The 56248-nt window shown below is 70.2% G+C and carries 53 protein-coding genes (2 of these 53 running past the window's edge); 27 read left to right on the top strand and 26 right to left on the bottom strand.

Annotated elements, in window-relative coordinates:
• From EDD27_RS54175 to EDD27_RS14695, 4 genes are all read right to left on the bottom strand, one after another.
• Positions 1-334 carry the start of a hypothetical protein gene (locus tag EDD27_RS54175; protein WP_164903614.1) on the bottom strand. 584 nt of this gene lie to the left of the window's left edge, so the window shows 334 of its 918 coding nt (coding positions 1-334); its start codon is at positions 332-334; its stop codon lies beyond the left edge, outside the window.
• 33 nt (positions 335-367) lie between these two features.
• Positions 368-1255 carry a hypothetical protein gene (locus EDD27_RS14705; protein WP_241564046.1) on the bottom strand — a complete coding sequence of 296 codons (888 nt, stop codon included), beginning with the start codon at positions 1253-1255 and terminating at the stop codon, positions 368-370.
• A 126-nt stretch (positions 1256-1381) separates the two neighbouring features.
• Positions 1382-2035: a response regulator gene (locus EDD27_RS14700; RefSeq protein WP_127932938.1), complete on the bottom strand. Its 654-nt coding sequence runs from the start codon at positions 2033-2035 to the stop codon at positions 1382-1384.
• Positions 2032-3165 carry a sensor histidine kinase gene (locus EDD27_RS14695; protein WP_127932937.1) on the bottom strand — a complete coding sequence of 378 codons (1134 nt, stop codon included), beginning with the start codon at positions 3163-3165 and terminating at the stop codon, positions 2032-2034. The genes EDD27_RS14700 and EDD27_RS14695 overlap by 4 nt, the downstream gene beginning before the upstream one ends.
• A 168-nt stretch (positions 3166-3333) precedes the next feature.
• Between EDD27_RS14695 and EDD27_RS14690 the strand changes: the two genes are divergently transcribed.
• Positions 3334-3990: a response regulator transcription factor gene (locus tag EDD27_RS14690; protein WP_127932936.1), complete on the top strand. Its 657-nt coding sequence runs from the start codon at positions 3334-3336 to the stop codon at positions 3988-3990.
• A complete protein-coding gene (locus tag EDD27_RS14685) occupies positions 3987-5156 on the top strand; it encodes a sensor histidine kinase (RefSeq protein ID WP_127932935.1) in 1170 nt (389 codons plus the stop codon). Before EDD27_RS14690 ends, EDD27_RS14685 begins: the two co-directional genes overlap by 4 nt.
• Here the strand turns inward: EDD27_RS14685 and EDD27_RS14680 are convergent.
• A complete protein-coding gene (locus EDD27_RS14680; RefSeq protein ID WP_127932934.1) occupies positions 5119-7980 on the bottom strand; it encodes an NACHT domain-containing protein in 2862 nt (953 codons plus the stop codon). The genes EDD27_RS14685 and EDD27_RS14680 overlap by 38 nt on opposite strands.
• Positions 7981-8044: 64 nt before the next feature.
• Positions 8045-9910 carry a propionyl-CoA synthetase gene (locus EDD27_RS14675; RefSeq protein WP_127932933.1) on the bottom strand — a complete coding sequence of 622 codons (1866 nt, stop codon included), beginning with the start codon at positions 9908-9910 and terminating at the stop codon, positions 8045-8047.
• A 45-nt stretch (positions 9911-9955) separates the two neighbouring features.
• Between EDD27_RS14675 and EDD27_RS14670 the strand changes: the two genes are divergently transcribed.
• The 4 genes from EDD27_RS14670 (at position 9956) to EDD27_RS14655 (ending at position 13417) form a co-directional block, all read left to right on the top strand.
• Positions 9956-10594 (top strand): nucleotidyltransferase domain-containing protein, encoded by a 639-nt coding sequence (locus EDD27_RS14670; protein WP_241564045.1) that lies wholly within the window; start codon positions 9956-9958, stop codon positions 10592-10594.
• Complete coding sequence (locus tag EDD27_RS14665) at positions 10591-11331, top strand: nucleotidyltransferase domain-containing protein (protein WP_127932931.1); 741 nt, start codon at positions 10591-10593, stop codon at positions 11329-11331. Before EDD27_RS14670 ends, EDD27_RS14665 begins: the two co-directional genes overlap by 4 nt.
• Before the next feature lie 405 nt (positions 11332-11736).
• Positions 11737-12009, top strand: coding sequence for a hypothetical protein (locus EDD27_RS14660; protein WP_127932930.1), 273 nt, complete (start codon positions 11737-11739; stop codon positions 12007-12009).
• A gap of 100 nt (positions 12010-12109) precedes the next feature.
• A complete protein-coding gene (locus tag EDD27_RS14655; RefSeq protein WP_127932929.1) occupies positions 12110-13417 on the top strand; it encodes an alpha/beta fold hydrolase in 1308 nt (435 codons plus the stop codon).
• Positions 13418-13548: 131 nt separating this feature from the next.
• Here the strand turns inward: EDD27_RS14655 and EDD27_RS14650 are convergent, their stop codons facing one another.
• Together EDD27_RS14650 and EDD27_RS14645 are read right to left on the bottom strand one after the other, a co-directional pair.
• A complete protein-coding gene (locus EDD27_RS14650) occupies positions 13549-14322 on the bottom strand; it encodes an arylamine N-acetyltransferase family protein (protein WP_127932928.1) in 774 nt (257 codons plus the stop codon).
• Between the two features lie 52 nt (positions 14323-14374).
• A complete protein-coding gene (locus tag EDD27_RS14645; protein WP_127932927.1) occupies positions 14375-15346 on the bottom strand; it encodes a GNAT family N-acetyltransferase in 972 nt (323 codons plus the stop codon).
• Between the two features lie 129 nt (positions 15347-15475).
• Here EDD27_RS14645 and EDD27_RS14640 point away from each other — a divergent pair, with 129 nt between their 5' ends.
• Both EDD27_RS14640 and EDD27_RS14635 read left to right on the top strand, forming a co-directional pair.
• Positions 15476-16408 carry a hypothetical protein gene (locus EDD27_RS14640; protein ID WP_127932926.1) on the top strand — a complete coding sequence of 311 codons (933 nt, stop codon included), beginning with the start codon at positions 15476-15478 and terminating at the stop codon, positions 16406-16408.
• A 39-nt stretch (positions 16409-16447) separates the two neighbouring features.
• A complete protein-coding gene (locus EDD27_RS14635) occupies positions 16448-16963 on the top strand; it encodes a hypothetical protein (protein ID WP_127932925.1) in 516 nt (171 codons plus the stop codon).
• A gap of 18 nt (positions 16964-16981) precedes the next feature.
• On the opposite strand, the gene EDD27_RS14630 is transcribed toward EDD27_RS14635, so the two are convergent.
• Positions 16982-17776 carry a class I SAM-dependent methyltransferase gene (locus EDD27_RS14630; RefSeq protein ID WP_127932924.1) on the bottom strand — a complete coding sequence of 265 codons (795 nt, stop codon included), beginning with the start codon at positions 17774-17776 and terminating at the stop codon, positions 16982-16984.
• 131 nt (positions 17777-17907) lie between these two features.
• Between EDD27_RS14630 and def the strand changes: the two genes are divergently transcribed.
• The 5 genes from def to EDD27_RS14605 are packed head-to-tail and all read left to right on the top strand — an operon-like array spanning position 17908 to position 21409.
• Entirely contained in the window at positions 17908-18450 is a 543-nt protein-coding gene (gene def, locus EDD27_RS14625; protein ID WP_127932923.1) for a peptide deformylase, read from the top strand.
• A gap of 7 nt (positions 18451-18457) precedes the next feature.
• Complete coding sequence (locus tag EDD27_RS14620; RefSeq protein ID WP_127932922.1) at positions 18458-19078, top strand: helix-turn-helix domain-containing protein; 621 nt, start codon at positions 18458-18460, stop codon at positions 19076-19078.
• Positions 19071-20576 (top strand): pyridoxal phosphate-dependent decarboxylase family protein, encoded by a 1506-nt coding sequence (locus EDD27_RS14615; protein WP_127932921.1) that lies wholly within the window; start codon positions 19071-19073, stop codon positions 20574-20576. Before EDD27_RS14620 ends, EDD27_RS14615 begins: the two co-directional genes overlap by 8 nt.
• A 56-nt stretch (positions 20577-20632) precedes the next feature.
• Positions 20633-21049: a CBS domain-containing protein gene (locus EDD27_RS14610; protein WP_127932920.1), complete on the top strand. Its 417-nt coding sequence runs from the start codon at positions 20633-20635 to the stop codon at positions 21047-21049.
• Between the two features lie 9 nt (positions 21050-21058).
• A complete protein-coding gene (locus EDD27_RS14605; protein WP_127932919.1) occupies positions 21059-21409 on the top strand; it encodes an MmcQ/YjbR family DNA-binding protein in 351 nt (116 codons plus the stop codon).
• Positions 21410-21559: 150 nt separating this feature from the next.
• On the opposite strand, the gene EDD27_RS14600 is transcribed toward EDD27_RS14605, so the two are convergent.
• The 6 genes from EDD27_RS14600 to EDD27_RS14575 form a co-directional block, all read right to left on the bottom strand.
• A complete protein-coding gene (locus tag EDD27_RS14600) occupies positions 21560-22429 on the bottom strand; it encodes a hypothetical protein (RefSeq protein ID WP_206641411.1) in 870 nt (289 codons plus the stop codon).
• Positions 22430-22506: 77 nt separating this feature from the next.
• Positions 22507-23655 (bottom strand): RICIN domain-containing protein, encoded by a 1149-nt coding sequence (locus EDD27_RS55490; protein WP_206641410.1) that lies wholly within the window; start codon positions 23653-23655, stop codon positions 22507-22509.
• A gap of 78 nt (positions 23656-23733) precedes the next feature.
• Positions 23734-24054, bottom strand: a complete 321-nt coding sequence (locus EDD27_RS14590; protein ID WP_127932918.1) for a CPBP family intramembrane glutamic endopeptidase — start codon at positions 24052-24054, stop codon at positions 23734-23736.
• A gap of 418 nt (positions 24055-24472) precedes the next feature.
• Entirely contained in the window at positions 24473-24739 is a 267-nt protein-coding gene (locus EDD27_RS58620; RefSeq protein WP_164903613.1) for a transposase family protein, read from the bottom strand.
• A gap of 610 nt (positions 24740-25349) precedes the next feature.
• Positions 25350-25910, bottom strand: a complete 561-nt coding sequence (locus tag EDD27_RS14580; RefSeq protein ID WP_206641409.1) for an Imm1 family immunity protein — start codon at positions 25908-25910, stop codon at positions 25350-25352.
• A 484-nt stretch (positions 25911-26394) separates the two neighbouring features.
• Complete coding sequence (locus EDD27_RS14575; RefSeq protein WP_164903612.1) at positions 26395-35199, bottom strand: DNRLRE domain-containing protein; 8805 nt, start codon at positions 35197-35199, stop codon at positions 26395-26397.
• A 668-nt stretch (positions 35200-35867) separates the two neighbouring features.
• Here EDD27_RS14575 and EDD27_RS55485 point away from each other — a divergent pair.
• Positions 35868-36053 (top strand): hypothetical protein, encoded by a 186-nt coding sequence (locus EDD27_RS55485; RefSeq protein WP_206641408.1) that lies wholly within the window; start codon positions 35868-35870, stop codon positions 36051-36053.
• Positions 36054-36361: 308 nt separating this feature from the next.
• Here EDD27_RS55485 and EDD27_RS14560 read toward each other — a convergent pair whose 3' ends face one another.
• Positions 36362-37210, bottom strand: coding sequence for a D-alanyl-D-alanine carboxypeptidase family protein (locus tag EDD27_RS14560; RefSeq protein WP_127932915.1), 849 nt, complete (start codon positions 37208-37210; stop codon positions 36362-36364).
• A 95-nt stretch (positions 37211-37305) separates the two neighbouring features.
• On the opposite strand from EDD27_RS14560, the gene EDD27_RS14555 reads away from it, so the two are divergent.
• The 9 genes from EDD27_RS14555 to EDD27_RS14520 all read left to right on the top strand — a co-directional run bounded on the left by EDD27_RS14555 (position 37306) and on the right by EDD27_RS14520 (position 44744).
• Positions 37306-38067 carry a DeoR/GlpR family DNA-binding transcription regulator gene (locus tag EDD27_RS14555; RefSeq protein ID WP_127932914.1) on the top strand — a complete coding sequence of 254 codons (762 nt, stop codon included), beginning with the start codon at positions 37306-37308 and terminating at the stop codon, positions 38065-38067.
• Entirely contained in the window at positions 38064-39026 is a 963-nt protein-coding gene (gene pfkB / locus EDD27_RS14550; protein WP_127932913.1) for a 1-phosphofructokinase, read from the top strand. Before EDD27_RS14555 ends, pfkB begins: the two co-directional genes overlap by 4 nt.
• A gap of 53 nt (positions 39027-39079) precedes the next feature.
• Positions 39080-40180 carry a mannitol-specific PTS transporter subunit IIC gene (gene mtlA, locus EDD27_RS14545; protein WP_127932207.1) on the top strand — a complete coding sequence of 367 codons (1101 nt, stop codon included), beginning with the start codon at positions 39080-39082 and terminating at the stop codon, positions 40178-40180.
• Positions 40181-40183: 3 nt separating this feature from the next.
• On the top strand, positions 40184-40483 hold the full coding sequence (locus EDD27_RS55480; RefSeq protein ID WP_127932208.1) for a PTS lactose transporter subunit IIB: 300 nt from the start codon (positions 40184-40186) through the stop codon (positions 40481-40483).
• The gene (locus EDD27_RS14540; RefSeq protein WP_127932912.1) at positions 40476-40901 is read left to right on the top strand and encodes a PTS mannitol transporter subunit IIA; all 426 of its coding nucleotides are present in this window, start codon (positions 40476-40478) and stop codon (positions 40899-40901) included. Before EDD27_RS55480 ends, EDD27_RS14540 begins: the two co-directional genes overlap by 8 nt.
• A complete protein-coding gene (locus tag EDD27_RS14535) occupies positions 40898-41902 on the top strand; it encodes a zinc-dependent dehydrogenase (RefSeq protein ID WP_127932911.1) in 1005 nt (334 codons plus the stop codon). The genes EDD27_RS14540 and EDD27_RS14535 overlap by 4 nt, the downstream gene beginning before the upstream one ends.
• A gap of 12 nt (positions 41903-41914) precedes the next feature.
• On the top strand, positions 41915-42196 hold the full coding sequence (locus tag EDD27_RS14530) for an HPr family phosphocarrier protein (RefSeq protein WP_127932910.1): 282 nt from the start codon (positions 41915-41917) through the stop codon (positions 42194-42196).
• Positions 42189-43859, top strand: a complete 1671-nt coding sequence (gene ptsP / locus EDD27_RS14525; RefSeq protein ID WP_127932909.1) for a phosphoenolpyruvate--protein phosphotransferase — start codon at positions 42189-42191, stop codon at positions 43857-43859. Before EDD27_RS14530 ends, ptsP begins: the two co-directional genes overlap by 8 nt.
• 564 nt (positions 43860-44423) lie before the next feature.
• Complete coding sequence (locus tag EDD27_RS14520) at positions 44424-44744, top strand: STAS domain-containing protein (protein WP_127932908.1); 321 nt, start codon at positions 44424-44426, stop codon at positions 44742-44744.
• A gap of 38 nt (positions 44745-44782) precedes the next feature.
• Here the strand turns inward: EDD27_RS14520 and EDD27_RS14515 are convergent, their stop codons facing one another.
• From EDD27_RS14515 to EDD27_RS14495, 5 genes are all read right to left on the bottom strand, one after another.
• The gene (locus EDD27_RS14515) at positions 44783-45010 is read right to left on the bottom strand and encodes a hypothetical protein (protein WP_127932907.1); all 228 of its coding nucleotides are present in this window, start codon (positions 45008-45010) and stop codon (positions 44783-44785) included.
• Between the two features lie 148 nt (positions 45011-45158).
• The gene (locus tag EDD27_RS14510; RefSeq protein ID WP_127932906.1) at positions 45159-45365 is read right to left on the bottom strand and encodes a cold-shock protein; all 207 of its coding nucleotides are present in this window, start codon (positions 45363-45365) and stop codon (positions 45159-45161) included.
• 226 nt (positions 45366-45591) lie between these two features.
• The gene (locus tag EDD27_RS14505; protein WP_127932905.1) at positions 45592-48093 is read right to left on the bottom strand and encodes an ATP-dependent Clp protease ATP-binding subunit; all 2502 of its coding nucleotides are present in this window, start codon (positions 48091-48093) and stop codon (positions 45592-45594) included.
• A gap of 128 nt (positions 48094-48221) precedes the next feature.
• The gene (locus EDD27_RS14500; protein ID WP_206641407.1) at positions 48222-48422 is read right to left on the bottom strand and encodes a hypothetical protein; all 201 of its coding nucleotides are present in this window, start codon (positions 48420-48422) and stop codon (positions 48222-48224) included.
• Entirely contained in the window at positions 48409-49053 is a 645-nt protein-coding gene (locus EDD27_RS14495; protein ID WP_127932904.1) for an SDR family oxidoreductase, read from the bottom strand. The genes EDD27_RS14500 and EDD27_RS14495 overlap by 14 nt, the downstream gene beginning before the upstream one ends.
• Before the next feature lie 704 nt (positions 49054-49757).
• On the opposite strand from EDD27_RS14495, the gene gndA reads away from it, so the two are divergent.
• Positions 49758-51182, top strand: coding sequence for an NADP-dependent phosphogluconate dehydrogenase (gene gndA / locus EDD27_RS14485; RefSeq protein ID WP_127932903.1), 1425 nt, complete (start codon positions 49758-49760; stop codon positions 51180-51182).
• 39 nt (positions 51183-51221) lie between these two features.
• Here gndA and EDD27_RS14480 read toward each other — a convergent pair whose 3' ends face one another.
• Both EDD27_RS14480 and EDD27_RS14475 read right to left on the bottom strand, forming a co-directional pair.
• Positions 51222-51779, bottom strand: a complete 558-nt coding sequence (locus EDD27_RS14480; RefSeq protein WP_127932902.1) for a DUF6529 family protein — start codon at positions 51777-51779, stop codon at positions 51222-51224.
• Complete coding sequence (locus EDD27_RS14475; protein WP_127932901.1) at positions 51779-52510, bottom strand: hypothetical protein; 732 nt, start codon at positions 52508-52510, stop codon at positions 51779-51781. Before EDD27_RS14475 ends, EDD27_RS14480 begins: the two co-directional genes overlap by 1 nt.
• Positions 52511-52649: 139 nt before the next feature.
• On the opposite strand from EDD27_RS14475, the gene EDD27_RS14470 reads away from it, so the two are divergent.
• Positions 52650-52955, top strand: a complete 306-nt coding sequence (locus EDD27_RS14470) for an antibiotic biosynthesis monooxygenase (protein ID WP_127932900.1) — start codon at positions 52650-52652, stop codon at positions 52953-52955.
• Between the two features lie 44 nt (positions 52956-52999).
• On the opposite strand, the gene EDD27_RS14465 is transcribed toward EDD27_RS14470, so the two are convergent.
• Both EDD27_RS14465 and EDD27_RS14460 read right to left on the bottom strand, forming a co-directional pair.
• Positions 53000-53779 carry an acyl-CoA thioesterase domain-containing protein gene (locus tag EDD27_RS14465; protein ID WP_127932899.1) on the bottom strand — a complete coding sequence of 260 codons (780 nt, stop codon included), beginning with the start codon at positions 53777-53779 and terminating at the stop codon, positions 53000-53002.
• Positions 53780-53884: 105 nt separating this feature from the next.
• Positions 53885-54238, bottom strand: a complete 354-nt coding sequence (locus EDD27_RS14460) for a VOC family protein (protein ID WP_127932898.1) — start codon at positions 54236-54238, stop codon at positions 53885-53887.
• Positions 54239-54326: 88 nt separating this feature from the next.
• On the opposite strand from EDD27_RS14460, the gene EDD27_RS14455 reads away from it, so the two are divergent.
• Positions 54327-55196, top strand: coding sequence for a helix-turn-helix domain-containing protein (locus tag EDD27_RS14455; RefSeq protein WP_206641406.1), 870 nt, complete (start codon positions 54327-54329; stop codon positions 55194-55196).
• A 47-nt stretch (positions 55197-55243) separates the two neighbouring features.
• Entirely contained in the window at positions 55244-55675 is a 432-nt protein-coding gene (locus EDD27_RS14450) for a type II toxin-antitoxin system PemK/MazF family toxin (RefSeq protein WP_127932896.1), read from the top strand.
• Between the two features lie 101 nt (positions 55676-55776).
• Here the strand turns inward: EDD27_RS14450 and EDD27_RS14445 are convergent, their stop codons facing one another.
• Positions 55777-56248, bottom strand: the 3' portion of a protein-coding gene (locus tag EDD27_RS14445) for a hypothetical protein (protein ID WP_127932895.1). It continues 458 nt past the right edge of the window; 472 of the gene's 930 nt are visible here — the last part of the coding sequence; its start codon lies off the right edge, out of view; the stop codon is at positions 55777-55779.

Below are 56248 nucleotides of genomic sequence, written 5' to 3'. Positions count from 1 at the left end.
CGAGGCGTTCGAGCGCGTGGCGGCGCTCCACCTCGGCGTCGGGCCGGGGCCTGAGCAGGACCGAGACGATCAGCAGCGCCGCCCCGGTCATGATCACGACGAAGGGGGTGTAGAGCCCGGCGACGAAGAGGACGAGGCCGTACAACGCGGCCAGGGCGGCCGTGCCGGTGACGGCCAGCCGGACGGTGAAGCCGGCTCCGAGGTGCAGACGCTTGTGCGCGGGCGCCCAGCCGACGTGGATGCGGGCGAGGGTCTCAGGGTTGTCACGTAAGAGGTCCGCGACGTCGCGGGGCACCGCCGGATCGACTATCACCTTCGCCTGACGTCCGGGCACGTAACTGATCCTATGTGCCGGTCTGTCCGACTGTCAGCCTTCCAGATACTTGAACGCCTCGTGCGCGGACGCGACGCTGCGTCGTAAGGTCCGCTCCAGCACGTCCGCGTCCTCGGCCAGCCGCTCGATCTCGGTCACCGCCAGCGCGTCGGCCCCGGACTCGGCCAGCAGCTCCTCGTAGCGCGGCAGCCTCGACCGCAGCTCCTCGATCTGGCCACGGGCGTGGTAGGCGCGCTCGGCCTCGGCGACGTGGGCGGCGTAACGTTCCAGCGCCTCCACGCGGGCGACCACGGCGGCCTCGCTGCCGACCAGCGCGCGTTCGAGCGGCTCGATCACCGAGGCGACCTCCGGGGCGATGCCCCTGGCCAGCAGCTCCCTGTGCTCGCGGCGCAGGGCCGACAGCTTGGCGAGCAGGCGGGCGATCTCCCATTCCTGGGCGGGCAGCATCACCGCGTTGCGGGCGTCGTCCAGCAGCCCCTCGGCGTTGACGTGGGAGCGCAGCACCGAGCCGATGGCCCGCTGAGCTCTGGCCAGCACGACCCTGGCCTCCTGGTCGAAGTCGTCGGACAGGAGGTAGCGGCCGTCGTACCAGCGGGCCTGCTCGTAGACGTGGCGCTCGTGCGGGCGGTCATCCTCGGGCACCTCGCTCATGGAGGCGATCTTGACGAGGACGATGAAGACGTACGTGCCGAGCAGCACGAAACCGACCGGTGCCAGGTGCGAGGCCAGGAGAACGGCCATGAGCGCGATCACGGCGGGCGTGATGGCCAGGAGCAGGGCGCTGGAGGGGCCCTTGCGGCGTGTCTGGTGTGCCGCGGCGGCAGGCACCCACCCTGCCCGCACCCTCGACAGCAGCGGGGCATTCGCACGCAACAGTCCGGCTACCTCCGGGGGAACTCCCGGATCGACGACCACACCCACGCTCTGTCCTGGCACCCTGGCGCCCCCAACGCTCGTGATGTTCGGATAGTACGTAACATTCCGGCCAAGTGTCAGCCTCGGAACGGTCAGTGTGGGAAAACCGGCGAGATCACCGGGCCGCCGTGCTCAGCCCGGCTGGTCGCCGGGGCGCACGAGCCCGGTCTCGTAGCCGATGACGACCAGCTGGGCTCTGTCGTGCACGCCGAGCTTGGCCATCATCCGGTTGACGTGGGTCTTGACGGTGAGCGGGCTCATGAAGAGCCGCTCGGCGATCTGGGGGTTGGTCAGGCCGCGGGCGACCCCGGCGAGGACCTCGCGTTCGCGGCCGGTCAGCGGGGCCAGCCGGTCGGCGTCCAGGCCGGCCGGCCGCGCGGTGAACTCCTCGATCAGCCGCCGGGTGACGCCGGGCGAGAGCAGGGCGTCACCCCGGGCGGCCACCCGCACGGCGTGCCGGATCTCCGCCGGCTCGGCGTCCTTCACCAGGAAGCCGCTGGCTCCCGAGCGGAGCGCCTCGTACACGTACTCGTCCAGGTCGAAGGTCGTCACCACGACGACCCGCACGCCGCAGGCGGCCAGCGTCCTGGTGGCCTGGAGGCCGTCGAGCTCGGGCATGCGGATGTCCATCAGCACCACGTCGGGCTGGAGCCGGCCCGCCATCCGCACCGCCTCGGCGCCGTCGGCGGCCTCGCCGACCACGGTCATGTCCTCTTCGGTGTCGAGCAGGGCACGCAGGCCGGCCCGCACCAGCGGCTGGTCGTCGGCCAGCAGGACCGTGATCATGCGGGCAGCCGGGCGGTGACGCGGAAGCCGCCAGTGGGGGCGTTTCCAGTGGTGAGCCGGCCGCCCACGGCGGCGACCCGCTCGGCCATGCCGGTCAGGCCGTGGCCGCGCGGGGCCCGGCTGCCCCGGCCGTCGTCGTCCACCCGCACGGTCACGGCAGCCGGCTCGTAGGTCAGCGTCACGGCCGCGGTGGTGGCGCCCGCGTGCCTGATGGTGTTGGTCAGGGCCTCCTGGACGACGCGGTAGACGGTCAGGTCGGCGGCGGGCGGGAGCGGTCGCTGCTCGCCCTCGACGTCCAGCCGTACGGGGAGGCCGACGGTCCGCAGGAGCGCGGGAAGCTGCGCGGAGCCGGGCATGGGCTGCCGCCCGTCGCGGGGATCGGCCGGCGGCGGACCTCCCGAACCCGGCGTGCCGGGGCGCAGGACGCCGAGCACGGCCTTCATCTCCGCCAGGGCCTGCCGGCTGGAGGTGCGGATGACCTGGAGGGCGGCGGCGGCCTCGGGCGGCCCTCCGGCGCGTTCCAGCGCCTCGGCGGCCACGGCGGCGTGCAACGCGATCACCGACACGGTGTGCGAGGTGACGTCGTGCAGTTCCCTGGCGACGAGCAGCCGCTCCTCCTGGGCGCGCCGCAGCGCCTCCTCCTCGCGGGTGCGCTCGGCCTCCGCGGCCCGGCGCTCCACCTCCGCGGTGTAGGCGCGCCGGGCCCGCGACACCTCCGCGGGCTGGGCCGCCGTGAGCACGAGCAGCGCCCAGACGAGGACCGCGATCGCGACCTCGGCGTCCCACCGCACGATCGCCGCCGCGCCGGGCACCGCCACCAGGAATGCGGCCCCCGCCCATCCGGCCCGCCGGTTCCCCGCCGCGATGGCGCAGAACAGCGCGACCAGGGGCGGCAACGCCCACAACGCCTTCGCGTAGCCGAGCGCGAAGACGGCCGCCGCCGCGCCGGCGCACACCGCCAGCGCGGCCTCGGGCCGGGCCCGCAGCCAGACCAGCCCGAGCGCCGTCGCGCCGAGCAGCGCGTAGCCGAGCAGGTCGAGCGGCCTGGCGTCCGGCTGGTTGCCGTAGGCCATGATCGTCGAGAAGTAGACGGCCGCCGCCATCCCGCACACCAGGCCCAACGTCTTCACACCCGCACGGTAGTGCGCCTCCGCCCCGCCGCGCGATACTCCTGCCGCGGCAACGCGTGTACGGCGGGCGCGGTAGTCACGCGGGCTGCGGGCCCTACGCTGATCTGGTTATGCCTGCGTTATACGGGCCAGGACAAACTGACGGGCATTTACGTCTTTGGGGGTGCGGTGCGGGTTTTGGTCGCCGAGGACGAGCGGATGCTCGCCGACTCGATCGCCGAGGGCCTGCGCGGCGAGGCGCTGGCCGTGGACGTCGCCTACGACGGGGACGCGGCTCTCGAGCGGCTCGGCGTGCACGACTACGACGTGCTGGTCCTCGACAGGGACCTGCCGCTGGTGCACGGGGACGAGGTGTGCAAGACGGTGGTCGAGCGCGGCTGGCTGGTACGGGTGCTCATGCTGACCGCGGCGGGCGACGTGCGCTCCCGGGTGGCCGGGCTGTCGCTGGGGGCCGACGACTACCTGCCCAAGCCGTTCGCGTTCGAGGAACTGGTGGCCAGGGTGCACGCGCTCGGCCGGCGGGCCAGGAAGGCGGATCCGCCGATGCTGGAGCGGGCGGGGGTGCGGCTGGACTGGGCGCACCGGCAGGTGTTCCGCGACGGACGGTACGTGCCGCTGGCGCGCAAGGAGTTCGGCGTGCTGGCCGAGCTGCTGCGCGCCCAGGGCGCGGTGGTCTCGGCGGAGACCCTGCTGGAGAAGGTCTGGGACGAGCACATCGACCCGTTCACGAACACGGTGCGCACGACGATGATGAAATTACGCAAGAAGCTCGGCGAGCCGCAGGTCATCGAGACCGTGCCGGGATCGGGGTATCGCATCCCATGAGCGTCCGCCTCCGTTTCGCCCTGGCCTGCGCCGCGGTGTTCGTCGTTCTCGGCGCTCTGGTGCTGACGGTCGTCTACTTCGTCGTGCGGTCGAGTCTCGAATACCGGGCCTCGATCTTCAACCCCGCGACCATCACGGTCCAGCGGGGCGGCTACGGCTATCTCTGGTCCGACCGGTACTCCGACGGGTACGAGCTGGCCCGCGGGTTCGGGCTCCAGGTGCGTGCCGCCTATCAGGACAGCACTCTCACCGGCGTGCGCAATGTGGGCGCCGTCGCGGTGCTCGCCGGGACGGGCGGGGCGTTCGCGCTCGGCTGGCGGACTGCGGGAGCCGTGCTCCGGCCGCTCAGGAACGTCACCGAGACCGCGCGGCGCGTCGCCCAGAGCCACGACCTCACCGGCCGCATCGGATACGAGGGCCCGCGCGACGAGGTGAAGGAGCTGGCCGACATCTATGACACGATGCTCGGCCGGCTGGCCCGCTCGTTCGACGGCCAGCGGCGTTTCGTCGCCAACGCCTCGCACGAGCTGCGCACCCCGCTCACGATCAACAGGACGCTCGTGGACGTGGCCGTGCGCAGGCCGGACGCGACCGAGGACGTCAAGCGCCTGGGAGAGTCGCTGCTGCTGGTCAACGCCCGGCACGAGCGCCTCATCGACGGCCTGCTCGCGCTGACCGAGGGCGAGCAGGCGGTGCTGGACCGGCGGCCGTTCGACCTGACGGACGTGGCCGAGCACGTGCTGGATCAGGCGGCTGCGGAGGCGTCCGAACGGGAGGTGACCATGCACCGGCTGCTCGACTCCGCTCCCACGACCGGCGAGGCGGTGCTGGTCGAGCGGCTCGTGCAGAACCTCGTGGAGAACGCGATCCGGCACAACCACCCCAAGGGCGAGGTGTGGGTGACCACGCGGCGGCGCGCCGATCAGGTGGAGCTGGTCGTGGCCAACACGGGGCTGCAGGTCCCGCCGTACGAGATCGAGACGATCTTCGAGCCGTTCCGGCGGCTGCACGGGGATCGGCTGCGCTCCGACCGGGGCAGCGGGCTCGGCCTGTCGATCGTCCGGGTGATCGCCGAGGCCCACGGCGGCACGGTCACGGCCAGGCCGAGGGACGAGGGCGGGCTGACGATCACCGTGGAGCTGCCGGTGGATCCGTCGGCTCCCTGACGTCCTCGTGGAGGTCCCACAGCTCCGTCTCCGGGACGCCGGCCTTGACGAGCTGCTCCCAGGTCGCCATCCGGCCGGCCGGATCGGCGAGCACGGCCCGCAGCAGCGGCCGCAGCTCGTTGTGGTCGGCGCCGGGCTCGGTCCACAACGCGCCCAGCGCCTGCTGCATGGCGGGCGAGCGGACCGCCGCCGTGCGCAGCAGCTCCTCCAGGATGGCGACGCGGTCGCGGTAGGGCAGGGCGCGCCCCTCCCCCAGCGCGCGCAGCAGCAGGTCGAGCAGCCGGCGGTGGCGCGGGCTCTGGCCGGTGGCGACGGCCACGACCACGTCGCCCATGCCGGAGGTCGCCGCCCGATCGGCGGCGCCGCCGAGCACGACGTCCTCCTTGCCGCCCTCGACCACGCGCTGCGCCGCCAGGGCGGTGATCAGGCCCTGCCAGCCCTCCTCCCCCAGCTGGCCCTTCCACAGGTGGGTGAACGACGCCCAGCGCTCCAGGTGGCCGGGTCCGGGCAGAAGCGACGAGACGGCGACCGGCTCCTCCGATGCGGCGACGATGAGCAGGGTGAGGTTCGCCGAGTACGCGGCAAGGCGCCGGGTCAGCGTGTGACGTACCGGGCGGAAACCGGTGAAATGGCGGCGGCTGCGCTCGTACAGGGAGCGCCGCAGCAGCCCGGTCAGCAGCTCGGCGCAGCGGGCCCGCACCGCGCTCGGCACCTCGTCGAGCAGCTCCAGGATGAACCCGACCGTCGCCGCCCGCTCGGCCAGGCACGAGTGGGAGGTGACGGCGTACAGCAGGTCGTCGTCCACGCTCTGCACCAGGGCGAGCGGCTCGTCGCCGGCGTGGCGGCGTCTCCTGTCCAGGTCGCGCAGCGCGTACACGGCCAGCCAGGCCACCAGGAACTCGCCGAAGGTGGAGTGCAGGAACGCGTGGCCGTTCCTGCGGACGAAGAAGAACCGCTCGGTGGCCCTGCGTACCCAGTCGACGGGGTCGTGCTCCTCCGCCCAGTCGTACTCGCCGCCGTGGCACAGGGCCGGCAGGTCGCGGTTGAGCGCCTCGTCGGTGATGACCTGGCGGCCGCGGGCCAGCATGGACAACGCCACCGCGCCCAGCATGACGAGCTCCTGGTCGATCAGCACGCGCCGCGCCCCGCCGGTCTCCCGTTCGGTGAAGTCCCTGAGCAGGACCTCATACAGGCGGGAACGCTTGAGCGGCGCTGATGTGCCGCGCTGCAGCGCGTTGCCGCCGGCGTCGTAGAGCGCGAGCAGGAGCAGCAGGAGCGGCTGCCTGGCCATCTCGCCGTGGGCAAGCGCGGCCTCGGCGGGCAGGGGCTTCAGGTCGCGCCTGGCCAGCAGGGCGCGGTTGGCCTGGTCCCAGATGTCGAGCCATTGGCGTACCTGGCCGTCCTCGAACGGCAGCAGCTGCAGCGCCAGCAGCCCGTCGGGGAACCTGATCCGGTCGGCCACCACGGTGCGGCTGGTCACGATCGCCGCGACCGGCCGGCCGTGCCCGGCCTCCCCGCGCTGGAACTCCTGGACCTGCGCCAGGTAGTCGTAGCGGTCGACGCCGCCCTGCACCAGCTCGTCGAACCCGTCGAGCAGGATGACCGGCAGCGCCCCGTCGGCGGCCGACACCAGCTCGGCGTACTCGACCTCCTCCCCCAGGAGCGCGCCGATGGCCTGCTCGATCTGCTCGGTGACGCTCGCCCGCGCCCCCACGCTCTGCAGGTCCACCCTGATCGGCAGGAACTCCGAGCGGGCCAGCCGGGCGGCCAGCACCTCGGTCAGCTTGGTCTTGCCCGAGCCCGGCTCGCCCAGCACGAGCAGCGGCGCCTGGGTGGCGCGCAGCGACGTGAGGTGCCCGACCAGGAACGCCTCGGTGTCGGGCAGCAGCCGCCGGCCCTCCCACCAGCTGCGCAGCGCGGGCGTGGCCTCGCGGGTGAGCTCGGCGGCGCGGCAGCGCGGGGTGAGGTAGCCCTCGCCGAGCAGCGGCAGGTAGACGTCCTCGGGCAGCTTGCCGGCCAGCAGGAGCGGCTGGTCGAGGGCGTTCGCGGCCATCCTGGCCAGGTGGATCACGGGGCTGTCGCCGACCCGGGGCGGCGCGAGCTCGGCCAGCAGCCACGCCACGCGCGACAACGCCGTGGCCGGTTGGGGGCGCTCGGTGACCAGGCTGCGCACCCCGAACTCGTGGCTGTCCAGCGCCAGCGACCGGTAGTCCTCGTCGTAGATCCGCAGCGCGTGCGCGGGCGGTCCCTCGGCGAGCATCCTCGGCAGCAGGAGCTGCTCGTCGACGGTCAGCTCGTCCCAGACGGACAGGCCGCCGGCGTATCCGGCCAGGGCCTCGGACATGCGCAGGTAGGCACGTTCCACGGCCTGACGGGTCTCGCCGTACGGCACGTGCGGCTCCGGGGTGGGCAGGCGCTCCAGCAGCAGCTCGGCCATCAGCCTGGCGAACCGCTCGCGGGTGGGCACCCCCCGCGCGATCTGGTCGCTGCGGTCGAGCTTGTCCAGCGTGAACGGCAGCTTCGCCTCGCCGAGGGCCTCGAAGTACGCCGAGACGACGATCACGGCGTGCGCGGCGGCCAGACGCTGGGTACGGGTGTGGCGGTCCACGCCGCCGCGCAGTTCGGGCATACGGCCCACGACGTTCTCGCCGAAGCGCACGATGGACGCGCGCATGTCGGCTAACCCCATCACCAGCTGCCCGGCGCCGGCCAGGGCCCAGCCGGTGCGCTCGGCGGCCGCGGCGAACCCGATCACCTTGGCCAGCCTGCCGTCCTTGCATCCGAGGATCCTCAGGGCGTCGGCGTAGCTCGGTGTCTCGATCATGCCTTCTCCCGGGGACTGGGATGTCCCATCATGCGCTGTATGCCGCGCTCGCGCAGGTTTCCCGTCACTTTCCGCCGAGTGCGTCGGCGATCTCGGGCAGCGCGGCCGGGTCCTCGATCGTGGACGGGGTGGCGTACGGCCTGCCGTCGGCGATGTCGCGCATCGTGGCGCGCAGGATCTTGCCCGAGCGGGTCTTGGGCAGCCGGGCGACCACCACGGCGCGGCGGAAGGCGGCGACGGGGCCGATGCGCTCGCGCACCAGCGCCGTCAGCTCGCGTTCGAGCTCCGCGGGGTCGCGTTCCGCTCCCGCCTTCAGCACCACGAAGCCGACCGGGAGCTGGCCCTTCAGCTGGTCGGCCACGCCGATCACGGCGCACTCGGCGACGTCGGGATGCGCGGCGATGACCTCCTCCATCGCGCCGGTCGAGAGCCGGTGCCCGGCCACGTTGATCACGTCGTCGATGCGGCCCATGACGTAGAGGTAGCCGTCGGCGTCCAGGTGGCCGCCGTCACCCGTCAGGTAGTGGCCGGGATAGCGCTCCAGGTAGGAACGCCGGAAGCGGTCGTCGTCGCGGTAGAGGGTGGGCAGCGCGCCCGGCGGCAGCGGCAGCTTGACGGTGACCGCGCCGTCGACGCCTGGCGGGCAGTCGTTGCCGTCGGCGTCGAGGATGTGCACGTCCCAGCCGGGCACGGGCCTGGTCGGGGAGCCCGGCTTGATCGGCAGGGGCTCGAGGCCGACGCAGTTGGCGGCGATCGGCCAGCCGGTCTCGGTCTGCCACCAGTGGTCGATGACCGGGATGCCGAGCAGGTCGGAGGCCCAGTGGTAGGTGTCGGGGTCGAGGCGTTCGCCGGCCAGGAAGAGGTAGCGCAGCCCGGACAGGTCCCACTTTTTGGCGAATTTTCCGGACGGGTCCTCTTTTTTGATGGCTCTGATCGCCGTCGGCGCGGTGAACAACGTCCGCACGCCGTGCGTGGCCACCACCCGCCAGAACGCGCCGGGGTCGGGGGTGCCGACCGGCTTGCCCTCGTAGAGCACGGTCGTGCAGCCGGCCAGCAGCGGCGCGTACACGATGTAGGAGTGGCCGACCACCCAGCCCACGTCGGAGGCCGCCCAGTAGACCTCGCCGGGCGCCGCGCCGTACACGTGGGACATGCTCCAGTGCAGCGCGACGGCGTGCCCGCCGTTGTCGCGGACGACGCCCTTGGGCAAGCCCGTGGTGCCGGAGGTGTAGAGGATGTAGAGCGGGTCGGTGGCGGCCACGCTGACGCAGGCGGCCGGCTCGGCGCCGCGTACGGCCTCGGCCCAGTCGAGGTCGCGCCCCTCGCCGAGCCCCGCAGTGCACTGCGGCCGCTGGAGGATGACGCACCGGTCAGGCCGGTGCGTGGCCTGCTCCAGCGCGGCGTCCAGCAGCGGCTTGTACTCCACGAGCCGGGCCGGCTCGATTCCGCACGACGCCGACAACACGACCTTGGGCCGGGCGTGGTCGATCCGCACGGCCAGCTCCCTGGCCGCGAACCCGCCGAACACCACCGAGTGCACCGCGCCCAGCCGCGCGCACGCCAGCATCGCGACCACCGCCTCCGGCACCATCGGCATGTAGATCACGACGGTGTCCCCGGCGCGCACGCCGAGGTCCCGCAGCATGCCCGCGGTCCGCGCCACCTCGTCGAGCAGCTCCGCGTACGTGAAGGTGCGCACGACCCCGGTGACCGGGCTGTCGTGGATCAGCGCCGCCTGCCCGCCGCGCCCGGCCGCCACGTGCCGGTCCAGCGCGTTGTGGCAGGTGTTGAGCCGTCCGTCGGGGAACCACCGGCCGTCGCCGAGAACGGTGGCGGGGGCCACGTCCCAGTCGATGCCGCGGGCCGCCTCGGCCCAGAACTCGTCGGGGTGTCCGATGCTGTGCCGGTAAGCCTCGTCATAACCGCCCACTTGTCGATCAGAACAGTCACTCGCCCCATGACGCAAGATGTTCCGGTGAGCAATGACCTGATCCTTTCCGTCGTGGTGGGCTCCCGGGCGTACGGGCTCCAGACGGACACCTCGGACACCGACCGGCGGGGCGTGTTCGCGGCGCCGACGGCCGCGTTCTGGCGGCTGGACAAACCGGCCACACACCGGGACGGGCCGTTGCCCGAGCAGTTCTCGTGGGAGGTCGAACGTTTCTGCATGCTGGCGCTCGACGCGAACCCCACCGTCCTGGAGTGCCTGTGGTCCCCCGTCGTGGAGCTGATCACGCCGGCCGGCCGGCGGCTGCGGGACCTGCGCGGGGCGTTCGTCTCGGCGAAGGCGCACAGCTCCTTCGCCGGGTACGCCGACGCGCAGTTCCGCCGGCTCGACCCGGCCGCGCCCAAGTGGAAGCAGGCCATGCACATGATCCGGCTCCTGATGAGCGGCCTGCACCTGGTGCGCCACGGCGAGCCGCTGGTCGACGTCGGGTCCTATCGAGAGCGGCTGCTGGCGATCAAGCGGGGCGAGATGCCGTGGGCGGAGGTGGACGCCTGGCGGGCGGCCTTGTCGGCCGAGCTGGCCGCGACGCCGAGCGTGCTGCCCGCGACGCCGGACCGGGAGCGGGTCGAGGAGTTTCTGATCGATGTACGTAAGGAGAATCTGTGAGCGTGTTGCCTGGCTGGCTTTCCGAGATCCCGGGTGAGCAGCCGTACCCGCTGGTGTTCGCGACGGTGAGCGGCGCCCACCTGTACGGGTTCCCGTCGGTGGACTCGGACGTGGATCTACGGGGCGTGCACGTGCTGCCGGTCGAGGAGGTGGCGGGGTTACGGCACGGGCCGGAGACGCTGGAGCGGACGTGGACGCGTGACGGCGTGGAGATGGACCTGGTCACGCACGACCTGGCCAAGTTCTGCCGGCTGCTGCTCGGGCGCAACGGGTATGTGCTGGAGCAGTTGCTGTCGCCGCTGGTGGTGGCGTCGTCGGCGGTGCACGAGGAACTGGTCGCCCTGGCGCCCGGGTGCCTGACGCGGCATCACGCTCACCACTATCTGGGCTTCGCGCGGACGCAGTGGGGGCTCTTCCTCAAGACCATGGAGCTGAAGCCGCTGCTCTACACCTTCCGCGTGCTGGCCACGGGGACACACCTCATGCGTACCGGGGAGCTGGAGGCCGACCTGACGCGGCTGTACGCGTACGGGCCCGCGTACCTGCCCGAACTGGTGGCGTTGAAGCGGGACGCCGAGCACGGGCGGTCGCCGTCCGTCCTGAGGGTGGAGGCGGACGTGGAGCGGATGACCGCGGCGCTGGAGGAGGCCCGGGACGCCTCGGCGCTGCCGGAGCGGGCGGCGGCCGAACACGCGCTGCACGATCTCGTGGTACAGGCCCGGCTGGCGGCGCCATGACGCTCGTCGGCCGGCAAGGGGCACTTCGGGCCGTCCATGGCGTGCTGGCGGCGGAGCCCGGGTGCCTCGTGGTGGAAAGCCTGCGGGGATCGGCAAGAGCCGGTTGCTGGAGGAGGCGGTGGAACGTGGGCGGTCGTCGGCGGGCGCGACGGTCGGCTCGTCGCCCGATGCCGTACGCGTCCGAGGACGGGGAATTGGCCGCGCGATGCTCTCGCAGGGCTCCCGTCGTTTGACGGGCGCTGCCGTGCACGCGTTTCCTGTACGGCCTGCTCGCCGGCCGTGTCGTGGCCGGCGGCTTAACCAGGAGATCACTCAGCTGAGCCGCAGGCGTGGGCATGCCTTGATGAGGGCCGGGTACTGGCCAAGGGCCCCCTTCTTCCGTCCGCTGGAAGGCCGTCACATGTCATGACCGCTGCCAAGATGCCCGAACACCCCGCGCATCCGCTCGATACCGCTCTGGAAGCGCTGGCCAGCGCTTTTGCCGACACTGTGACGGTGATCAGGGCGACCTCTGATGATCAGGCCGCGCTCGCCGGCGCAACCCGGGTCAGCGACATGCTGGAGGAACTGAGCAAGGCCGCCTCCAGCCTGCGCACCACGATCATCGTGGACATTCGGGGCCGATTGATTCGCTCGGCAGTAGGCCCGGCAGCGGCTCACGCGCGGCACACGTCGTGACCTGCCGTCGAGCCTCAGCGGTCTCATACGGCCTGGGGAGGATCCCCGCAACAGGCAGTCGGCCGCGGAGTGGGGGCGGCGCGTGCACTAGCGTCCCCTTATGGCTTCTTTCGCCAGGCTGGCCGGGCGGGCGGTGACAGGCGCCGGAGTGCTGGCGCTGTCGCCGGTCCTGGGGCTGGCCACGCTGGCCGGGATGGCGATGGTAGGCGCGGAGCCGACGGCGTTCGTGGTGACGGGCCTGGCGGTCTTCGCGTCGGTGTTCTTTCTGGGCCTGCTGCTGTGTGTGCCGAGGCCGAGGGTGGCGTGGGCGCGATGGTTACGCGCGGTGGTGATCCTCGGGGTGGAGGCGACGGTGGTCTGGCAGGTCAGCGTGGCCACCTTGCGCCCGGCTCCGTCCCACGCTCCGCCGGCGCCGGTGGCCGGGCAGCGCGAGTGGCGGCTGCCGACGGGCTCGGAGCTGGCGTACGTGCGGCTCGCGCCGAAGCGGGTCACCCGGCCCGACCCCGTGGTGTTCCTGCACGGCGGCCCGGGTGTGGCGGACCTGGCGGGGTCGTCGGCGTTCTTCGGGAAGCTGGCGGCGGACGGCTACGAGGTGTACGTCTATGACCAGCTCGGGGCCGGGCGCTCGGCGCGGCTGCGGGACCCTCGGGGGTACGGGCTGACGCGCGACGTGGAGGATCTGGAGGCCATCCGCCAGGCCGTGGGCGCCGAGCGGGTGAACCTGATCGCCCAGGACTACGGCGCCCAGCTCGCGGCCGCTTACCTGGCCGCGCATCCGGACCGCGTCGCGACGGCGGTGCTCTCTTCTCCGGCCGGGCTCTCCGCGGCCGGACCATCCCAGGAGTCCCCCACCGTGTCGTTCCCCGCGTCTCCCACCGAGCCGTCCCAGGGGGCACCCGCCTGGAAACCGCAAGGGCGAGAGCCGGACGGGAAGGTCGAGGTGGCGGCGGTGTTCGGACGCGACGGGACGCCGAACCCGCGCCTGCTCGCCCTCTCCACGCTGCTACGGGTGAGCCCGCAGGCGGCGCACGCGTTCGCGGGCGACCGGGAGCTGGACGCCTACCTCGACCTGGTCCGCGAGGAAGTCCCGCGTCCTTGCCCCGCCGCCGCAACCGGTTCCGGGGGTTACGTCGGCCTGACCGGGCGGGCCGCGCCGGACTCGCTCAGGCTGCGGCTGGTCAAGGTGACGGCGCCCGTACTGATCGTCAAGGGCCAGTGCGACGAGCAGAGCTGGGCGTCGGCCCTGGAGTTCCGGCGGGCGCTGCCCTCGGCCACACTCGCCTACCTCGGCGGCGGCACATACCAGAGCCAGGCGTATCTCGGGCTCCTGCGGACGTTTCTGTCCGGCCGTCCGGTGCCCGCCTACGAGGGCCAGGGCCCGCCCTCTGGGTACCGAGGCCCCGCCTGACCGGCCTCGGGCGGTGCGCCACTGCGTCCTGCTGCCACACCACCCGTGGCTGAGACTCGGCAGCCGAAGGGCCGGGCGGTGAGCGGCCACGTGACGGCGGGTCGCTCGATCGTGCTCCTGGGCGTGGACGGTCAGGTCGTGAGCTTGGGGAGGACGGCATGGGCGTCGCGCTCCGCGATTTCGATGCCGAAGCGGTCGCTCAGGGTCGTCGCCAGCTCCTCCGCCGTCGTCACCGGAAGGTCCTCCAGGCGGATCCGCGTGTCCGCCGTGGTCCGCTGGACGAGCACGTGGTGCCGGAAGGGCGACTGCGGGTACTCCGAGACGTAGAAGTTGGCCACCTCGAAGTCGCTCGGATAGTGCGGCTCGTCGGGGCGGAAGGCGTACAGCTGCGTCTCCTCGGAATCAGGCCCCGAATGCAGCACCCAGAAGTCGCCGTCGCGCCCCAGCCGCCACCGCCACGTGCCCGACTCCAGCGTGGCGCCGTCCTCGAACGGCATCGGCTCGACCAGTCCGTCACCCCCGAACCCGACGTCGGCCAGCCACGTGCGGCTGTCCACTACCACCGTCAGCGTGGCGTGGGAGCGCGGCAGGTGGTAGCGGCCGAGCCGGATCCTGGCCAGGTGGCGTTTCAGGGTGAAGCCGAGGCGTTCGAGCGCGGCGGCGAACAGCAGGTTCTGCTCGTGGCAGTAGCCGCCGCGCCCGCCCGTCACCATCTTGTCCTGCAGACTGTCGAGGTCGAGGCGGACGCCGCGGCCGAGGAGCACGTCCAGGTTCTCGAACGGGATGGCCTGGACGTGCGCCAGGTGCACGGCGCGTAACGTCGCCGCCGTGGGGGCGAGCGGGCCGTCGTAGCCGATCCTGGTCAGGTACGCGTCCAGGTCGAGTTTCTCAATGTCCCATGTCATACGATCAACAATGACGGGTACGACGGCCCGCGCGCATCATGTGTTCACGGGATTATCCGAGCTCCGCGGCGTCCGCACCGTCCGCCGCGATTTCCGGCTTGGCGGACAGGACCAGCCGGATGGCGAAATTTCGGTAACCGGCCCGTTCGAAGGCCCGCGCCATCGGCACGTTCCCCATGTCCGTGTCGGCCACGATCCGCTGCACGCCCCGCTCGGCGTGGAAGCGGGTGATCTCGGCGAGCAGGTCGTCGACGTACCCGTGGCCGCGGTGCTCGGGCACGACGCCGAGGTAACCCACCACCGGTCCGGCGTTGTTGGCCGACGGCAGTGCGACCCCGACCAGGTCCCCGTCCTTGGTGTACGCCAGCCGCCACCACGACCGGTCCCCCGGCATCGACTTGTAGACGTCGACGTCCTCGCGCGCCTGCGTCTCCGGGTCCATGGTGAGCAGCCCCTCCCGCGTGTCGTAGTCGAGCGAGCCCTCCGCCACCCGCCGGAACGCCGCGACGAACGCCTCGTCGTCGTCATCCCCGCGGAACACCAGCCGCTCCGACGGCTCGGGCACGGGCTCGTCGGCCGTCCACTCGTACCGTAGGCGCTCCAGTTCCTCCGTCAGCCCGGCGCGCCCGGCCGCCTGCCACCGCCAGGCGATCGCCGCCGTGGCCTTCGGATCGCCGCGCCAGCCGTTGGAGAGGAACACGTGGTACGCGGGCCGCTCCCCGGACGCGGCGAACGCGTGCTGGAGCAACTCGGCCGCCAAGCCCACGCGATCATCGACAGACGGATGGACGTACAGGCAGTCCATCGCGAGCGGCGGCTTGTCGCTGCCGGGAAAGCCCCACCAGACGGCGCGGGCCAGGATCCGGCCTTCGTCGTCCTCGGCGATCCAGATACGGTCGTAACGGTAGTTCCCGCTCTCCAGGAACGACAGCAGGCGCTCGGGATGGGCCCAGCTGATGGACTCGTCGACGACGCAGTCGAGCAGGCGGTCTAGATCAGCCTCGACCGCGGTACGGAAAAGCATGATTCCTCCGAGAAGTGAAAGCGGGCGCCACGAGCGCCCGGGGCAGTGCCGACATCTCAGCGCCTCCTTTCTTCCGACTTTTCGGCGTCAGCGGGCACTCTAGCGGAAATATCACGACAGGATGGGCTCGTGAGGTCCTACGACGACGACACGCTGCCCCTGCAGCCTCCGATCCGGCTGCCCGACGAGGCCACGCTGGCCGCTGCCGTACGCGGCGCCCCGCTGGCCGAGGAGCTGAAACCCGAGGGCGACGACGCGGAGGTGCTGGCCGCCTGGGCGGATCACTGCCGGGAGCGGCTGGCCACCGAGGAGGGCCTGCTGCTGGAGCTCATCCGGATGTTCCTGTCGCGGGAGCCGGCCAAGGGCGACATTCCCGAGACGCTGTCCGGGCTCGGCCTGGTACGCCAGGCGGAGCCGTACACGCTGAGCTGGCTCGGCCTGTGGGCGGCGCGGCTCATCATCGCGGACACCACCGGCCAGGAGATCCCCGTCATGGGGTCGCTCGCGGACGGCGACGCGGCGGCGCTGCTGCACGGCCTGCGCTCCTATCCGGAGGCCGAGCGCGGCGAGGAGCTGGCGGGGTGGCTCAAGAACAGGGACACCGACGCGGCCGCGGCGGCGGAGATCGCCTCGGTGCTGGGCACAGTGAGCCCGCTGAGCCGCGCCGTCGGCGTGGAGCTGCTGTGGTCGGACCTCGGCGAGGACGGCCGGCTGGCGCTCTCCAGGTTGCTGGAGGAGCCGAAGCTGGGCGCGGTGATCGCGGCCAGGTCCGGGCGCGAGGATCGTCAGCCGGTGCCCGAGGAGATCGCGTGGGTGCTGGTGGACATGGCGGCGGCGCTGCTGGAGTTCGGGGACGAACCGGGCGAGGTGATCAACTCCATCGCCATGGGCATGAACTCGGAGGAGCAGACGAACACGATCGCGATGCTGGCGTTCGGGGACCATCCGTGGACAGGGCGGGTGCTGCAGGTGTTCATCGACCACCATCCGGACGAACGGGTCGCCGCCGCGGCCCGCAAGGCCCTGCGCCGGCTGCGTGGCCTGGGCGATCTCCGTACGTGACCGGTCGTGTCCGGGCGGCTTCCCGGTAGAGTCGGCTCGGTGACGAAGCATACGATCTCCCCACAACGCGGCATCCTGGGTGAGGCGTTCGCCTGTGACTGCGGCGTGCTGCTCGGCGGCCGCATGACCGCCGAGCTGCATGCCGCCGAGAACGGCCTGTGCTCGGCCTGCCTCGGCTCCGCCGAGGAGAAGCTCGCGCCGGGTCTGGCGCGCGGCTGCTCGTCCTGCGCGGGAAGCGGGCGGCGCAAGAGGCAGATCACCTGGCAGCTGGCGTACGCCGAGGCCGAGAATCTCATCACCCTGAGCGTGGTACGCGGGATCGTGGCCGGTTTCGACGGCCCGTTCCGCCTGTCGGAGATCGCCGACACGGTGCGGTCCGGTCTCGGCCTGCCCGCCGGACGGTTGCCCATCGGGCCGCGGGTGCGTGACCTGCTGCTGCAGTTGCAGGCCGCGGGCGAGATCGCCATGCTGTCGGCGCCCGACGAGATGGTCGGCGACGACATGGTCCTCTACCGCGACCCGCAGTGGCAGCGGGCCCGCACCCTGGGCTTCTAGCACCCGGCCCGCCCAGGGCTAAGCGCGGCAGAGGATCTCGCCGTGCAGGATGGACAGCCAGCCGTCGCCGGCCGCCGCCCACTCCAGCCACCCGTCCGAGATCCGCCGCAGATCGGCCTCCGTGGCGGCGCCCGTGGCCAGGGCCTGCTCGGCCATGGAGGAGCGCACGACCCGCTCGGCCCACATGCCGCCCCACCAGGCACGGTCTTCCGGCGTGGCGAAGCACCAGGTGGACGAGGTGGCGGTGACGTCCTCGAACCCCGCGGCCCTGGCCCACGACAACAGCCGCCGCCCGGCGTCCGGCTCGCCCCCGTTCCCGCGCGCGACCGTCTGGTACAGCTCCAGCCACTCGTCCAGCGCCGGCACCAGCGGATACCAGGTGAACGCCGCGTAGTCGCTGTCGCGCGCCGCGACGTACCCGGACGGCTTGGTCACCCGGCGCATCTCGCGCAGCGCCCGCACCGGGTCGCCGACGTGCTGCAGCACCTGGTGGGCGTGGACGACGCAGAAGGTGTCGTCGGCGTACGGCAGGTCGTGCACGTCGGCGACGGCGAAGTCCACGTTGCCCAGTCCCCTGGCGGCCACCTCGGACTTCGCCAGGTCCAGCGCCTCCGCGGTGACCTCGGACGCCGTCACGTGGCCGACCAGGCCCGCGAGGTCGGCGGTGATCGTGCCGGGGCCACTGCCCACGTCCAGGAGCGCCATGTGCGGCTTCAGGTGCGGCAGCAGGTACGCGGCCGAGTTCTCCGCGGTGCGCCAGCGGTGCGAGCGCAGCACGGACTCGTGGTGGCCATGCGTGTAGACGGCGTCCATCGCCAAACTCCTTCGTTTGCTCCGATACCGATCACCCTAGCGTTCGTCTCACCATTCAAGAGAGAATGTCTTGTTATGTGAGACAGTAGACTTGCGGCGGAAGGTTCCCGTTTCTGAGGAAGGCGTTGGTCGTGGGAGAGGTCCGGCCGATCGTGCATGTGGGCGACCCGGTGCTGCATCATCCGTGCGAGCCGGTCACCCGGTTCGACGACGAGCTGGCGGCACTCGTGGCGGACATGTTCGCGAGCATGTACGCGGCGGAGGGCGTGGGCCTGGCCGCCAACCAGATCGGCGTGCCGCTGCGCGTGTTCGTCTACGACTGCCCGGACGCGGACGGCGTGCATCACAAGGGCGTCGTCGTCAACCCGACGCTGGAGCTGCCGGAGGTCGGTGAGCGGCAGCTCGACGCCGGGGACGAGGGCTGCCTGTCGGTCCCCGGCCAGTACGCGCCGCTCCCCCGCCCCGACCACGCCACCGTGCACGGCTTCGACGCCGCCGGACAGCCGGTCACGGTCGAGGGCACCGGGCTGCTGTCGCGCTGCCTGCAGCACGAGACCGACCACCTCGACGGCCACCTCTACATCGACCGCCTGCCCGCCAAACGCCGCAAGCAGGTGCTGGCCGCCTACCGCGAGGCTCACGCCTCCGCTGTAGCGGACAAGACACCGCTATAGTGGAGGAATGGACGGCGAAGGGGTCCTGTCCACCGGCCTGTCGATGGCCGAGCTGGGACAGCGGATTCGCGGCGAGCGACGGGCGCGCGGCTTGTCGATCGAGCGGCTGGCGGAGCTGAGCCGCATCAGCAGGAGCATGGTGTCGGACGTCGAACGCGGCGCCAAGACGCCGACCGTGCTGGTGCTCGACCGGCTGGCCACGGCGCTCGGCACGTCGATCGGGCGGCTGCTCGACGAGCCGGCGCACGGCGCCATGCGCGTGCTGCGCCACGGCGAGCAGCGGGTGCTGCGCGACCCGTCGGGCTGGGAGCGGCGGGTGTTGTCACCGGTGCTCAGCGACGTGGAGTTCGAGTTCATGCGCACGACCATCGGGCCTGGCGTGGACCCGGGCGAGTTCGAGCCGCACGCGCCCGGGTCGCGGGAATACCTCGCGGTGGAGCACGGCAGCCTGCGGCTGACCATCAACGGCAGGGCGTACGTGCTGGAGCAAGGCGACGCGTGCTACTACCCGGGCGACTGCCGCCACGCCTTCGCCAACGACGGCGCCGTCGACTGTGTGTACTACCTGGCCATGGAGCTGGGAGGAGTCGGGCACCACGAACCACGGAAGGAACAGCTCGATGAATGACCTGCGCCCGCCCGCCGCGAACGGCACCGGTGGTTCCCACGAGGACGGCGCGCACGGTACGTACGGCGAGGATCTGCGTGCGGCCGGTGCGAAGGCGGCCGCGATCGCGGCCGGGCATCTCGCGGGCGTGGCCGGTCGGCCGGTCTGGCAACCGGTGCCGGCGGCCGAGCGCGCCTGGCTGAGCGATCAGGAGCTGCCCGAGGCCGGGCGCCCGCTGGACGAGCTGCTCGAGGACGCCCGCACGCACGTGCTGCCGCACCCGATGGGCAACGGCCACCCCCGCTTCTTCGGCTGGGTCAACTCCCCGCCCAACCCGGCGGGCGTGCTCGTCGAGCCGCTGGCCGCCGCGCTCAACCCCAGCTGCGCCGGCGGCGACCACGCCGGGCCGCACCTGGAGCGGGCGGTGGTGCGCTGGCTGGCCGAGCTGGTCGGGTTCCCGCATCCGCCCGGCGGTGGGCTCCTGACCAGCGGGGCGTCAATGGCCACGGTGATCTGCCTGGCCGCCGCCCGACAGCGGGCCGCGCTCGCCGACGGCTGGGACGCCCGCGAGGAGGGGCTGTCCGGCCGGCCGCCCATGGTCATGTACGTCACCGAGGAGGGTCACAGCTGCCTGCACAAGGCCGCCCAGCTGCTCGGCCTGGGGGCGCGGCAGGTGCGCACCGTGCCGGTTGACGCCGCGTACCGGATGGACGTGGGCGCGCTGCGCGCCATGGTGGCCGAGGACCTCGACGCGGGGCGGCGGCCGTTCTGCGTGGCGGGCAGCGCGGGCACCGTCAACTCCGGCGCCGTCGACCCGCTCGACGAGATCGCCGACGTGGCCGCCGAGCACGGGCTCTGGTTCCACGTGGACGGCGCCTACGGCGCGCTCGGCATCCTGGCCGAGGGCGCGAGCTCTGCCGCGCCGCACTACGCGGGCCTGGACCGGGCCGACTCCCTGGCGCTGGACCCGCACAAGTGGCTGGGCGTGCCGGTGGGCTGCGGGTGCGCGTTGCTGCGCGACCCGTCGGCGGCAAGGGACGCGTTCAGCCTGGTGCCGTCGTACCTGATCGACGACAACGCCGGCGAGCTCGGCTGGTTCGCCGAGTACGGCCCCGAGCAGACCCGCCCGTTCCGCGCGCTGAAGACCTGGGCCACCATGTCCCACCTAGGCCGCTCCGGCATCGTGAGCCTGGTCAACCACACGGCGGGCCTGGCCCGCAGGCTCGCCGTCATGGTGGAGGAGGCCTCCGACTTCGAGCTGCTCGCCCCGGTCACCACGTCGATCACGGCCTTCCGCCACCGCCCGCACGACGGCGACGGCGACGGCGACGGGCTGGACGCGCTCAACCGGGCGATCCCCGGCGCGGTGCAGGCCCGCGGGAACGCGTTCCTCACCGGCACCCGGCTGGGCGGCCGCGACGCGCTGCGGGCCTGCTTCCTGCACCCGGACACCACCGAGCGGGACCTGGTCGTGCTGCTGGAGGAGATCCGCCTGGCGGCCAAGTCCCTCCGGACGTGAATCGCTCACTCGCCCGGGTAGGAGGTCGGCCCGGACCGACCTACAGGAGGATTCCCATGGCGAAAACCGTAGCGGACGTGATGACGTCGCATCCTGCGACGATCGAGGGCGACCAGCCGGTGTCCGTCGCCGCGGCGCTGATGCGCGAGAACGACGCGGGCGCCGTGATCGTCAACGACAACGGCCGCATGGCCAGCATCGTCACCGACCGCGACATCGCGGTGCGCGTGGTGGCCGACGAGAAGGGCCCGCAGACGCCGGTCCGCGAGGCCTGCAGCCCGTCGGTCGAAGCCGTCGGCCCCGACACCAGCATCGACCAGGCCGTGCAGCTCATGCGCTCGCACGCCGTGCGCCGCCTGCCGGTGGTCGAGGACGGCCGCGCCGTCGGCATCGTCAGCCTCGGCGACCTCGCGATCGAGCGGGACCCGAACTCGGCGCTCGGCGACATTTCGGCCGCCGAGGGCAACCGGTAACGTGGCCGCGTGGTCACAGTCGAGGATGTACGGCAGTTGGCGCGCACGCTTCCCCGCTCATCAGAGCACCTCATCAGGGACCGGGTGAAGTTCCGCGTAGGCAAGATCGTCTACGTGGCGTTCTCGCGGGACGAGACGCTCATGGGCTTCGGGTTCCCCAAGGAGGAGCGCGAGGCGCTGGTGGCGGCCGAGCCGGACAAGTTCCTCATGCCGAGGGAGTCCGACCTGCGCTTCAACTGGGTGGTGGCGCGCATGGCCGCACTCGAGGTCGCGGAGATGCGCGAGCTGGTGCTGGAGGCCTGGCGCATGTGCGTGCCGAAGAAGGTGCGCCTGGAGCAAGAGCTCGCCGCCGGTCGCTGAACTCAGGCAAGCCGGACGTTGACTCAACCGATCCGGACGCTGACCTCAGGCGAGCCGGGTCGACGCCGAGCGCGCTGAGCTCATGCAAGCCGGGTCGACGCCGAGCGCGCTGAGCTCATGCAAGCCGGGTCGACGCCGAGCGCGCTGAGCTCAGGCGAGCCGGTCGACGCCGAGCGCGCTGATGAGCAGGCGTTCCTTGCGGTTGCCGAGCAGGCGGGCCGTCCAGTCGACGAACCCGCCGTCGCCGACCTCCAGCCCACCGCCGTAGATCTTGTAACACAGGCCGGTGTAGTAGCCCCGGCCGCTCTCCCTGTCCGGGTCGGGTTTCGCGTCGAGCGATGCGGCCACGCGCTCGAAGCGTTCGTCCAGGACCGTGACCCGCGCCTCGGGGTCCGGCATCCCGCAGGCGCGTACAGCCTTGGAAAGGATGGCCAGGTGCTCGGCCGCGTGCCGGCGTTCGAACGCCAGGTCGCCGGTGTCGCGGCCCGCCGTTACCAGGGCGAAGAGGGTGAAGTGGGCGAAGAAGGCGGCGCCTTCGAAGCGCTGGGCGCGGGTGACGCGTTGCAGGGCGGCAAGGCGTACCGGCTCGGACCCCGCGGCGGCGCGGCGGCGCAGCGCCGCCTCGAGGGCGAGCGCGTTGGTGGGGTCGGCGGCGACCTCGCTGTTCCTGACGGTGGAGACGACCTTGTTCTGGTCCACCGGGCCGACCGCCGAGCAGGCGCCGAGGGGTGCTACCGGGGCCAGCGTGACCACCTCGACGTCAGCGGGAAGCGCCGACAACACGGCGTCCTCCGCCCGCCGCAGCCTGGTGAACGGGATCGGGGCGGGGGCGACGAAGCGGTCCTGGCCGTAGCGGCGCAGCACGTCGGCCGGTGAGAGCGCCTGGGCGCGGCGCCGCATCACCTCCAGCAGGAGTGTGGTCAGGTCGGCGCCGGACAGGCGTCCGGCCAGGACGTCGAGGATTTCGCTTCCGCCCGCCTGCATGAGCACCCGGTCCAGTGCGCTCGTTCGCTCCGTCATCCCCCACCCCTATCACGGGGATTCCCGCCAACGCCCGTCATTTTCGGGCCGCCCGAATCCGCGTGGTGGAGAGTGCGTCACCAGTTGGCCGGCTCCGCGAGCGCGTAGGAAGCGGTGATCCTGGCGTGATCGTGGTAGATCGACAGGACGCTCTGCCCGCTCGGCGTGCCCTCACGCCAGCCCGTGCAGTAGATGCCCGACGACCACCGGACGGTCTGCGACGTCTTGGGCAACACCGCGACGCCGGTCCGGCTCCACGTCTTCTGCCCGTTGACCCAGACTTCGAAGGCGCCGTCGGTGGCGTGGAACTTGAGCCGGGTGACGATCCTGATCCACGTGCCCCGGAGGTTCGTGATCTTCCCTAGGGTGGCGGCAAAGCCGCCGGAACCGCCGAGCCTGAGCTCGTCGTTCTGGACGTACATCAGCTCCCAGGGGCCTTCGGGGTCCTCGGGAGACCACTGCTGGAAGGTGACGTTCTGGTTGTGGAACTGCCAGGTCGGCGGCAGGTAGATGGCCTGGCCGTAGTAGCGGTCCTGGCCCACGGCCTGTGTACGGTGCTGGATGGTCTCGGAGTGGTATCCCCCGCCCTCGTTGATGTAGGTCTGCCGGGCCTCGATGGCGGTGGCGCCCTTGTAGACGGGGCTGCCGACCGTGCGCAGCACGCCCTGCTTCTGCGGTTTCTGCGGGAAGCTGTTCCAGCCGGTCAGGGTCCCGGTGTCCTGGAAGTACACGCCGGCGGGGAGATCGGCCAGGGGCCGGGCCCACTTCTGGTTCGTGCCGGTCGTGCAGGTCTGGATCTTCACCTCGGTGCCGTTGGGGCTGACGCCGCCGCCGGTGACGTCCAGGCACAGGCCCGAGTGGTGGCCGGTGATGGTGCCGTTGGCGTTGAGCGTCCATTTCTGGTTGGTGGCGCCCGTGCAGTTCCAGGTCTGCACGGCGGTCCCGGGCGCGGTGCCGCGGCCCTGGACGTCGAGGCATTTGACGTCGCTGCCGCTGTAGACGCGCAGCTCTTGGGCGTCGGTGTAGGTCCACTCCTGGTTGGCCTTGCCGTTGCAGTCCCACACGATGGCCTTGGCGCCGGGTTCGGTGCTGAGGCTCTGGACGGTCAGGCAGCGCAGGGAGGCCTGGCCGACCAGTGTCACAGGGGGGTCGGCCGCGGCGGCGGGGACCGCGGGCGCCAGCGCGGCGAGCAGTCCAAAGAGGACGATGATGACTCGTCGGGGCATGTGATCCTCTTTCTCGGGGGGTTCTGGTCGGCGAGTATCACAGCCCTACAACCCTCAGTAAAGTTTCTTTAGCATTATTCAAGGTCGCTCGGCAATGCGGCGGCGATAGAGGTGGAAGCCGAGACCGCCGAAGATCACCATCGAGGCGATCGCGTGGGGCGCGATCCCGACCCACACGTCAGCATGGCCCTCGAGGCGCAGGTGGCCGTGGAGCAGGAGGGGCGTCGAGATCGCGTTGCTCACCGTGTGCAGGGCCACGCCGGGCCAGATGGAGCCGGTACGCACTCGCATCTCGCCGTACAGGACGGCCAGGGCCACGATGCCGACCAGGAACGCTGGCAGGAACCACGGCCACGGCAGGCTCGTCGTCGCATTCGATGGTGTCAGGTGCGCCTTCATGGACCGCCAGCGCATACGCTCCGGCCCTGTCTAGGCACACCACACGGGCTCCAGGGTGGTCGGTCAGCCAGCGTTTGAACGGCTCCGCGTCGCCGCCGTCCAGCACGTCGATCACCTTCCCGGTGCCCATTCCACGATGACCGTCCCGTAGCGGCCCGACTGCGAAGCGCGAAATCATCAACCTCGACAACCTCAGGAGCCGGGGTGAGCTCGGGTTCGGGGAGCGCTCGGATCAGCCTTATCAGCGTGGTCGGGTAGACAACGATCCGCAGCAGTCCAGCAAGGCGGGCGCCAGCCCGGCCGGCCAGCGCCAGCGCGATGTTCTCCAGCATGTCCAGCAGTTACACGCTGGGCCGCCGGTACGGCAAGGTCAGCCCTGGCACCTGTTCGGTGAACGTCTTGGTTCCGCACGCGGAATTCACGCAGATGTACCGCCCCGTACGGCCAGGCAGATCACCACGGGCCGGCCACCGACCACGCCATCGTGGACAAGACGTTCATAGCGAGCATGTACCCGAGACGATTCTGTTCCACAGCCCGGACATGATGCATGAGCCGTGCGGGTTCGCGCGGTGATCCGCAGGCTGTCAGCGTCGGCGACGACTCGTTCGACCTGCAGGTTCTTCAACTGCGGCAGGAACAGATGGACGCAGCAGGCTCCCGTTCCTGCTCCGGCGTACTGCACAATGGGCTCCCAGCCGCCCGCTTGTAGACGATCACGTTCTTGGTCGAACGATCTTCTACATAGCGGCCGCACCCATGCACGGCCGGTTACCTAATCGCGATCATGATCATGATCCGCCTGTGCTTCTCCTCCTCGTCACGGTGCGCAACGAGGTCACGAAATCCGCCGCAGAGCCCTTCTCCCTGACAAGCGACAACGGCTGTTCTGCCCGAGCGCGAAAGAGCGAGGCAGCAGGGTCGTCACCGGCCAGGGCCACCCCTCGATGAGAATCCAACGTGGCCGTGCCTCTTTAGCGAGGACATGATCCACCACCACGAGTGCTCCTCACTTCGGATGATCATCTCAGTGGGCGGCACATGGTGATCCCTCGCGATCCCCAACCATGATTATCCGACAGCACTGGCCCGGTCAATCGCGAACAGCCAGTTTGTCGAGAGGAATGGGTACGAGCGACACCATGCCCGGCTGGATGCTGTCCTTGGCCGACCGCCGAGCATGGGCCCCTGACTGCTCCTCATTGGGATGTCTCATCCTTTTGGCATGAACCCATGTCGCGCAGCCGGCAGCAGACACCTACATAACGTGCTCCAGCAGGATGCGTCCTCACGAGCTACCTAAGGCTATCCCAATCAATTTCCGGGTCTTCGACGAACTCGGTAATGGGTGGACGGTCGAAACGTTGCCCGTTCATTTCGCCGGCAACCCAACTGATGCACTCGGGCCGCTCTCCTGTGCCCACACGGCAGAATTCTTCCACCACGGTGCGGATCCGGGGAATCGGAAGCGTGCTGGTCGGGTCATGGAACAATGGATAGTGAGGGTCCGACACAACGCGCGGGTCAAAGTCAGGGGGTTCGGAATTATCGGATATCCAAACTGACTCGTAAATCTCTCCCCCTTTGGGAAATTCTTGGTTGACGAACCAGACCGCAGCTCCGTAACCAGTGTGTCGGTTGATCGCGACGCGCAAGTAACTTTTCGCCACCGGGGCTTCATCGCTGTCCCCCCGTTCGGCAAGTCGGAACCAGGCGTCATCTCCGGGATAAAAGGCGCCGTCGGCCTCTTGTTCTTCTCCGCGCAGGCTCTCCATCGCTTCGGTGATGAGCCGAGACGTCGCGTCCCAGCTTTCACTATAGTGCACCTCATTATTGAACAATACACTGAGAATCATGACCTATCACTTCCGTTGTCGTTGAGTCTTTCGTGTTGAGTGATTCTGTGGTTTTGCAGAAGAGAGATGGCGTTGTGCAGGATACGCCAGGATTTTACCAGCAGACTCCGGCTTCCTTCCGGGCGTTACCCGGATCCGGGCCGCGGAAAGGTCGTGGGTCTTGCCCGGCAGGGAGGCGGAGGTCCAGAGGATCGCGTCAGGTGGACGATGACCCGGATGTTCACCATGCAGACCGTCGTCTCGGCCTTGTCTGAAGCATGGCCACGTATCAGGGATCGGGTTGACAGCAGCATGGCCCACTCGTCGCAGTGCAGAGTTGAGCACGAGAAACCGACCGACGTTAGAACAGCACACAGAGCTCCCGGCAGAAGGGTGTAGGTGTGAAGATCCGCCCACCCACCAGGAGCTCCGGCTATGTCATCTGGAGAATGTCAGGCCTGCGATTACGCGGTGACCGGCAGCCCTGCCGTCGGCATGAGGCGGCTCATTCCGTCGGCGCCTTTCCCCTGAGTACGGTCTTGTGTACTTTACCTGCTGGGTCCTTGAACCAGACCGTCAGGGTTGATCCTACAGGAAGGATCGCCTCGACCGCCCTTGAACACGAGAAGTCTCCTGTGCACGGGCCCTTCCTATGGTTTATCGCAACGTTCATGGATTTTATCTTTTTGTTCTTCATACGCCATGCGAGTTTTGTTTCCACGTGACTGACTATCCCGAATTTCCCATTTGGCGGATTATCAATGTAAGGAGACTTCAGGAGGTATTTGTTAATTTCGTCCGCGTCGTCAGTGTAGCCACTCCTGAACGGAGCTCCGATCTTCTGGTTGCCCTCGTCGGTCTCCTTGAAGACCTGCCCGAGTGTGGGATCGTCCTTGCCGCGCCCTGGAAGCTCGTCGATGATGCTTCCGATATCGCAGTTATGAACGAGTACCGGCGCGGAGCCTGCCAGAACATAGTACGTGTGGAGGCGTTCGACCGTCATGTTGTGAACGCGCTGTATTGCGGTCCACTTGCGGATTGCCTCTACCTGGACGTATGTTCCTGCGGATGTGCGGAGCCACATGCCAGGCTGGAGTTCGTCGGCTTTGACCCACTTTCGCAGGATGGGCACCCAGAACGGGTGGTGATCGGTGGCGATGATGCTGCCGCGGGCGTCACCCTTGTCACCGTCGATGTCGATGCTGATCTGGACGAGATCTTTGTCGCCCTTGCTGGTCATGATTGCCGTGACGCGTTCGGCTCTGGTCTCCCCGGTTTCCGGATCAGTGGCCAGAACCTCGTCTCCGACCTTTACATCCTCAATGGGCTTACGAGTGCCATCGGCCATGAGCACTTCGGTGCCGGGCACGAAGCTGTGGCAGTCGAACTTCTTTGTCGCACCTTTACCGGTGGAATCCGGGACTCCGATACGCCTCTTGAACAACGCGTCCTGCATGGCCTCCAAGCAGGCCAGCATGCTCTTCCCGGATGCACATTCTGCCGCGCCGGCCACTGCATTGCGCCAGTTCCACATCCAAAGGACAAAGGTTTTCTCGAACGCATTTATGTTCAGCTCAGGAGGTCCGCAGCCCATCCCCTGAGACGCGCCGGAGTCCGATCCGGCGCAGTCGAGCTTCACCGGGATGGATTCCCCCTGGACAGGTGCGGCGTTCTCAGCGGAACGTGCGGGGTTCCCGGCTCCCTTGGGGTCTGAACGATGGCCGTCGAGTTCGATGTTGGTGATGGGGTTGCCGCCGGTGAAGGAGTAGCGGTTGGCGGTCCAGGGGTCGAGGCCGAGTGACAGGTTATCGAGGGCGCCGTTGTAGGTGTCGAGGTTGAGATAGCGGTTGAGGCCGGGATTGTAGTTGCGGAACCCCATGTCGTACATGCCGGTGGAGTTGTCCCAGCGCTTGGCGTTGAAGCGGTAGGGGTTGTACTCCTCTTTGGCGGTGGGGTCGATGGGGTCGGGTTTGTCGACGCCGGTGAAGAGTTTGTCGTCGTTCTTGCCGTAGGCGGTGTAGCCGTAGGTGGCGCGGGTGTCGCCGTTCTCCTTGGTGATCTGCTCGACGTCGGTGTGCGAGTTGTAGCCGTAGTAGGAGGATTCCTCGGTGTTGTCGGCGTTGAACTTGATCTGGGACAGTCGCTCGCCCCACGGCGTGTACTGGAAGGACTTGGTGAGTTTGCCGGCCACTTCCTCGTCCAGGACCTCTGCGGAGAGGCCGAGGTAGGAGTAGGTGGTGGTCTTGGCGTTGGCGGTGCCTTCCTTCTCGGTTTTGCTGGTGGTGCGGTCGAGCGGGTCGTAGGTGTACCTGGTCACCGTGGACGTGGCGCCGTCGGTGCCGAGCTTTTCGTGTTTGGTGACGTGGTCGAAGCCGTCGTAGGTGTACTTCTCCTGGCTCTTGCCGCCGCTTTGGATGGTGCGCAGCCGGCCGTAGGGGTCGTAGGTGTAGGTGGTGGTGGCTCCGTTGGTGACGGAGGTCATCAGGCGGTTGCGGTCGTAGGCGAAGGTGGTCTTCTTGCCGAGCACCTCCTCCTCCCACACATTGCTGTTGGCGTCGTGCCAGTAGATCTCGTTCTCGATCGGGCCGCCGCCGGTCGGCGTCTTGACGGTTTTGGCGATCCGGTCACGCGGGTCGTAGGCGTAGGTATAGGTGTGGTCGAGGTAGGCGCCGGGGTTGTCGGCGTTCTGGATCTTGGCGTGGTCGCTTGAGCGGTGCAGGTTGCCCTGGTAGCCGATGGTGTGCTCAGAGACGACGGTGGCGTTGGGCTTCTTCTCGAGGGAGTGGCGCAGGACGCCGGACAGGAAGTAGTCGTAGGCGACGGTGTTGCCATTGGCCTTGGTCTCGGTGAAGCGTTCACCGCGCGAGGTGTAGGTGTAGCGGGTCGTCTTCGGCGCGGTGTCGGTGGCCGATTTCTTGTTGACGACCTCGCTGACCAGGTCGCGGACGTCGTAGCCGTAGGTGGCGATGGTCTTGTCGTGGGTGCGGGTGGTGACGGCGCTGTTTTCGTTGTAGGCGTAGCTGGTGGTGTTCTTCAGCGCGCCGCCGAGGAACTCCTTGATCGTGTCGATCTGGTTGAGGTTGGTGTAGGCGACGTCCCACACGTCGATCTTGGCGGTGGGGGACTTGTCCTCGATCTTGGTGAGGTTGGCGTTGGGGTCGTAGGTGTAGGTGAAGTCCTTCTTCTCGGTGTCGGACTCGCCGGTGTTGTCGCGGACCAGCTTGATCGCGTCGGCTGCGACGGTGCCGTTGGCGTTGTCGGTGAGGGTGATGCTGTGTGCGGTGCCGGCGGTGAAGGTGTAGCTGCCCAGCTCGACCCAGGTGCCGGGGTTCTGGGTCTGGTCGACGGTGACGCCGGCCTCGCCGTCCTTGTGCTTGACCGTGTACTTGGCGTTGGTGGCCGTCGCGCCGGTCGGGTACTGGACCTGCACCTTGTAGGTGCCGTCGGTGGGGGTGGTCAGGTTCCAGGTGAAGGCGGACTGGCCGGTGCCGGCGGGGGCGGTGGCGTAGTCGTAGCCGACGAAGCCTTCAGCGGTGGATTGCGGGCCGACGATGTTGGAGGCCGAGCTGCCGCCCGTGCCGAGGGTCCAGGTGCCGGTGGTGGTGACCTGGCCGGTGTCGGAGTTGTCGTTGAGGACGACGTCGAGGCCGAGCGGGGCGCCGTCGTCGGAGTGCGTCTTGAGTTTGCCGTCGGGGTAGTACGACCAGTCCAAAGCGCGCTGGCTGGAGCCGCCCGCTGAGGTGACGGTGCGGTTGGTCTGCAGGCCGAGCTCGTTGTAGTCGTAGGTGGTCTTGATGTCCCACGGGTCGGTGGTGGTCTTGGACCAGCCGTTGTCCCAGTAGGTCATCGTCGTGACGTTGCGGATGCTCTGCCCGTGCGAGGGCGGGTGGGAGATCTCCTTCAGCCGGGAGACCGGGTCGTAGGAGTAAAGGACCTTGTCAGGGGTGTTGTAGACCGGGTCGTCGGGGTCGTAGGGGTAGATCTCCTCGGCCGGGCGGTTGAGCTTGTCGTAGACGGTTTCGGCGATGAAGTCGGCCGGGTCGTCGGTGGTCTCCACGCCACGCGGAGTGATGACCTTGGTACGGTTGCCGACCTCGTCGTAGGCGAACTCGGTGACGACATACTTGATGCCGTCGGCGGTGCCGGCGTGCGGGACGCGGGTCCGGATGACCTCGTCGCGCTCGTTGTAGTCGGTGTAAGCGATGTTGTCGTCCTGGTCCTCCTGCTCGATGACACGGCCGTCGAGGTCGTAGCGGACCTCGGTCTCGAATCCGGCGGCGTCCTTGACCTTGGTGACCCGGTGGTCGAGGTCGTAGGTGTAGAAGGCGGTGTAGTCGGCGGTGTCGGCGGTGGCGTTCTTGCGCGGGTCGATGACGTACCGCACGTTGCCGACGTCGTCATACGTGTAGGTGATCTTGTTCTGGCGGCTGCCGGGGACGTCGGTGGTGATGACGCCGGTCAGTTGGTAGATCGGGTCGTATTCGTAGGTGGTGGTGTAGTGGGCCGGGTCGGCGCCGGGCAGGTGTCCCTTGGGCTCGGTCTGGGTTTTCAGGTTGCCGGCCAGGTCCCAGGTGAAGGTGGCCTTGCGCTCTGGGGCGTCGGCGGTGTCCTTGGGTAGGAACGAGGCGGTCAGCTGGTCGGCGTTGTCGTAGGCGGCGGTGGAGACGGCCCCGTTGGGGGCGGTCATCTTGACCACGTTGTCGTTGCGGTCGTAGATGGGGGCCGGGGTGACGATGAGCACCGGCGGGGAGGCGTTCTGGTCCTTGGGGACCTTCGACTCCAGCGGGCGTTTGAAGATGTCGTAGGTCTGGGTGGTGATCTTGCCCAGCGCGTCGGTGACCGACCGGACGTTGCCGCGCACGTCGTATTCGGTGGTGGTGGCGTTGTTGAGAGCGTCGGTGATCTTCTGCGGGTAGCCGGTCGGGTGGTAGTCGGTGTAGGCGGTGGTGTTGCCCTTGGCATCGGCCGCCGTGGCCAACTGGCCGACGTCGTCGTAGGTGTAGGTAGTGGTGTAATCACTCGGATCGGCGGTCAGGACGCCGAGCGGATCGGTGACCGTCTCCAGGTTGCCGTGGTCGTCGTAGCCGAACTGCCACGTGTGGTGCCTGGGGTCGGTGCCGGCTTCCGGCCTGTTGCCCATCGGGCTGGTCTTGGAGACCAGGTCAGCGACGAAACCCTTGAAGTTGGCCGGAGCCGCGTACGTCAGTGTGGTGGGCGGGGTGCCGTTCTTGTTGGCCTCGGCGTCCTTGATCTCCAGCGGGTAGCCGGTCTTGTCGTCGTACTTCCAGGTCGTGATGGCGTCTTCGGTACCGGCGTCGGGACGGCCTTTCTCGATCAGTGTGGTGACGTTGTGGTCGGCGTCCCACTCCAGGTCGGTGATCTCGCCGTTGGCGTTGGTGATCAGATCGGGGCGGCCATAGGCGTCCAGTACGTACCGTGTCTGGTGCTCCAGCGGGTCGGTCACCGTTGCGTGGACCACAGCACCACTCGGCCCGTCCGGGTCGACGTACCCGAAGGTGGTGACCCCGTTCAGCCGGTCGGTGAGGGTCTGGGCCTTCCACAGATCTTCCGGGTCTTCGGTCGCGTCGTAGTAGTCCAGCTTGGTGGCGCGCTGCTCGGGGTTGTCCGGGGTTTCCGCGTGTGCCCGGGGGTCGGTGATGGTGACGAGTTTGACGTTCTTGTTGCCCTGGGTGGCGTCGTAGCGGAAGCCGAACGTCTTGGCCTGTTCGTCGCCGGCGCCGTCGATCATCCGGGCCATCAGGCCCTTGTCGGTGTAGGCGAAGGTGACCTTGCGGCCGGCGATGTCGGTGATCGACTCGACGGTGTCGATGATGTGCGGGTTGGTCAGCTTGGTGGCCTGGACGGGCTGCCAGCTCGCGTCGTCGATGTAGGTGTAGTCCTGGCCCTTTTCGTGGTAGTCGAAGGTCAGGGTGCGGCGGCCGGCGGCGTCGGTGATGTACTGCAGGAATTTGGTGGGCTTGTTGTTGGATTTGCGGCGTTCGTAGGTGAACGACATGGTGTTGCCGTTCTTGTCCACGATCGCCGACTGGAAGCCCTCGTCGTCGAAGAAGAACTGGGTGCGGTCGGGCTTGGTGAAGACCCACTGCCGCAGCGGGTCGGCCGAGCCGGTCTTCTGCAGGTACAGGTGCACGCCGCGCGGGTGCTTGTACTCGCAGTTGGCGGTGCAGGTGGGCGGGTCGCGCAGCCACACGTGGGTGGTGCCGTCGCCGTCGGTCAGCCGTACCTGTTCGGGCCAGTCCTGGCCGGGTGGGTGGCGGTGCAGTTGCGAGCCGAGGCGCTGCAAGGTGGAGGTCTGCAGTGACCAGCCGTAGCCCATGGACGAGGCGCTGGTGTCCAGGCTGTTGTAGGTCATCCGGACGAACGTCTGCGCGCCGCGGGAGGGGTTGGAGAAGGCGTTGTAGTTCCACACCACGTTGCCGGCGTACGGGTTGACCAGCGCGGTGCCGCCGGCGCCGGTGTTCTTGCCGGTGTAGGCGTAGAACTTCTCCAGACCGAGCAGGTCGCTGGTCGGGGACTCCAGGCGGATCTGCTGCGGCAGTTGCGGCAGGTGGTGGCTGGCGGACTTCCAGTTGTTGGTGGTGGTGTCCTGGGTGTCCCACACCAGCGACACCGCATCGGCCAGGTTGCCCGTCGCCAGCGCCGGGGCTTTGACCTCGGCCTGGACGGTGATCGTGTCACGAGGTTCCAGATCGACCGGCAGCGGGGTGAACAGCTGAGTGCCGCCGGTCACGTCCGTGCCGTCGGGCAGTTTCCAGAAATAGCCCAGCCGGGTCGAGCCCGCCGGCCAGGTCTCGCTGGTGGTGTTGGTGATGGTGACGTCGATCGTGCGCTGCTCGCCACCGGCCATCCGGGACGGGGTGGCGGGCGCGTGGTAGGTCAGCGTCGGGTCGTAGTAGTAGACCACCAGCCACGGCCGCACCTCCGGCTCAGCCGCCTCGGAGGAGGTGAAGGAGTCGCCGTTGCCGCTGGTCGGGCAGGCTTTGGTCGATTCGCTGTCGGCGCGCAGCAGCAGACCGTGGTTGCTGGAGGGGTCGCTGATCCAGCGCTGCACCAGCGTGTCGAACCCGCTGGGGGACCACCAGCTGGAGAAGTCGGGCTCGGTGGGGGAGGTCCAGAAGCCCTCCCCCACCGAGGTGGTCTCGTGGTCGCCGCCGGCCTTCGTCCAGGGCACGCCGGATGCGGCCTGCTGCCATGAGGCGGTGGCCTCATCGAAGGAGCGGGTCAGCGGGTAGAAGTGGTAGCTCGGCTCGAGGCCGCGGTGGGCGACCTGGAAGATCCGTAGGTTCGCCGAGGCCTGCTGGACGCCTGCCGGGATGACGGAGGTGTCGAACTTCAGCAGGGCCCTGGTGGTGCCGAAGGTGGTGCCGCCGAACCCTGCCGACAGGTTCGCGCGCTCGCCCAGCTTGTCGTGCCCGGTGCTGGGCTGGCAGCTGGTCAGTGTCGTGTCGGCGCTCGGCGGGAGGGTGGCCACGGTGATGCCCGCGTTGGGAAGACCGACGATGACCGGCCCCGATGTCGATGCCTCCCCGGCCGACCGGATGGCGACCACCCGGTAGGCCACCCTCGTGTTCGGCGTGGCCGAGGTGTCGGTGTAGGTGGTCGTCTGGTTGTCCAGTGGCGCCACCAGGGTGGCCGGGGACGGGATGAAGGAAAGGTCCTGGCTGCGGTGCACCTGGTACTCGGTCACCTCGCCGGGTCCGTCATAGGGCTTCCAGGCCAGCTCCGCGCCGGTGGCGTGCACCACCAGCGGCCGGCCCAGCTGCACCGACGGTGTCCCGTAGGTGAGGGTCAGCTTGGGCATCGGGTTCTCCGGGAAACCCGCGCCCCATGCGCCCTCGGCGTACTGCGGGCCGCCCGCTGTCACCGTCTCGTTGGCCGCCTTGATCATCACGCCGTGGTTCGGCGTCGTCCCGGCGACCCAGGCGCGGGCCAGGTCGGTGATGGTGTAGGTGTGCCAGATGTTGGCCTGGGCGGCCTGGAAGGTGGCGGTGGCGGCGACCTCACCCATCGCGGTGTTGATCGAGCTCCAGGTCACCGTGCTTGCTGCCCACGGCTGGGTCACCCGCCGCGCCTCCAGCGCCACCGATCCCGTCGAGCCGGCCAGCGTCTGGTCGTAGTACATCCCCAGCTCGGCCTTGTCGATCGTGGTCCCTTCGGGGACCGCCCCCGTCAGGTTGAACTGCACCAGCCCGCGATACACGCTGGTCCCCGAACGGCCCGCACTCAGCCGCAGGTCGCTGTCGTAGTTCGTGGTCGGCGAGGTGGAGACGATCATCGCGTCGCTGGAGGTGGACCCGTCCGGCGCGATGACGACGGTCGGGTCGATGATCACCGGCCAGGCCCGCTCGGGAGCGGCCAGCCAGCCCGGATCCGGGATGACCGTCAAGGTCGACTGCTCGCCCAGCGTCTGGGTGACGGCCGCGGAGAAGCGCTTGCCGTACGGCGAGGCCGCGTCGTCCGCAGAATCGATCATGAACGGCTTCGGGATCGTGAGCACCGTCCCCTTGCCGGACGGCGTCACAAACCCGATCGACCCGTCCGGGTTCGCCTTGGCCTGCAGGCCACCGGACATGCTGACGGTGAACTGGTAGGACGGGTTGCCCTGCGGGGCGCGGGCGAGCACGATGCTCTCCTTCACCCCGGAGGCGGTCACCTCGTACACCAGATCCACGCCCTCGCCGAACGCGCCCCGGTAGGTGACCTTCGCGCCGTCCACCTCCGGCTTGATCGTCCGTGCTTCGCCCGGCAGCCCGAAGGTCGCCTGCGCCGTGCCGATCCCGACCCGTACCAGCCGGTCGCTGCGCTCACCGAACCGGGCGACGAACCCCACCCGCTCGGCTGCCAGCGTGAACCCGTCCTCGGCGTGCTCGCGCACCCGGGTGTCCACCGGCTGCCACGTGCCGGACTCGTCCCGCACGTGCCGGCGCACCGGGGAGATCTCCACCTGCCGGCGGCCGTCCTCCAGCTCGAACGTCCGGCTGGAGGCCGTGCGCTGGTCGGTCAGCTCCTTGACCCGCTTGCCCGGCTCCTTGACGGGTTCCAGCTTCAACGGTGCGGGGCCGCCGTCCCGCCCCGGCAGAGTGATCTTTTCCTGGGCGGGGCGCATCTCGCCCTTGGGATCCTCGGTGAACCAGCCGGCCACCGTGCCGGCCACCGTGCCGGCCACAGCGCCGCTCACCCAGGACGCGAACCGGGACACCAGGCTCGGCCCGGCCGGGGCCGAGGTCGTCTGCGCCAGTGCCGGGGACGGCGGCGCCAGGGAGGCGAGCATGGCGAGGGCGATCACCATGGTGATCGCGCGCCGCCACCGTCCGTGACGACGGTGGCGCCGTAAGAGGGACTCGGAAAGCTGATCGGAGGGTAACTGGGGCAAGGCGCGCTCCACTCCAGACAGGCCCGGCAGGGCCGAGGGATAAGGATGAGATAAAGATCGGCGCGGCAAAAACACCCGCATCACGCCACAAAATCGGGCATTCAGTCAAGAATCACGCAGCGTGATCAGAGCTGGCTTTCGAACATCCACTCCCATGACCCCGAGAAGCGATCTCCGCTGCGAAGATTCATCGTGAGCCGACGGCCTCACCGACTCACGGTCAACGTGACTGTCTGTAAAAGCCGCAGATCACCGATCAGCCCGCAAGGAACCCGACAATTCGGACTCCCAGCAAACTCACAGCTAACTCATCCGGCACGCCGAGTTACCACATCACAGGCGAGCGCCACGTCTTGACGAGCGAAAGCATCCGTGTGTAGATCAATCCGGATCCACTCACAGGCAAGGGAGAGGTCAGGCATGGCAGCAAAGTCGGGAATGTCGGCTGCGCCTCGGACATGTCCACATTGCACCTAACAAGCTGAAGTGTCGGCATCGGCCTCGGCTACCTCGCGATCGAGCGGGACCCGAACTCGGCGCTCGGCGACATTTCGGCCGCCGAGGGCAACCGGTAACGTGGCCGCGTGGTCACAGTCGACGATGTACGGCAGTTCGCGCGCACGCTTCCCCGCTCGTCGGAGCGCCTCATCAGGGACCGGGTGAAGTTCCGCGTAGGCAAGATCGTCTACGTGGCGTTCTCGCGGTTGCCGAGCAGGCGGGCCGTCCAGTCGACGAACCCCCTGTCGCCGACCTCCAACCCATCGCCGTAGATCTTGTAGCTGTGGCCGGTGTAGTAGCACCGGCCACTTCCCTCCCCGGGTCGGGTGTCGCGCCGAGCGGCGGGGCCACGTGCTCGAAGCGTTCGTCCAGAACCGTGACCCTGGCTTACGGGTCCTTGATCCCGCAGGCGCGTACGGCATCGGAGAGGATGGCCAGGTGCTCGGCCGCATGCCGAGCGTCAACGAGAGCGGGGTCCAGGGGGAGCTTGCCACGCCCCTCATCCCGGCCCTCCTTCCGAGGACGGACCCACCGCACCGTAGAGCGGCGCGCGGCGCACAGGCTCGTGGCGACGCGCGGGTTAGGAGATGCTGCGGTAGAGGTCCCTGGTCAGGGTGGTGATGCGCTTGACGGAGGTGCTCCACGTGCTGCCCGCCGGGTGGGCCGTCAGCAGCGCCATGACGTACCGCTCCCCCTTGCCCACCAGCCCGGTCGTGTACAGCACGGGACGGCCGTAGTCGGGCACGCCCGAGCCGGCGGAACGCTGGGCGATCCATGAGATGGGTGCGCTCATCGCCCTGGCGTCACACCTGGTCGGCGGCGTCGTGCCGAACCCGGACCAGCCCTGCTTGACCGCCCACGGCCGGGGCAGCGCGTCCGGGATGCCGAAGGTCTGGTCGAAGCCGTCGGTGCCGCACGGCGTGGCCCTGCGCAGGTGGCCGAGGATCGTGTCCCTGACCCGGGCATCGGCGGTGTCCAGGAGGTAGCGGAACGTCCGGACGATGTCGTACGCGCTGAGCGAGCTGTAGCCCCAGAAGCCGGGCTTGGACGCGGGCGGCGGCGCGGTGTCGGACAGGCGGAGCTTGCGTGCCATCCGCACGATGATCTGCCCCTTGCCGCCCCGGTCCCAGAACGCCGAGGCCGCGTCGTCGTCGCTGGACCGCAGCATGATCTTCAGCAGCTTCGCGTCGGCGGCGGGCACGCTCTTGCGCCGCTCCAGGTAGTCGATCGCGATGAGGATCTTGATGACGGACGCCGAGCGGTAGGCGCGATGCGCGTTGCGGGTGGCCACGATCTTGCCCGCCTGCCGGTCGAACACCACCCATGCCGCCGTGGTGCCGGCCGGAACCCGGGGCGGCGCGGTCGCGGCGCCCTGGGCGGGCGCGGCGAGCGTGGCGACGAGGAGGGGCACGGCGGCCAGGGGCTTCATGCGCACTTGCCTATAACTACCAGACCCTTGACGTTCCAACTCAATCGGGTATAAACACAGATGAAACCAACAAGAAACGGCGGTGAATCAACATCATGTACGCGGAGGAGCGGCAGCAGGAGATCCTGCGGAGAGCGCGTGCCGCGGGCCGCGTCGACGTGGTGACGCTGGCCGCCGATCTCGACGTGACCACCGAGACGATCCGCCGCGACCTGACGTCGCTGGAGCGGGCGGGCGTGCTGCGCCGGGTGCACGGCGGCGCGATCCCCGTGGAGCGGCTGGGGTTCGAGCCCGCGCTGGCCGCCCGCGACGAGCTGATGACGGCCGAGAAGGAGCGCATCGCCAAGGCGGCGCTGGCCGAGCTGCCCGAGGACGGATCGGTGATCATCGATGCGGGCACCACGACGGGCCGGCTGGTCCAGGAGTTGCCCGCCGACCGCGAGCTCACCGTCGTGGTGAACTCGCCGCCGCTGGCCACGGTCCTGGCCGCCCGGCCCAATCTGCACGTGATCATGCTGGGCGGCCGGCTGCGCGGCAAGACGCTCGCCACGGTCGACGACTGGGCGCTGCGCCCGCTGGCGCACCTCAACGTGGACGTGGCGTTCATGGGCACCAACGGCTGCTCGCCCACCCGGGGGCTGACCACGCCGGACCCGGCCGAGGCGGCGATCAAGCGGGCCATGGTCAAGGCCGCGCAGCGCAGCGTGCTGCTGGCCGACCACACGAAGTTCTCCAACACCTACCTGTCCACGTTCGCCGAGCTGAGCGAGATCGACGTGGTGATCAGCGACACCGGGCTCGACGTCACGCTCGCCGCCGACGTGGCGGCGGCGGGGCCGGAGGTGATCAGGGCGTGATCCTCACCCTGACCCTCAACCCCAGCCTGGACCGCACCATCGCGATCGGCGCGCTCGACAGGGGCGCGGTCATCCGCGCCGCCGCCGCCCACCTGGATCCGGGCGGCAAGGGCGTGAACGTCTCGCGGGCCCTGCTCGCCAACGCCGTCGCGAGCAGGGCGGTGGTGCCGTTCGGCGGGGACGAGGGCAGGCAGCTCGTCCGTCTCCTCGCCGCCGAAGGGCTCGACATGGTCACCGTCCCGGTGGCCGGCCCGACCCGGTCGAACGTCACGCTCGCCGAGCCCGACGGCACCATCACCAAGATCAACGAGCCGGGCACGGCCCTGTCGCCCGGCGAGCTGGACACGATCGCCGAGGCGGTGCTGGCCGCCGCCCACGAGGCGGACTGGGTGGTCGCCTCCGGGAGCCTGCCGCCCGAGGTGCCCGCCGACGTCTACGCCGCGCTGTGCCGCAGGTTCGCCGAAGCAGGCATCCTCGTCGCCGTCGACACCAGCGGACCGGCGCTGGCCTGCGCGCTCGGCGCGGCACCGGCCCTGGTCAAGCCGAACGTGGAGGAGCTCGCGGCGGCCACCGGCATGCCCATCCGCTGCCTGGGCGACGTGGTGGAGGCCGCGGGTAAGCTGCGGGCGGCAGGCGCGCGCACGGTCCTGGCCAGCCTCGGCGCCGACGGCGCGGTGCTGGTCGAGGACTCCGGCATCTGGTACGGCGAGGCGCCGGTGACCGAGCCCCGCAGCTCCGTCGGCGCGGGCGACGCCATGCTGGCCGGGTTCCTGGCGGCCGGCGGGCACGGGCCCGACGCGCTGGCACAGGGGTTAACCTGGGGCGCCGCCGCCGTACGCCTGCCTGGCAGCCGCATGCCCGGCCCCGACGACATCGATCCGGCCGGCGTCGCAGTCGGCCCGCCCGACCCGGTCCGCCTGCTCACCTCCACCCCGCCCGCACCCGCTCCTCTCCCGTAACTCCCGGCGACGCCGGCTGATCCACTGCTCAACCCCCCGAAGGAGCAAGTCCCATGGCCGACACTTACACACCTCCGGTCACCGGAACCGGCGTCAAGGCCACCATCCAGCGCATCGGCGGCCACCTGGCCGGCATGATCATGCCGAACATCGGCGCGTTCATCGCCTGGGGCCTGATCACGGCGCTGTTCATCCCGACTGGCTGGCTGCCGAACGAGGACCTCGCGAAGATGGTCGGCCCGATCATCTCGACCCTGCTGCCGGTCCTCATCGCCTATACCGGCGGCCGGATGGTGCACGGGCAGCGCGGGGCCGTCGTCGGCGCGGTGGCGGTGATGGGCGTCGTGGTGGGCACCGAGGCCCCGATGTTCCTCGGCGCCATGATCATCGGCCCGCTCACCGCCTTGATCCTGAAATATGTGGACAAGTTCACCGAGGCGCGGACCAAGGCCGGTTTCGAGATGCTGGTGGACAACTTCTCCGCCGGCATCGTGGGCGGCGCGATGGCGATCGTCGGATTCCTCGGCATCGGGCCCATCGTGCAGGCGGTCACCACGGCCGCGGGCAACGCCGTCGAGTGGCTGATCACCAACAACCTGCTGCCCGTGGCGTCCGTGCTCATCGAGCCGGCCAAGGTGCTGTTCCTCAACAACGCCATCAACCACGGCGTGCTCAGCCCGCTCGGCGTCGCCCAGGCGGCCGAGCAGGGCAAGTCGATCCTGTTCATGCTGGAGTCGAACCCGGGCCCCGGTCTCGGGCTGCTGCTGGCGTACATGCTGTTCGGGCCGCGCGAGCTGCGGCCGAGCACACCCCCCGCGATGATCATCCACTTCTTCGGCGGCATCCACGAGATCTACTTCCCGTACGTGCTCATGAAGCCGCGCCTCATCGCCGCCGTCATCGCGGGCGGCGCGGCCGGGGTGTTCACGTTCATGATCACCGGGGCGGGCCTGGTCGCCACCCCGTCGCCCGGCAGCATCTTCGCCTACATCGCGGTCACCCCGAAGGGCGGCTGGCTGGGCTCCAGCCTCGGCATCCTCGTGGCCACAGCCGTGTCCTTCGCCGTCGCCGCCGTCCTGCTCGGCTTCGGCAGGGGCGAGAAGGCCGCCGATGAGGAAGTTTCCAGCACCGAACCCGCCACCAAGGAGGCGTAAGCCATGGACGCCAAGGACATCCGCAAGATCATCGTCGCCTGCGACGCCGGGATGGGCAGCAGCGTGATGCTCGCCTCCCAGCTGCGCAAGCAGCTCAAGGACAGCGGCGTCACCGTGGAGCACACCCCGGTCAACTCCATCCCGGACGACGCCGACGTGGTGCTCTGCCACGCCGGGCTGGCCGCCCGCGCCAGGGCCTCCGCTCCGGGGAAGGTGCTGGTGCCGTTCCAGATCTTCCTCGGGGACCCGGCGGTGACCAGGCTGGTGAACACCATCAAGAACGGCGGCACCGTCGATGCGTGACGACCTGCTCGACCCGCGGGCGGTGCGGCTGCACGAGAGCGCTCCCGACCGCGACGCGGCCATCCGCCTCTGCGGCCGGGTGCTGGTCGAGGTGGGGGCGGTCACCGAGCCGTACGTCGAGGCGATGCTCGAACGGGAGCGGTCGATCTCCACCTACGTCGGCGAGGGCGTCGCCATCCCGCACGGGACCGCCGCCTCCAAGGAGGACATCGAGCGGGACGCCATCTGCGTCGTACGCTTCCCCGGCGGCGTGGACTGGGACGGCGAGCAGGTCACGCTGTGCGTCGGCATCGCCGCCAGGCAGGGCGGCCACGTGCCCCTGCTGGCGGCGCTGGCCGAGATCCTGCTCGACCCCGACCGCGCCAAGGCGCTCCGCGAGGCCACCGAGGTCTCGCAGGTGATCAAGGAGCTGACATGAAAGTCGCCAGATTCCACGCCCCGGGCGACATCAGGATCGAGGACGCGCCCGAACCCGTGGCCGGGCCGGGCGAGCTGAAGATCCGGGTACGCAACTGCTCGACCTGCGGCACGGACGCCAAGATCTACAAGTTCGGGCACCACCACATCAGGCCCCCGCGGGTGATGGGCCACGAGATCGCCGGCGAGGTCGTGGACACGGGCGCACGGGTACAGGTGATCGCCGCGATCCCGTGCGGGACGTGCGGCGAGTGCCTGCGCGGCCGGCAGACGGTCTGCCCGAACCAGGAGTCGATGGGCTACCACTACGACGGCGGCTTCGCCGAGTACATGATCGTCCCGGCGAAGGTGCTGGCCGTTGACGGCGTCAACGCCATCCCTTCCGGCGTCGGGTACGCCGAGGCGTCCGTCGCCGAGCCCCTGGCCTGCGTGCTGAACGGGCAGGAGCTGGCGGGCGTCGGCGCGGGCGACGACGTGGTGGTGATGGGCGCGGGCCCGATCGGCTGCCTGCACGTACGCCTCGCGCGGGCGCGCGGCGCCGCCCGGGTGTTCCTCGTGGACGTCAACGCGCAGCGCCTGGCGATGGCCGCCGAGCTGGTACGCCCGGACGCCGCCATCGACGCCGACCCCGTCGAGCAGGTGCTGAAGCTGACCGGCGGGCGAGGCGCCGACGTGGTGATCACGGCGGCGGCGTCGGGGGCCGCGCAGGAGCAGGCGGTGCGGATGGCGGCCCGGCAGGGCCGGGTCAGCTTCTTCGGCGGCCTGCCCAAGGACGACCCGATCATCGCGCTGGACTCCAACCTGGTGCACTATCGGGAGCTGACGATCATCGGCGCGAACGGCTCCAGCCCCGCCCACAACGCCTCGGCGCTGCGGCTGGTGGCGGAGGGGGCCGTCGTGGTGTCCGACCTGATCACTCACCGGCTGCCGCTGTCCCAGGTCCTCGACGGGATCGACCTCGTCAGCAGGGGCGCGGCCATCAAGGTCACGATAGAACCGTAGGGAGGCGCTGTGATGGCACAACGAACGGTCGCCGTGGCCTCGGCCAGCGGCCTGCACGCCCGGCCCGCCAAGCTGTTCGTCCAGGAGGCGGTGCGGCTGGGGGTGCCGGTGACGGTGCGGCTCGGCGAGAAGGCCGTGCCGGCGAAGAGCATGCTGGGTGTGCTGTCGCTGGGCGCCGTCCAGGGAACGGAGGTGACGCTGGAGGCGGACGGGCCGGGGGCCGAGGAGGCGCTGGACGCGCTGGTGTCGCTGCTCTCGCGCGACCTGGATGCGGAAGAGGCCCTCGATGCCTGACACCACCCCCACCGACGGCCCCTCGCCCGCCGACGGCATCCGTCCTGACACCTTGCCTACCGGCGGCCCCTGGACCGGTGCCGCTGGGCGGATCACCGGGCTCGGGGTCAGTCAGGGGCGGGCGGCCGGCCCCGTGATCCGGATGGCCGCTCCGCCGCGGCTGCCCGCTCCCCGTACGGTCGCCGACCCCGGCGCCGAGGCCGCCGCGGTCGTCAAGGCGCTGGGGGCGGTCGCCGCCGACCTCGCCCAGCGCGCCACCGCCGCTCACGGCGAGGCGGCCGAGATCCTCGAGGCACTCGCCATGATCGCCGACGACCCGATGTTACGGGAGGAAGCCGAGGGACGGGCGAGGGACGGCCTCGACGCCGCGCACGCCCTGGACGCGGCCTTCACCCGGCATCGGGACGCCTTGGCGGCGCTCGGCGGCTACCTCGCGGAGCGGGCCGCCGATCTGGACGATCTCAAGCACCGCGCGGTGGCGTTCGCGCTCGACCTGCCCATGCCGGGGCTCCCCTCCCCCGGCCACCCGTACGTGCTGGTGGCCGAAGACCTCTCCCCCGCCGACACCGCCGGCCTGGGCGACGACGTGCTCGCGCTGATCACCGCCCGGGGCGGTCCGACGAGCCACACCGCCATCCTGGCCCGCGGCCGGGGCCTGCCCGCGGTGGTGGCCTGCCCCGAGATCGCCGGCGTCCCCGACGGCACCGTCGTCGGCGTGGACGGCATGACCGGCGAGATCGCCGTCGGCCTCACCGCCGAGGAGGCGGCCGAGGTCAGGGAGCGCGACCGCGCGGAGAAGGCCCGGCTGGCGGCGAGCCACGGCCCCGGCAGGACCGCCGACGGCCACCCGGTGAAGCTGCTGCTCAACATCGGCTCGGCCGCGGACCTGCGTCCGGATGCGGAGGGCGTCGGGCTGTTCCGCACGGAGTTCCTGTTCCTGGACCGCAAGCAGGCGCCCACGTTCGAGGAGCAGGTAGCGGCCTACGCCGAGGTGTTCACGCAGGCCGAGACGGTCATCGTCCGCACGCTGGACGCCGGCACCGACAAGCCGCTGCCCTTCCTGGGCCTGCCGGAGGAGCCGAACCCGGCTCTGGGCGTCCGTGGCCTGCGGGTCGACCGCCTGCTGCCCGCCGTACTGGAGACCCAGCTGGACGCGATCGCCGAGGCCGCCAAGGCCACCGGCACGCAGGCGTGGGTGATGGCGCCCATGGTCACCACGATGGGCGAGGCGTCCGGTTTCGCCCGCCGCGCCCGCGCCAAGGGCATCGCCAGGGTCGGGGTGATGGTGGAGGTGCCGGCGGCGGCCCTGCGGGCGCGGCGGCTGCTGCAAGAGGTGGACTTCCTCAGCATCGGCACCAACGACCTGGCCCAGTACACCTTCGCCGCCGACCGTCAGCACTCCACCCTGGCCGACCTGCTCGACCCGCGCCAGCCGGCCCTCCTGGAGCTGATCGCGATGTGCGCTGAGGCGGGGCGGGAGGCGGGCAAGCCGGTCGGCGTGTGCGGCGAGGCGGCGGGCGACCCGCTGCTCGCTCCCCTGCTGGTGGGGCTCGGCGTGACGAGCCTGTCCATGGCCCCGGTGTGCGTTCCCGCAGTCCGGGAAGCCCTTGCGGCGCTCACCCTGCAGGAATGCCGGGAACGCGCCCGCGCGGCCCTCTCCTAAGGCCACTGGTTTGAAGGAAGAAAAGAGGTTTACCTGCCGGTCCTCCGAATCCCCCATTCCGGAAGTGAAGCGCGGCGCCGACCGTCAGGGCATCGCCCAAGCGTGTGATGGGAGCGCCGCCTATCAGGTCCGCGGGTCCGGCCGGCGGCCCACACCCACCGGCGGGGACGTTCATCGTGCGCCGCCTCAGCCGCCAGCGCAGGTGCGTGCCTCGGAGCTCGAATCCGGGTGTTCCTGAGCACAGCTCATTGTGCGGGTTTTCCGGAAATCGCGTCGGCGAATATCTCTGGAATTTGACAATTCCAAAACATGGCCTTCGGGTATGAGGTATACTCTAAATACCGAGGACATTTCGTGCGTTGACATTCAGGTCGGCGTCGCCCACGGCGAAACATGGCTTCGGCCCTTCGCGGGGCCCGGACAGGCACCCATGACGCCAACCGTCCCCCTTCACCTCTCGCCGTCGAGCACTGGCGTGTCAAGGCCGATACCGCCTTCCAGTGCGGCGGGCCGGGCTCTGGCCGGCAGGCGTCTCAATCCGGCTTTCTCCGATGGGAGACGTTCATGATCAGTGACACCCGCCCGCTCGGTGGGACCGGGACATCGGCCCCCACCACGATTCACCTCAGCGGCGAGATCGACCTCTTCACCACTGCGGCGCTGCGCCGGCAACTCCTGAACGTGTTGCGCCACAGCAGCAACCTGCTCATCCTCGACTTGTCACAGGTGAGCTTCTGCGACGCCGGCGGGCTGGCCGTGCTCGTCGGCATCCAGCGCCGCGCTCGCGCGCAAGGGATCGCCCTTGCGCTGACCGCCCCGCGCCCGTACATGTCCCGGCTCCTGCATCTCACCGGCCTGGACCGAAGTCTGCGAGTGGCGGCCTGACCGCCGACCGCACACTCCCGCGACGAGCGCGGTCATCGTCACAGTTTGACAAGCTTGGTATACGGCGCGTTGATGCGGCGCGTCTCCGCACCGAAATCAATCAGAACGGCAACATTTTGCTCGACTGCGATCACTCGGCCGAGGCCGTATTTGTCGTGGCTGACTTGGTCGCGCACGGCGAACTGCTCAATGGGCGGTGGTGGGGGCTCCGCAACGTTGAAGGGACTTCCAGGCAGGCGTCGCCGGGCCGCGGCTTGATGTCTCATTGATTCCAGTATGCGGCCTGCCAGCGAATAAATCGACCGTTGGCAAGAAACTGACGTCGCCCGCGGCCTCCGCTCGCATGACGGTGCCGGGCATGGCAAGGACCCGATCCCGCTGTGGTGCGGGACCGGATCCATGACCCGTGTCAGGTCAGGCGGGGACGATGTTCTCCGCCTGCAGACCCTTCTGACCTTGGACGACGTCGAAGGACACCTTCTGGCCCTCGTGCAGCTCGCGGTAGCCGCCGCTGGCGACGATGTTGGAGTAGTGCGCGAAGACGTCGGGTCCGCCGTTGTCCTGTGCGATGAAGCCGAAGCCCTTTTCGGCGTTGAACCACTTGACGGTTCCGGTTGCCATGTCGATCTCCTTGAGATGTGCAGGAAACGCAATTCGCACCGTGCGAATTGCCGTGTCGCTGCGATGAGCCCATCCGGAGATGACCGGAAAACAAAAACGCGCCCGAAGATCTTCTGTCGGGCGCGCACAAAGTCTTATGGGTACCACAACTACAACTGCTTGCAGTCTAGCACACCCATCCGGTCCACCGCGCCTTGGCGGGCTGTCGCGAGCGACAGCGTCTCGGTCAGGTGGCGGGTTCGGGGTTGTACGCCCTGAGCTGGAGGTTGTCGTTCTCGACGTCGACCGTCACCCTGCCGCCCTCGGCCACCTCGCCGGTCAGCAACATCGTGGACAGCCGGTTGTCCAGCTCCCGCTGCACCGTGCGGCGCAGCGGCCGGGCCCCGAACTCCGGCTGGTAGCCGCGCTGCGCCAGCCAGTCCTTGGCCGCGTCCGAGACCTCCAGCGCGACGTCCTGGCCGCGCAGCCGCTGCCGGGTCTTCTCCAGCATCAGGTCCACGATCTGACGCAGTTGCTCGCGTTCCAGCCGCTTGAAGACGATCGTCTCGTCGATGCGGTTGAGCAGTTCGGGCCGCAGGGAGCGGCGCAGCAGGTCCATGAGCTGGTTCTCGAGCTGTGCCGGGTCGGCGGTGGACTCCAGGATGAGCGGGGCGCCGATGTTGCTGGTCATGATGACGATCGTGTTGGTGAAGTCGACCGTGCGGCCCTGACCGTCGGTGAGGCGGCCGTCGTCGAGCATCTGCAGCAGGATGTTCATGACGTCCGGGTGGGCCTTCTCGACCTCGTCGAGGAGGATCACGCCGTGCGGGCGGCGGCGTACGGCCTCGGTGAGCTGGCCCGCCTCCTCGTACCCGACGTATCCGGGCGGCGCGCCGATGAGGCGCGAGACCGTGTGCCGTTCCTGGAACTCGCTCATGTCGATGCGCACCATGTGGTCCTCGCCGCCGAACAGGGCCTCGGCGAGCGCCCTGGCCAGCTCCGTCTTGCCGACGCCCGTCGGGCCGAGGAACAGGAAGCTGCCGATGGGCCGGTTGGGGTCGGACAGTCCCGCCCGCGCCCTGCGTACCGCCTCCGCGATCGCGGTCACGGCCTCGTCCTGGCCGATGACGCGCTGGTGCAGGTGCTCTTCGAGCCGCATGAGGCGGTCGCGTTCCTGCTCGGTGAGCTGGGTGACGGGGATGCCGGTACGGCGGGAGACGACCTCGGCGATGTCCTCCACCATGACCTGCGGCACGGTGTCCCTGCCCTGCCTGGCGCGCTGCAGCTCGGGCCGGATCTTGTCGATCTCCCTGGTCAGGTCCTTGGCCCGGTCGAAGTCGTCGGCGGCGACGGCCTGGTCCTTGTCGCGGCGCAGCGAGTCCAGGCGTTCCTCCAGCTCCCGCACGTCGCTGCCGGGCGTGCGCGAGCGCAGCCGCACCCTGGCCGCGGCCTGGTCCATCAGGTCGATGGCCTTGTCGGGCAGGAAACGGTCGGAGATGTAGCGGGCCGACAGGCTCGCGGCGGCGTCGAGCGCCTCGTCGGTGATGCGGACCTGGTGGTGGGCCTCGTACGCGTCCCGCAGTCCCGCCAGGATCTCGACGGTCTCCTCGACGGTCGGCTCGGCGACCAGGAGCGGCTGGAAGCGGCGTTCGAGCGCGGCGTCCTTCTCGATGTTCTTGCGGTACTCGTCGATCGTGGTGGCGGCGATGACATGCAGTTCGCCGCGGGCCAGGGCGGGCTTGAGGATGTTGGCCGCGTCCATGCCGCCCTCGGCGGAGCCGGCGCCGACCAGGTTGTGCACCTCGTCGATGAAGACGATGATCTCGTCGGCGTGCTCGCGCACCTCGTCGATGACCTTCTTGATGCGTTCTTCGAACTCGCCGCGGTATTTCGTCCCGGCCACCATGCCGGTCAGGTCGAGGGCGACCACGCGGCGGTCCTTGAGCGTGTCGGGGACGCTGCCGTTGACGATGCGCTGGGCGATGCCCTCGACGATGGCGGTCTTGCCGACACCGGGCTCGCCGATGAGGCACGGGTTGTTCTTGGTGCGGCGCGACAGCACCTCGATCGACTGCTCGATCTCGTCCTCGCGGCCGACGACCGGGTCGAGCCTGCCCTGCCTGGCCTCCTCCGTGAGATCCCGGCCGAACTCGTCCAGCGCCGGCGTGTTCGTCGTCGCCCGGCGGCCGTCGCCCCGGCGGGCCGGGCCCGCCATGATGGCCTGCTGCAGCTCGTTCGCCGAGACACCCTGCTGCTGCAGGAGGCGGGCGACGCTGGAGTCCGGGTTGGCGGCCAGCGCGAGCAGCAGGTGCTCGGGGCCGATGTAGGAGGACTGCAGGGCGCGGGAGATGCGCTGGGCGTCCAGGATGGCGCGTTTGGCGGCGGGCGTGAGGGTCATGGGCGGCTCGGCGGGCTGGCCGGGGCCCGCCATCTCGTCGATGCGGTCACGCAGGCGGCCCAGGTCCACCCCCGCCGTACGCATCATGCCCTGGGCGGCGGCGTCGTCGATCAGCGCGTCGAGCAGGTCGAGCACGTCGAGGTCCGGCGCGCCGCGCTGCCCGGCCGCCTCCAGCGCGCGGCGCAGCACCTCTCTGGCCGAGGCGCTGAGCAGCTTGCCCACGTCCACGCGCTGCACACTGGGCCGGGTCGGCGGCCAGCCCTCCATCCCGCCGAACACCCGGCCCGTGAGCTCCTCGAACCCTCTGAACGGGTCCCCGCCGAAAAACGACCTGAACGGCATGTCCGCCATCGAAGTGCCCCCTCTACCCTCCAGGGCACACTTAGCCGCGCGGACCGCAAGCGATAGCCAGCGGCAGGCAAGTATCCGGTCAGGGGCGCCGGCGCAGGCTCACGTCGGCCGGCTGGGGCGGCATCCGGTCAGGGGCGCCGGCGCAGATTCGCGTCGGACAGCTGGGGCGGCTGCCGGCCCGCGTCGGCCGGGTCGAGCGTGACTCCGGGGGCGACGATCTCGTCGATCCGGTCGAGCACGTCGTCGCTCAGCCGCACGTCGGCGGCGGTGAGCCGGCTCTCCAGGTGCTCCATGGTGCGCGGCCCGGCACGAGTCTCACTCTGCGGCAACGAGGGTGCGGATGGGAGTCTCGCCGGAGACGAGTTCCAGGGTCTGGCCGGCCGTGCCCGGGTTGTCGAGCAGCGCCATGATCACGGCGGCCACGTCGTCGCGCGGCACCGCGCCCGGTGGCACCTCGGGCGCCAGCCGGACCAGGCCGGTGCCCGGCTCGTCGGTCAGGCGGCCGGGACGGAGGATCGTCCAGGCCAGGCCGTCGCGGCGGCGCAGGTCGTCCTCGGCGGCGGTCTTGGCGTCGATGTAGGCGGCCCACACCTCGTCCCGGCCGGGCGCCGGCGGCTTGCCCGCGCCCATGGAGGAGATCTGGATGAAGCGGCGAACGCCCGCCCGTTCGGCCGCGTCGGCGAGCAGCACGGACGCGGCCCGGTCCACGGTGTCCTTGCGTGCCGCGCCGCTGCCGGGTCCCGCCCCCGCCGCGAACACGACGGCGTCGGCGCCGCGTACGATCTCCGTCACCTCGTCCAGGCTCGCCTTCTCCAGGTCGCACACCACGGCCTCGGCTCCGGTGGCCTCGACGTCGGCGACGTGGGCCGGGTTGCGCACCAGGCCGACCGCGCCGGATTTCAGGCGCTCCGCCAGGCGCAGCGCGATCTTCCCGTGTCCTCCCGCGATGATGATCCGCATGGCTCTCATGGTGTCATGGAACCCATGAGCGACTTGCCGCAGGCTCCGGCGCCCGCTTTTCTCTTCGGCCTCGACGTGCACTCTGATCGACAGCGTCTACCAGCACGTCATCGCCTGGCGGCAGGCGTTGGCCGGCATGGGGATCGACCTGTCGGTGTGGCGCATCCACCGGTGGATCGGGATGAGCGGCGGGTTGTTCGTCAGCGCATTGCTGCGTGAGACCGGGCTGAGCTGACGCGGGAGCAGATCGACCAGTTGCAGACCATGCACATGGAGGCGTACGAGCGGCAGGTCCATTCCGTCAAGCCGCTGCCCGGCGCGGCCGAGCTGCTGTCCGAGCTCGGCGCGCGGGGCGTGCCGGGGCGATCGCGACCAGTGGGTACGCTCGCACGGGCGCCGCCCTGGTGCGCGTGGATCCGCGGCATGCCATGGTGGTGGGCGACAACGTCTGGGACCTGCTCGCCGCCCGCCGGGCCGGCGCTCTTTACGGAGGGCAACTGTTGCGACGAAGTCCCCGTGATCCGCGACCAGCGGTGGGTACGGGAGGGACGAGTTCGAACGTGCGGGGGCCTTAAGGGTGTACGCCGATCCGGCGGACATGCTGAACAGGCTCGACGAAATCGGCGTGCGGTTCGACCGACACGGAATATCCCGCCGAACTCCCGGGCTGGACCATGCGTATTCCCCATAGAGGAGCTTTGACAATGGACTTGGCAGACATCGGCGTCACCGGCCTGGCCACCATGGGGCGCAACCTGGCACGCAACCTCGCCAGGCACGGCTACGCGGTGGCCGTGCACAACCGGACGTACGGCCGTACCCAGCAGCTGGTCAAGGAGTTCGGCGGGGAGGGCACGTTCGTGCCGTCGGAAGACCTCGCCGGCTTCGTGGCCTCGCTGAAGCGGCCGCGGCGGGCGGTCATCATGGTCAAGGCGGGCGCGGGCACCGACGCGGTGATCGACCAGCTCGCCGACCTGATGGAGCCGGGCGACATGATCGTCGACGGCGGCAACGCGCACTTCGAGGACACCAGGCGGCGCGAGGCCGCGCTGCGCGAGCGGGGCATCCACTTCGTCGGCACCGGCATCTCCGGCGGCGAGGAGGGCGCTCTGCTCGGGCCCAGCATCATGCCGGGCGGGTCGAAGGAGTCGTGGGAGGCGCTCGGGCCGATCCTGCAGGACATCTCGGCCAAGGTGGACGGGGTGCCGTGCTCGGTGCACGTCGGGCCGGACGGCGCCGGGCACTTCGTGAAGATGGTGCACAACGGCATCGAGTACTCGGACATGCAGCTCATCGCCGAGTCGTACGACCTGCTGCGCCAGGCCCTGGGCGCGACCCCGGCCGAGCTGGCCGAGGTGTTCAGGGAGTGGAACCGGGGCGACCTGGACTCGTACCTGATCGAGATCACCGCCGAGGTGCTCGAGCAGGTGGACGCCGAGACGGGCAAGCCGTTCGTGGACGTCGTGGTGGATCAGGCCGAGCAGAAGGGCACCGGCCGCTGGACCGTGCAGAGCGCGCTCGACCTCGGGGTCCCGGTGACGGGCATCGCTGAGGCGACGTTCGCGCGGGCGCTGTCCGGGCACCCGGAGCAGCGGGCCGCGGCCGCGTCGCTGGCGGGGCCGAAGTTGTCCGGGGTCGGCGGGCGGGAGCTCATCGAGGACGTGCGGCAGGCGCTGTACGCGTCCAAGATCGTCGCGTACGCGCAGGGCTTCGACCAGATGGCGGCCGCCTCCAAGGAGTACGGCTGGGATCTGGACCTGGGCGCGATGGCCACCATCTGGCGTGGCGGCTGCATCATCAGGGCGAAGTTCCTGGACCGGATCCGAGCCGCGTACGACGCCGACCCGGGCCTGCCGACGCTGCTGGTGGACCCGACGTTCGCGGCGGCGCTGGACGCGGCGCAGGACGCGTGGCGGCGCGTGGTCACCACGGCGGTGCAGATCGGCGTGCCCACGCCGGGGTTCTCGTCGGCGCTGGCGTACTACGACGGGCTGCGGCGCGACCGGCTGCCCGCGGCGCTGGTGCAGGGGTTGCGCGACTTCTTCGGCGCGCACACCTACCGGCGGGTGGACAAGGAGGGCTCCTTCCACACGGACTGGTCCGGCGACCGCGCCGAACGCCCGGCCTAGACTCACGGCGCGGCCCGCTCCGACCGGAGCGGGCCGCCATCACCATTTCAGGCCGGCCGTCGTGAAGAACCAGAGCGACGAGGTCAGCCAGAGGGCGACCAGGGCGGTGAAGGCCAGCCCGCCGAGGATGGGGAACGCCCAGCCGGGAATCCCGCGCCGGGACAGGGCCAGCATCTTGGTGGTGAAGATCCCGTAGAAGAAGCAGCCCGCCAGGGAGTGGACCAGCACGCGGGTGTCGTCGTAGCGCGCTCCCAGCGCGTAGAGGCAGTGGAAGGCCACCGGCAGCGTCAGCAGGAACGCCAGCCGGCCCGACCAGCGGTGCACTCCATAGATCCAGGGCATGTCCAGCCGAATCCGGCCCCACATGACCAGGGCGGAGAAGAGCTGGACCGCGGCGAGGAGCAGCGCGCCCGTGGTCAGCCAGGCCTTCATCGGCAGCGCGCCGGAGAAGCCCGCGACGCCGACGGCGAAGCCGGTGGGCTCGTGCAGCGTACCGTAACGGCCGAGGGCGACCGCGACGAGCGCGCCCACGCCGAGGGGCAGGAGCAGCAGGATGGCCCCCGGGCCGGACCGGTGGGTCACTTCGGTGTCGTACATCAGAGCTCCCCCATGAATGCGTCCACGTCCTCAGGAGTGATCACCGCGCCCTTGATCACCGTGGCCTGCCCGGGCTCGGGGATCTCCGCGGCAATCAGGGCGCCGTCCAGGGTCACGGCGCCGACCCTGCTGCCGTCCGGCAGGTAGATCCATCCGGCCACCAGCTTCGCGCCCCGGACCTGAGCCGTCGCCCTGTAGAGGCCGGACGGCCTGCGTACCGTCGGCGCGGTGAAGTCCCAGCGCTGGTCCCCGATCGACAGTTCGCCGATGGCCCTGCCATCGGCGAGTTCGGCGCTCACGCCGGCGCCGCCGAAGCCGTCCAGAGTCAGGATCCCGCCGGTTGCCGTGCCCTGGAACCAGGCTTCGGTCCTGCCGTCGCAGAAGTACGCGATCGCCTTTCCGCCGCGAACGGAGATCGCGAGGAGCCCGCGGCTGCCCCGGACGCGGGTCGCGTAGTCGGCGCGGACCACCGCCGCCGCGGGCGCGGCGGCGCTCGCGCTGCCGGTCGGCGTCGGGGCCGGGTCTCGCGGTTCCGCGGCCGGATCCTCCTCGCTCGCGCTGCCGGTCGGCGTCGGGGCGGGGTCTTGTGCTTCGGCCGCGGGGTCCCGCACGGACGCCGAAGTCGTGCCGCCGGACGGTGGTGGGGGCAGCTCGGCGAGGCTGAGCGACGCCAGGGCGGCCGTGGTCACCATGCCCGCCAGCAACGTGAGGATGGGGCCGGACCTCGACATGGTCTCCTGCCTTGGATCGTTGGAGCCTATGCCTGTCCGTACGCGGAAAACGCGGCGGCGGTTCACCGATCCGGACGCCTTCGTCACCGAGGGGATGTCACCGCTGTACGGCGATGGCCGGTCGCAGCATCATGGACTTATGATCGTTCGCACGTGGCGGGGCTGGACGCGATCGGGCGACGCCAAAGCCTACGAGGCCTATCTGCTGCGCACCGGATTCGCCGGATACACCTCGACACCGGGCAACCGGGGCGCCTACTTCACCAGGCGCGACGCCGGCGACAGGACCGAGTTCTTCCTCATCTCCCTCTGGGAGTCGTGGGACGCGATCAGGGCGTTCGCCGGGGACGATCCGGGCAGGGCGGTCTTCTACCCCGAGGACGACGCGTTCCTGGTCGACCGGGAACGGACGGTCGACCACTACGAGGTGTTCGCCGGCGCTTGAGCCGGCGCGGCGCGGACCATGGTGCGCCTGGCGGCCCGGCCGGGTCAGCGGCCGCCGAGACCGGCCGGGTTGGCGACCGCCGTCACGACGCAGAAGCCGATCGGCCCGGCGGCGTCGTGCAGGGTGACGTGGCCGGTGGCGACGCCGGCCGCGTTGAGGTGTCCCGTGGCCTCGATGCCGAGGACGTCGCTCTCCGGGAGGCGGGCGAGGGTCAGCGTGTAGTCGGCATTGATGAAGCGCAGTCCGTCCGTTCCGGCGTTGCTGAGCGGGCTGGCGAAGTCGGCGGCCAGCGCCGCCCGGACGAACGGCGTCACGGCTTCTTCGTCCACCAGGGGATGCCTCTCCCGCATCCATGCCCGTCCCGGCCCGGGGGCGCCCCACTCGGTCAGCCGCCACAGGTCGAACGGCGGCTTCCACCCGGGCCCCTCGGCCGGCGGCCCGTCCGGCGCGGGCTCGTCCCAGGCGGGCGTGACGAGGGTCTGCGGGCCGTCCGGCGGCTCGCTCTGCCGCAGCAGCACGGCACTGGCCCGTCCGATCACTCCCTGCTCGGTGGAGAGGGTCGCGTCGGCGACCCGGATCCGGCGCCCGTCCCTGACCAGGGCGGTCTCCACGGTGACGGGCAGCATCGGGCTGTTGCGGAACAGGTCGACGGTCAGCCGGGCGAAGTGCAGGCCCGGCTCGGCGTGGCGCTGCTCGAGGGCGCGGGCGGCGAGACCGCCGAGGAGGCGGCCGTGGAGCATGTCGGGGGACCAGGGGCCGCGGGCGTGCGGGGAGGGGACCAACTCGCCCTGCTTCTGGGTGAAGAACGCTGTCGTCGACGACACAGAATCAGATTCTAGAGGAGAGCGGCCGCCGCCCGAACGCGTGCAGCCGGTCCCACGTACGAGACCGGCTGCGGCGTACGGCGCATCGCCGCCATCCGCTCTCCTCTAACCGCCCATCACGCAGAAGGGGTGGCCCTCCGGGTCGAGGAGGACGGTCCAGGAGTCGCCGCCCGGCTGGAAGGCGGGAACGGTGGCGCCCAGTGCGGTCAGTTCCTTGATGGCGGTCTCGACGTCGGGGACCTTGAACTCCAGGTGCACGTGCTTGCCGTCGGCCGGCCAGCCCGGCCCCTGGTAGCCGTCGATCCGCTGGAAGCCGAGGGAAACGGGGCCGCCTTCGAGGCCGGCGAAGTCGGCGTCGCCGTCGGTGAGCCGCCATCCTGTCGCGCCGGCGTAGAAGGCCGCCAGGGCCGCCGGGTCGGCGCAGTCGATGACGATGGAAGAAAGTGTCGTCGTGCTCATGAGGCAAGGGTGCCGGTGGCGGGACGGCCGGGTCTTGAACATCCTTGCGCGCCGGGATTTGTCGGAGGGGCGGCGTAGCGTTCGCACCGTGCGTTCCTCCGTGCTTCTCGCCACCGGGCCCGGATTCACGCTCGACGCGGTGACCTGCGTCGACGACCACCGCGGTTGGTCACCCGCCGAGGTCAACCCTCGCTATCGGGTGGTGCTGGTGCGCCGCGGCATGTTCCGGCGCAAGGCGGACGGCCGCAGCGCCGTCGCCGACCCGGCCATGGCCTACCTGGCGGCGCCGGGCGAGGAGGAGCACTTCGCCCACCCTGCGGGCGGCGACGTGTGCACCTCCCTGTCGCTGTCGCCCCACCTGTGGCGGATGCTCAGCGGCGAGGACGCCCGGACGACACGCTCGACCGTCTACGTCGACGCCCGCCTCGACCTCGCCCACCGCCGCGTGCTCGCGGCCGCGCGCGGCGGCGACACCGACTTCGCGGTGGCCGAGTCGCTGCTGCCGCTGATCGGTGCCGCCCTCGCCCAGGCCGCCGACTGCCCGCCGGAGGCTGCCGAGAGCCGTCCGGGGGCCACCACCGGCCGTCCAGGGGCCGCCACCGGCCGTCCGGGGCCTGCCGCCTCGCGCACGAGCGCCGCCCTCGTCGGCGCCGCCCGTGAGGCCATCACGGCCGGCCACCCGGCGGCGGGCGGGCTGCTGTCGCTGGCCGAGTTCCTGGAGGTGTCGCCTTACCGGCTCAGCCGGGCCTTCACCCGAGAGCTCGGCATCTCGCTCACCCACTACCGCAATCGGGTGCGCGTGGGCCGGGCGCTCGACCGGCTGGAAAACGGCGAGCCGAGCCTGGCCGCGCTCGCCGCCGAGCTGGGGTTCGCCGACCAGGCGCACCTGACCCGCACGATCCGCCGGCACGTCGGCCACACGCCCACGGCCCTGCGCCGCCTGCTCGCCCCCCGGTGATCCGTGAGCGCTGGATTTTCGCCGGTCCGCAGCCATAAGCTCCCCCAATGCGCGATCTAGGTGAGGACCCCCGCCCCGTCCGGGGTGCGGTACGCGAGATTCACGTGCTCAACGGCCCCGCCACCCTGGCCTACTCCCCCGACCTCGACGGCTTGGCCGATCCCGGGGAGATCGTCTGGGCGTGGGTGCCGTACGAGGAGGACCCGTCGCGGGGCAAGGACCGGCCGCTGCTGGTCGTGGGCCGCACCGGGCGCAGGCTGCTGGGCATGATGTTGTCCAGCAAGGGCGACGACGGGCCCGAGTGGTTGCCGCTGGGCGCGTGGGGGCGCGACGGCCGGGCGTCGTACGTGCGGCTGGACCGGGTGTTCGTGCTCGACGAGGACGACATCCGGCGGGAGGGCGCGGTGCTCGACGCCGACCTCTTCGCCCGGGTCGCGGCCCGCCTCATGAAGACGCACGGCTGGGGCGCCGGCCGGTAACCGCCAGCGGCCAGGGGCACCACTGCTGAGGAGCGCGGCCTGGCCGTGGCCGCTACCGGCCAGGGGCCCCACCGCTGAGGAGCGCGGCCTGGCCGTGGCCGCTACCGGCCAGGGGCCCCACCGCTGAGGAGGGCGGCCGGCACGATCAGGGCTTGGGCGCGGCCGGCGGGGAAGGCCCAGATGTGCTTGCCGGCCGCGATCACCAGCGCGACAGGCGCCCGCAGCCCGAGCTTGATCACGCGCAGTGCGGCGCCGCCGGCCGGGGCCAGCGCGAACAGGTCACGGCCGCCTCCCGCCAGGACCCCGTTCGCGCAGACGAGGAACGGCACCGGCCCGTCCGGCGCCTCCACGAGCCGCCTGGGCTCGCCCGACCAGGCCGAGACGCGCAGCAGCCCGCCCCGCACGCTGATCCATAAGGAGCCGGCGCACACGGCCATGCCCCCGCGCTCGCGCGGCCCGAGGTCGATCTCCCTGGGGCCGCCCCGCAGCAGGGTGTCGCGCGTCGAGGTCCACCACAGTCGCTCCCCCTCCACGGCGCACGAGTCCAGGCCGGTCAGTTCCACCGGCTCGGCT

The organism is Nonomuraea polychroma, from assembly GCF_004011505.1.
Classification (GTDB): Bacteria; Actinomycetota; Actinomycetes; order Streptosporangiales; family Streptosporangiaceae; genus Nonomuraea; species Nonomuraea polychroma.
Note: the sequence above shows the minus strand (reverse complement) of the source record. Positions and strands in the feature narration are given on the sequence as shown.

Coding starts and splice junctions, on each gene's coding strand:
- EDD27_RS14615 (WP_127932921.1), top strand. CDS start 19,071: ATGAATGACCTGCGCCCGCCCGCCGCGAACGGCACCGGTGGTTCCCAC.
- EDD27_RS14650 (WP_127932928.1), bottom strand. CDS start 14,322: ATGACATGGGACATTGAGAAACTCGACCTGGACGCGTACCTGACCAGG.
- ptsP (WP_127932909.1), top strand. CDS start 42,189: ATGCCTGACACCACCCCCACCGACGGCCCCTCGCCCGCCGACGGCATC.
- EDD27_RS14590 (WP_127932918.1), bottom strand. CDS start 24,054: ATGAAGGCGCACCTGACACCATCGAATGCGACGACGAGCCTGCCGTGG.
- EDD27_RS14560 (WP_127932915.1), bottom strand. CDS start 37,210: ATGAAGCCCCTGGCCGCCGTGCCCCTCCTCGTCGCCACGCTCGCCGCG.
- EDD27_RS14470 (WP_127932900.1), top strand. CDS start 52,650: ATGATCGTTCGCACGTGGCGGGGCTGGACGCGATCGGGCGACGCCAAA.
- EDD27_RS14580 (WP_206641409.1), bottom strand. CDS start 25,910: ATGATTCTCAGTGTATTGTTCAATAATGAGGTGCACTATAGTGAAAGC.
- EDD27_RS14515 (WP_127932907.1), bottom strand. CDS start 45,010: ATGAGACATCAAGCCGCGGCCCGGCGACGCCTGCCTGGAAGTCCCTTC.
- EDD27_RS14450 (WP_127932896.1), top strand. CDS start 55,244: ATGCGCGATCTAGGTGAGGACCCCCGCCCCGTCCGGGGTGCGGTACGC.
- EDD27_RS14475 (WP_127932901.1), bottom strand. CDS start 52,510: ATGTCGAGGTCCGGCCCCATCCTCACGTTGCTGGCGGGCATGGTGACC.
- EDD27_RS14460 (WP_127932898.1), bottom strand. CDS start 54,238: ATGAGCACGACGACACTTTCTTCCATCGTCATCGACTGCGCCGACCCG.
- EDD27_RS14600 (WP_206641411.1), bottom strand. CDS start 22,429: ATGACGGAGCGAACGAGCGCACTGGACCGGGTGCTCATGCAGGCGGGC.
- EDD27_RS55480 (WP_127932208.1), top strand. CDS start 40,184: ATGGACGCCAAGGACATCCGCAAGATCATCGTCGCCTGCGACGCCGGG.
- EDD27_RS14535 (WP_127932911.1), top strand. CDS start 40,898: ATGAAAGTCGCCAGATTCCACGCCCCGGGCGACATCAGGATCGAGGAC.
- EDD27_RS14620 (WP_127932922.1), top strand. CDS start 18,458: ATGGACGGCGAAGGGGTCCTGTCCACCGGCCTGTCGATGGCCGAGCTG.
- EDD27_RS14480 (WP_127932902.1), bottom strand. CDS start 51,779: ATGTACGACACCGAAGTGACCCACCGGTCCGGCCCGGGGGCCATCCTG.
- EDD27_RS14530 (WP_127932910.1), top strand. CDS start 41,915: ATGGCACAACGAACGGTCGCCGTGGCCTCGGCCAGCGGCCTGCACGCC.
- EDD27_RS14510 (WP_127932906.1), bottom strand. CDS start 45,365: ATGGCAACCGGAACCGTCAAGTGGTTCAACGCCGAAAAGGGCTTCGGC.
- EDD27_RS14655 (WP_127932929.1), top strand. CDS start 12,110: ATGGCTTCTTTCGCCAGGCTGGCCGGGCGGGCGGTGACAGGCGCCGGA.
- EDD27_RS14540 (WP_127932912.1), top strand. CDS start 40,476: ATGCGTGACGACCTGCTCGACCCGCGGGCGGTGCGGCTGCACGAGAGC.
- EDD27_RS14685 (WP_127932935.1), top strand. CDS start 3,987: ATGAGCGTCCGCCTCCGTTTCGCCCTGGCCTGCGCCGCGGTGTTCGTC.
- EDD27_RS14505 (WP_127932905.1), bottom strand. CDS start 48,093: ATGGCGGACATGCCGTTCAGGTCGTTTTTCGGCGGGGACCCGTTCAGA.
- EDD27_RS14645 (WP_127932927.1), bottom strand. CDS start 15,346: ATGCTTTTCCGTACCGCGGTCGAGGCTGATCTAGACCGCCTGCTCGAC.
- EDD27_RS55490 (WP_206641410.1), bottom strand. CDS start 23,655: ATGCCCCGACGAGTCATCATCGTCCTCTTTGGACTGCTCGCCGCGCTG.
- EDD27_RS14495 (WP_127932904.1), bottom strand. CDS start 49,053: ATGCGGATCATCATCGCGGGAGGACACGGGAAGATCGCGCTGCGCCTG.
- mtlA (WP_127932207.1), top strand. CDS start 39,080: ATGGCCGACACTTACACACCTCCGGTCACCGGAACCGGCGTCAAGGCC.
- EDD27_RS14555 (WP_127932914.1), top strand. CDS start 37,306: ATGTACGCGGAGGAGCGGCAGCAGGAGATCCTGCGGAGAGCGCGTGCC.
- EDD27_RS14680 (WP_127932934.1), bottom strand. CDS start 7,980: ATGATCGAGACACCGAGCTACGCCGACGCCCTGAGGATCCTCGGATGC.
- EDD27_RS14520 (WP_127932908.1), top strand. CDS start 44,424: ATGATCAGTGACACCCGCCCGCTCGGTGGGACCGGGACATCGGCCCCC.
- EDD27_RS14630 (WP_127932924.1), bottom strand. CDS start 17,776: ATGGACGCCGTCTACACGCATGGCCACCACGAGTCCGTGCTGCGCTCG.
- EDD27_RS14660 (WP_127932930.1), top strand. CDS start 11,737: ATGACCGCTGCCAAGATGCCCGAACACCCCGCGCATCCGCTCGATACC.
- EDD27_RS14575 (WP_164903612.1), bottom strand. CDS start 35,199: ATGGTGATCGCCCTCGCCATGCTCGCCTCCCTGGCGCCGCCGTCCCCG.
- gndA (WP_127932903.1), top strand. CDS start 49,758: ATGGACTTGGCAGACATCGGCGTCACCGGCCTGGCCACCATGGGGCGC.
- EDD27_RS14610 (WP_127932920.1), top strand. CDS start 20,633: ATGGCGAAAACCGTAGCGGACGTGATGACGTCGCATCCTGCGACGATC.
- EDD27_RS14700 (WP_127932938.1), bottom strand. CDS start 2,035: ATGATCACGGTCCTGCTGGCCGACGACCAGCCGCTGGTGCGGGCCGGC.